Origin of the sequence: Cupriavidus mimosae (genome assembly GCF_023952485.1) — a bacterium.
Lineage (GTDB): Bacteria > Pseudomonadota > Gammaproteobacteria > Burkholderiales > Burkholderiaceae > Cupriavidus > Cupriavidus taiwanensis_C.
Map to the genome: position 1 here is coordinate 114,839 of NZ_JALHRY010000008.1, position 57,671 is coordinate 172,509.

The 57,671-nt window shown below is 67.7% G+C and carries 49 protein-coding genes (2 of these 49 running past the window's edge); 41 read left to right on the forward strand and 8 right to left on the reverse strand.

Annotation, left to right across the window (positions count from 1 at the left end):
* Nucleotides 1-430 carry the 3' portion of an SET domain-containing protein gene (locus MKD50_RS16550; RefSeq protein ID WP_012354323.1) on the forward strand. Its footprint begins 86 nt before the window's first position, so only the last 430 of its 516 coding nucleotides appear in the window; its start codon lies off the left edge, out of view; the stop codon is at nt 428-430.
* 25 nt (nt 431-455) lie between these two features.
* Here the strand turns inward: MKD50_RS16550 and MKD50_RS16555 are convergent, their stop codons facing one another.
* The 4 genes from MKD50_RS16555 to phhA all read right to left on the reverse strand — a co-directional run bounded on the left by MKD50_RS16555 (nt 456) and on the right by phhA (nt 4,487).
* On the reverse strand, nt 456-2,078 hold the full coding sequence (locus MKD50_RS16555; protein ID WP_371925359.1) for a sensor histidine kinase N-terminal domain-containing protein: 1,623 nt from the start codon (nt 2,076-2,078) through the stop codon (nt 456-458).
* Nucleotides 2,079-2,218: 140 nt separating this feature from the next.
* On the reverse strand, nt 2,219-2,923 hold the full coding sequence (locus MKD50_RS16560) for a response regulator transcription factor (protein ID WP_012354320.1): 705 nt from the start codon (nt 2,921-2,923) through the stop codon (nt 2,219-2,221).
* Between the two features lie 147 nt (nt 2,924-3,070).
* A complete protein-coding gene (locus MKD50_RS16565) occupies nt 3,071-3,370 on the reverse strand; it encodes a 4a-hydroxytetrahydrobiopterin dehydratase (protein WP_026164049.1) in 300 nt (99 codons plus the stop codon).
* Nucleotides 3,371-3,557: 187 nt separating this feature from the next.
* A complete protein-coding gene (phhA, locus tag MKD50_RS16570) occupies nt 3,558-4,487 on the reverse strand; it encodes a phenylalanine 4-monooxygenase (RefSeq protein WP_115678951.1) in 930 nt (309 codons plus the stop codon).
* 171 nt (nt 4,488-4,658) lie between these two features.
* Here phhA and MKD50_RS16575 point away from each other — a divergent pair, with 171 nt between their 5' ends.
* The 5 genes from MKD50_RS16575 to MKD50_RS16595 all read left to right on the forward strand — a co-directional run bounded on the left by MKD50_RS16575 (nt 4,659) and on the right by MKD50_RS16595 (nt 15,242).
* The gene (locus MKD50_RS16575) at nt 4,659-5,144 is read left to right on the forward strand and encodes an Lrp/AsnC family transcriptional regulator (RefSeq protein ID WP_252667769.1); all 486 of its coding nucleotides are present in this window, start codon (nt 4,659-4,661) and stop codon (nt 5,142-5,144) included.
* A 107-nt stretch (nt 5,145-5,251) separates the two neighbouring features.
* On the forward strand, nt 5,252-11,323 hold the full coding sequence (locus tag MKD50_RS16580; RefSeq protein WP_252667771.1) for an alpha-2-macroglobulin family protein: 6,072 nt from the start codon (nt 5,252-5,254) through the stop codon (nt 11,321-11,323).
* Nucleotides 11,320-12,024, forward strand: a complete 705-nt coding sequence (locus tag MKD50_RS16585; protein ID WP_115711379.1) for a lysoplasmalogenase — start codon at nt 11,320-11,322, stop codon at nt 12,022-12,024. The genes MKD50_RS16580 and MKD50_RS16585 overlap by 4 nt, the downstream gene beginning before the upstream one ends.
* The gene (gene pbpC, locus MKD50_RS16590; protein WP_252667773.1) at nt 12,021-14,255 is read left to right on the forward strand and encodes a penicillin-binding protein 1C; all 2,235 of its coding nucleotides are present in this window, start codon (nt 12,021-12,023) and stop codon (nt 14,253-14,255) included. Before MKD50_RS16585 ends, pbpC begins: the two co-directional genes overlap by 4 nt.
* Nucleotides 14,256-14,288: 33 nt before the next feature.
* Nucleotides 14,289-15,242 carry a delta(1)-pyrroline-2-carboxylate reductase family protein gene (locus MKD50_RS16595; RefSeq protein ID WP_252667775.1) on the forward strand — a complete coding sequence of 318 codons (954 nt, stop codon included), beginning with the start codon at nt 14,289-14,291 and terminating at the stop codon, nt 15,240-15,242.
* On the opposite strand, the gene MKD50_RS16600 is transcribed toward MKD50_RS16595, so the two are convergent.
* Nucleotides 15,243-15,887, reverse strand: coding sequence for a TetR/AcrR family transcriptional regulator (locus MKD50_RS16600; RefSeq protein ID WP_252667777.1), 645 nt, complete (start codon nt 15,885-15,887; stop codon nt 15,243-15,245).
* A 184-nt stretch (nt 15,888-16,071) separates the two neighbouring features.
* On the opposite strand from MKD50_RS16600, the gene MKD50_RS16605 reads away from it, so the two are divergent.
* Entirely contained in the window at nt 16,072-18,060 is a 1,989-nt protein-coding gene (locus tag MKD50_RS16605) for an alkyl/aryl-sulfatase (RefSeq protein WP_252667780.1), read from the forward strand.
* 271 nt (nt 18,061-18,331) lie between these two features.
* Nucleotides 18,332-19,054 carry an OmpW/AlkL family protein gene (locus MKD50_RS16610; protein WP_252667782.1) on the forward strand — a complete coding sequence of 241 codons (723 nt, stop codon included), beginning with the start codon at nt 18,332-18,334 and terminating at the stop codon, nt 19,052-19,054.
* Nucleotides 19,055-19,121: 67 nt separating this feature from the next.
* On the opposite strand, the gene MKD50_RS16615 is transcribed toward MKD50_RS16610, so the two are convergent.
* Nucleotides 19,122-19,322, reverse strand: coding sequence for a heavy-metal-associated domain-containing protein (locus MKD50_RS16615; protein WP_252667784.1), 201 nt, complete (start codon nt 19,320-19,322; stop codon nt 19,122-19,124).
* 193 nt (nt 19,323-19,515) lie between these two features.
* Between MKD50_RS16615 and MKD50_RS16620 the strand changes: the two genes are divergently transcribed.
* The 3 genes from MKD50_RS16620 (at nt 19,516) to MKD50_RS16630 (ending at nt 23,523) form a co-directional block, all read left to right on the forward strand.
* Nucleotides 19,516-22,044, forward strand: coding sequence for a heavy metal translocating P-type ATPase (locus MKD50_RS16620; protein WP_305882072.1), 2,529 nt, complete (start codon nt 19,516-19,518; stop codon nt 22,042-22,044).
* Complete coding sequence (cueR, locus tag MKD50_RS16625) at nt 22,044-22,454, forward strand: Cu(I)-responsive transcriptional regulator (RefSeq protein WP_240073112.1); 411 nt, start codon at nt 22,044-22,046, stop codon at nt 22,452-22,454. The genes MKD50_RS16620 and cueR overlap by 1 nt, the downstream gene beginning before the upstream one ends.
* Nucleotides 22,455-22,590: 136 nt before the next feature.
* Nucleotides 22,591-23,523 (forward strand): alpha/beta hydrolase, encoded by a 933-nt coding sequence (locus tag MKD50_RS16630; protein ID WP_252667786.1) that lies wholly within the window; start codon nt 22,591-22,593, stop codon nt 23,521-23,523.
* Here the strand turns inward: MKD50_RS16630 and MKD50_RS16635 are convergent.
* Entirely contained in the window at nt 23,520-24,407 is an 888-nt protein-coding gene (locus MKD50_RS16635) for a LysR family transcriptional regulator (RefSeq protein ID WP_115702677.1), read from the reverse strand. The two genes, MKD50_RS16630 and MKD50_RS16635, sit on opposite strands and share 4 nt — an antisense overlap.
* A gap of 287 nt (nt 24,408-24,694) precedes the next feature.
* On the opposite strand from MKD50_RS16635, the gene MKD50_RS16640 reads away from it, so the two are divergent.
* From MKD50_RS16640 to MKD50_RS16700, 13 genes are all read left to right on the forward strand, one after another.
* Entirely contained in the window at nt 24,695-26,191 is a 1,497-nt protein-coding gene (locus MKD50_RS16640; protein WP_371925363.1) for a CoA-acylating methylmalonate-semialdehyde dehydrogenase, read from the forward strand.
* Nucleotides 26,192-26,217: 26 nt separating this feature from the next.
* Complete coding sequence (locus tag MKD50_RS16645; RefSeq protein WP_252667788.1) at nt 26,218-27,909, forward strand: GMC family oxidoreductase; 1,692 nt, start codon at nt 26,218-26,220, stop codon at nt 27,907-27,909.
* Between the two features lie 351 nt (nt 27,910-28,260).
* Nucleotides 28,261-29,037, forward strand: a complete 777-nt coding sequence (locus tag MKD50_RS16650) for an ABC transporter ATP-binding protein (protein ID WP_252667790.1) — start codon at nt 28,261-28,263, stop codon at nt 29,035-29,037.
* A 16-nt stretch (nt 29,038-29,053) separates the two neighbouring features.
* On the forward strand, nt 29,054-29,773 hold the full coding sequence (locus MKD50_RS16655; protein WP_115678935.1) for an ABC transporter ATP-binding protein: 720 nt from the start codon (nt 29,054-29,056) through the stop codon (nt 29,771-29,773).
* A 79-nt stretch (nt 29,774-29,852) separates the two neighbouring features.
* Entirely contained in the window at nt 29,853-31,061 is a 1,209-nt protein-coding gene (locus MKD50_RS16660; RefSeq protein WP_111521301.1) for an ABC transporter substrate-binding protein, read from the forward strand.
* Nucleotides 31,062-31,380: 319 nt separating this feature from the next.
* Nucleotides 31,381-32,265 (forward strand): branched-chain amino acid ABC transporter permease, encoded by an 885-nt coding sequence (locus tag MKD50_RS16665; RefSeq protein ID WP_240073106.1) that lies wholly within the window; start codon nt 31,381-31,383, stop codon nt 32,263-32,265.
* Nucleotides 32,265-33,320, forward strand: coding sequence for a branched-chain amino acid ABC transporter permease (locus tag MKD50_RS16670; protein WP_252667792.1), 1,056 nt, complete (start codon nt 32,265-32,267; stop codon nt 33,318-33,320). The genes MKD50_RS16665 and MKD50_RS16670 overlap by 1 nt, the downstream gene beginning before the upstream one ends.
* 317 nt (nt 33,321-33,637) lie before the next feature.
* Entirely contained in the window at nt 33,638-34,174 is a 537-nt protein-coding gene (locus MKD50_RS16675; protein ID WP_252667794.1) for a hypothetical protein, read from the forward strand.
* Nucleotides 34,175-34,276: 102 nt separating this feature from the next.
* Nucleotides 34,277-35,038, forward strand: a complete 762-nt coding sequence (locus tag MKD50_RS16680) for a sulfite exporter TauE/SafE family protein (protein WP_252667796.1) — start codon at nt 34,277-34,279, stop codon at nt 35,036-35,038.
* A gap of 289 nt (nt 35,039-35,327) precedes the next feature.
* Nucleotides 35,328-36,476, forward strand: a complete 1,149-nt coding sequence (locus MKD50_RS16685; RefSeq protein ID WP_115705421.1) for an ABC transporter substrate-binding protein — start codon at nt 35,328-35,330, stop codon at nt 36,474-36,476.
* Between the two features lie 282 nt (nt 36,477-36,758).
* The gene (locus tag MKD50_RS16690) at nt 36,759-37,811 is read left to right on the forward strand and encodes a branched-chain amino acid ABC transporter permease (RefSeq protein WP_115705419.1); all 1,053 of its coding nucleotides are present in this window, start codon (nt 36,759-36,761) and stop codon (nt 37,809-37,811) included.
* 3 nt (nt 37,812-37,814) lie between these two features.
* Nucleotides 37,815-39,656 carry a branched-chain amino acid ABC transporter ATP-binding protein/permease gene (locus MKD50_RS16695; RefSeq protein ID WP_252667798.1) on the forward strand — a complete coding sequence of 614 codons (1,842 nt, stop codon included), beginning with the start codon at nt 37,815-37,817 and terminating at the stop codon, nt 39,654-39,656.
* Between the two features lie 21 nt (nt 39,657-39,677).
* Complete coding sequence (locus MKD50_RS16700; protein WP_115678930.1) at nt 39,678-40,421, forward strand: ABC transporter ATP-binding protein; 744 nt, start codon at nt 39,678-39,680, stop codon at nt 40,419-40,421.
* 259 nt (nt 40,422-40,680) lie between these two features.
* On the opposite strand, the gene MKD50_RS16705 is transcribed toward MKD50_RS16700, so the two are convergent.
* The gene (locus MKD50_RS16705; protein WP_252667925.1) at nt 40,681-41,616 is read right to left on the reverse strand and encodes a LysR substrate-binding domain-containing protein; all 936 of its coding nucleotides are present in this window, start codon (nt 41,614-41,616) and stop codon (nt 40,681-40,683) included.
* Nucleotides 41,617-41,790: 174 nt separating this feature from the next.
* Between MKD50_RS16705 and MKD50_RS16710 the strand changes: the two genes are divergently transcribed.
* From MKD50_RS16710 to MKD50_RS16790, 17 genes are all read left to right on the forward strand, one after another.
* Entirely contained in the window at nt 41,791-42,786 is a 996-nt protein-coding gene (locus MKD50_RS16710) for a Bug family tripartite tricarboxylate transporter substrate binding protein (protein ID WP_115705413.1), read from the forward strand.
* A 3-nt stretch (nt 42,787-42,789) separates the two neighbouring features.
* Complete coding sequence (locus MKD50_RS16715) at nt 42,790-43,662, forward strand: N-formylglutamate amidohydrolase (protein WP_252667801.1); 873 nt, start codon at nt 42,790-42,792, stop codon at nt 43,660-43,662.
* A 211-nt stretch (nt 43,663-43,873) separates the two neighbouring features.
* Complete coding sequence (gene mnmG / locus MKD50_RS16720; RefSeq protein WP_252667803.1) at nt 43,874-45,832, forward strand: tRNA uridine-5-carboxymethylaminomethyl(34) synthesis enzyme MnmG; 1,959 nt, start codon at nt 43,874-43,876, stop codon at nt 45,830-45,832.
* Between the two features lie 23 nt (nt 45,833-45,855).
* A complete protein-coding gene (gene rsmG, locus MKD50_RS16725; protein ID WP_252667805.1) occupies nt 45,856-46,557 on the forward strand; it encodes a 16S rRNA (guanine(527)-N(7))-methyltransferase RsmG in 702 nt (233 codons plus the stop codon).
* 85 nt (nt 46,558-46,642) lie between these two features.
* Nucleotides 46,643-47,416 (forward strand): ParA family protein, encoded by a 774-nt coding sequence (locus MKD50_RS16730; RefSeq protein WP_115705406.1) that lies wholly within the window; start codon nt 46,643-46,645, stop codon nt 47,414-47,416.
* Between the two features lie 16 nt (nt 47,417-47,432).
* Complete coding sequence (locus MKD50_RS16735) at nt 47,433-48,335, forward strand: ParB/RepB/Spo0J family partition protein (protein WP_240073088.1); 903 nt, start codon at nt 47,433-47,435, stop codon at nt 48,333-48,335.
* Between the two features lie 317 nt (nt 48,336-48,652).
* Nucleotides 48,653-49,159 (forward strand): ATP synthase subunit I, encoded by a 507-nt coding sequence (locus MKD50_RS16740; protein ID WP_012354284.1) that lies wholly within the window; start codon nt 48,653-48,655, stop codon nt 49,157-49,159.
* Nucleotides 49,160-49,401: 242 nt separating this feature from the next.
* The gene (atpB, locus tag MKD50_RS16745; RefSeq protein ID WP_115705402.1) at nt 49,402-50,268 is read left to right on the forward strand and encodes a F0F1 ATP synthase subunit A; all 867 of its coding nucleotides are present in this window, start codon (nt 49,402-49,404) and stop codon (nt 50,266-50,268) included.
* Nucleotides 50,269-50,338: 70 nt separating this feature from the next.
* The gene (atpE, locus tag MKD50_RS16750) at nt 50,339-50,605 is read left to right on the forward strand and encodes a F0F1 ATP synthase subunit C (RefSeq protein ID WP_011299478.1); all 267 of its coding nucleotides are present in this window, start codon (nt 50,339-50,341) and stop codon (nt 50,603-50,605) included.
* 99 nt (nt 50,606-50,704) lie between these two features.
* Nucleotides 50,705-51,175, forward strand: coding sequence for a F0F1 ATP synthase subunit B (locus MKD50_RS16755; RefSeq protein ID WP_062795846.1), 471 nt, complete (start codon nt 50,705-50,707; stop codon nt 51,173-51,175).
* A 2-nt stretch (nt 51,176-51,177) separates the two neighbouring features.
* Entirely contained in the window at nt 51,178-51,723 is a 546-nt protein-coding gene (locus MKD50_RS16760) for a F0F1 ATP synthase subunit delta (protein ID WP_115705400.1), read from the forward strand.
* 38 nt (nt 51,724-51,761) lie between these two features.
* Nucleotides 51,762-53,303 (forward strand): F0F1 ATP synthase subunit alpha, encoded by a 1,542-nt coding sequence (gene atpA / locus MKD50_RS16765; protein ID WP_018006200.1) that lies wholly within the window; start codon nt 51,762-51,764, stop codon nt 53,301-53,303.
* 74 nt (nt 53,304-53,377) lie between these two features.
* Entirely contained in the window at nt 53,378-54,253 is an 876-nt protein-coding gene (gene atpG, locus MKD50_RS16770) for a F0F1 ATP synthase subunit gamma (RefSeq protein ID WP_092316767.1), read from the forward strand.
* Nucleotides 54,254-54,286: 33 nt separating this feature from the next.
* Nucleotides 54,287-55,690 (forward strand): F0F1 ATP synthase subunit beta, encoded by a 1,404-nt coding sequence (gene atpD, locus MKD50_RS16775; protein WP_115678922.1) that lies wholly within the window; start codon nt 54,287-54,289, stop codon nt 55,688-55,690.
* 151 nt (nt 55,691-55,841) lie between these two features.
* Complete coding sequence (locus MKD50_RS16780; protein ID WP_010811262.1) at nt 55,842-56,258, forward strand: F0F1 ATP synthase subunit epsilon; 417 nt, start codon at nt 55,842-55,844, stop codon at nt 56,256-56,258.
* Nucleotides 56,259-56,971: 713 nt separating this feature from the next.
* A complete protein-coding gene (locus MKD50_RS16785; protein ID WP_252667807.1) occupies nt 56,972-57,412 on the forward strand; it encodes a CoA-binding protein in 441 nt (146 codons plus the stop codon).
* A gap of 48 nt (nt 57,413-57,460) precedes the next feature.
* On the forward strand, nt 57,461-57,671 hold the 5' end (the start) of the coding sequence (locus MKD50_RS16790; protein WP_252667809.1) for an alpha/beta hydrolase. The gene runs 740 nt beyond the window's last position; 211 of the gene's 951 nt are visible here — the first part of the coding sequence; its start codon is at nt 57,461-57,463; its stop codon lies off the right edge, out of view.

A 57,671-nucleotide genomic window follows, 5' to 3' on the forward strand; every position in this document is an offset into this window, starting at 1 on the left:
GCACGGCAAGGGCGTCTATGCCATCGCCCCGATTGCCGAGGGCGAGCGCGTGATCGAGTACAAGGGCGAGCACATCTCGTGGAAGAAGGCGCTGGAGCGCCATCCGCACGATCCCAGCGATCCCAACCACACCTTCTACTTCAGCCTGGACGACGGCAGCGTCATCGACGCCAAGTACGGCGGCAACCGCGCGCGCTGGATCAACCACGCCTGCGAGCCCAACTGCGAGGCGCGCGAAAAGAAGGGCCGCGTCTTTATCCACGCGCTGCGCGACATTGCCCAGGGCGAGGAGCTGTTCTATGACTACGGCCTGGTGATCGACGCGCGCTATACCGCCAAGCTGAAGAAGGAATTCGAATGCCGCTGCGGCAGCCCGCAATGCCGCGGCACCATGCTGGCGCCGAAGGAAAAGAAAAAGAAAGCCAAATAAGGCCGCTCCCCGCGCAGCCGCGGGTTCAGGCCACCGACCCTGCCGGCTCGCACGGGATCCGAATCACGAAGCGCATCACCGCGCGCCGCTCGGGGGTGCTGTCCGTGACGGAAGGTTGAGTCGCCGCGCCTGGCGCTGGCGGCACGTCCTCGATGCGGATGGTGCCGTGGTGCAGGGTGACGATCTCATGCACGATGGCCAGCCCCAGGCCGGCACCGCCCGCCTGGTCGGCGCGGCCGCCGCCGGGCTCCGGGGCGCGGTCGCCGCGGAAGAAGCGCTTGAACACTTCCTCGCGCCGCTGCGTAGGGATGCCGGGGCCGTTGTCTTCCACCATCACCACCGCCATGCCGCGGTGGCCCATGGCCTCGCCGCCGGCGCGCACCGTGATGCGCCCGCCCGACGGCACGTATTTCACCGCATTGTCGATCAGGTTGGACAGCGCCTCGCGCATCAGCAGCCGGTTGCCGCGCACCACCGCCGGCGCACTGCCGGTGAAGGTGGGGCCGGGCAGGATCTCGAAGCCCAGGTCGATGCGGCGCGCCAGCGCCTGCGGCACCCACTCGGCGCCGATTTCAAAGGCCAGCTCGGCCAGGTCGAAGTGTTCCACCGGCCCCAGCCGTTCCAGTGACAGCCCGGGCTCGGCCCGCGCCAGCGACAGCAGCTGGTTGGACAGCCGCACCGCGCGGTCGGCCGCGGTCTGCACCTCGCGCAGCGCATGGCGGGCTACTTCCAGCGAATCGGCGGTCTGCGCCCGGTCGGCATGCAGCTTGACCGCGGTGAGCGGCGTGCGCAGCTGGTGCGCGGCATCGGCAATGAACTTGCGCTGCGCGTCGAGCGCGTCGCGCAGCCGCGCCAGCAGCGCGTTCAGGCCGCGGATCAGCGGCGCCACCTCGGCCGGGACCTGGGTTTCGTCCAGTGCCGCCAGCGAGCGCGCGGTCTGGCGGTTGAGCTTGTCGGCCAGGATCTGCAGCGGCACCAGCTCTTCCTTGAGCACGTGCGAAAGGATCAGGCTGCCGACCAGCAGCAGCAGGATCAGCGGCACCGACACCGACAGCAGGATCTCGTTGGCGGCGGTCTCGCGCCGGTCCAGCAGCTCCGCCACTTCCACCACCATGGGTCCGCGCGCGGGCTTGCCGGCCTCGCTGGTGCCAAGCTCGTCGACCGCGGCGCTGGGCAGCATCACCGGCAGCCGTACCGCGCGCACCTGGCGTCCGCTGAACCAGGCGTAGAACAGCCGCGCGTCGTGCAGCGTGGTCTGGCCGGTGCCATACCCCAGCCAGGTATCCATGCCGCCGATCAACCCGTCGGGGCCGTGGATGCGCCAGTAGATGCGGTCGGTGCCCTCGGCCTCGACCAGCGTCTGCGCGATCATCGGGATGTCCTGCTCCAGCCGCGGGCCGGCGATGCGGATCTGCTGGGCGATGTTGTTGGCCACGCCGTACAGCGCGCGGTCGAACACCTGCGTGGTGTAGTGCGCCGCCAGCCAGTAAGACAGCGAGCCGCTGGTCAGCACCAGCGCGAACAGCGGCGTTGCCAGCGCGCGCAGCAGGTGCACGCGCAGGCTGATGTTGGAGCCGGGGCGGGCCGCCTGGCGCGTCGATGCGGGCTTGGCGCCGCCGGTGTCAGCCGCGGCGGAAGCGGGAGCCACGTTGCGCGTTGCAATGCGCGAGGCGGTGCGCCAGGAGATTCGGGAGGAGGTGCGGGAGCGGGGCCACATTGCCGGCTGGGACAGGGACAGGGCCGGGGATCAGGAGCGTGCGCCGGGCGGCGCAAGCGGCAGGAACGCTTTCATTGTCCGGCGCGGATCTGCAGCAGGTAGCCGAAGCCGCGCACGGTAACGATCTCGACGTCGCTGTCCTCGAGTTTCTTGCGCACGCGGTGTACGTAGACCTCGATCGCGGTGTCGCCGACGGTATCGCCGCCCTCGCCGGCGGGATGGGCAAAGGTGGCCAGGTGGTCCTGCAGCTGCGCCTTGCTGACCACGCGGCCCTGGCGCTGCAGCAGCAGCTCGAGCACCGCGAACTCGCGCGGCGACAGCTCCAGCGGGCGCGCGTCGATGAACATGCGGCGGTCGTTGCCGGACAGCCGCAGCCGGCCCAGGCGCACGTCGCGCTCGGGCGCGGCCTCGCCGTGCTGGCTGCGGCGCAGCAGTACGCGCACGCGCGCTTCCAGCTCGGGCAGGGCGAAAGGTTTGATCAGGTAGTCGTCGGCGCCGGCATTCAGGCCGGAGAGCTTGTCTTCCAGCTCGTCGCGCGCGGTCAGGATGATGACGGGGGTGGTGCGGTTGCGGGCGCGGTAGCGCGCCAGCAGGGTCATGCCGTCGATGCCGGGCAGGCCCAGGTCGAGGATGACCAGGTCGTGCTGCTCGCGCAGCAGGTGTTCGGTGGCATAGACGCCGTCGTGGACGACGCGTACCTGGTGGCCGGCGCGGGACAGGCCGGCTTCGACGCCGCTGGCAATCTGGCGGTCGTCCTCGATCAGCAGGATACGCATGGCGGCAGTTCGGGAAGGACGTTGGGCATGGCAGGCTGGAAAAGGCCCCATGGCACACACGGAGGTGCGGGCCTGCCGCAGATTGTACTAGGCGCCGCCGCGCGCTTCCTTACGGTTAGCCTACAGCCGGCGCCGCGGCCAGCCGGGTCAGTTGGTCACCGCGTCGGCGGCGCGCTCGATGAAGTGGGCCAGGTCGATGTCGCGCTGGGTCAGGCCATTGGCGTCGTGCGTGGACAGCGTGATGTCGACCCGGTTGTAGACGTTGAACCATTCCGGGTGGTGGTCGGCCTTCTCGGCCTGGATTGCCACGCGCGTCATGAAACCGAAGGCGGCGTTGAAGTCGTGGAAGGTAAAGCGCTTGAAGATCGCATCGCGGTCGGCGACGGTGGTCCAGCCGGGCAGTTCGGCGAGCAGCGTGGCACGGGCTTGCGGGGACAGAGGGGTCATGGTGGGCTCGATCTGGTTCTTGGAAAAAAACGAAGGCCGCGCAGTGCGGACGATGCGCACCATGCGGACAGCCGGCCCGCCCGCGCCGGGGCGGCGGGCATGCCGGCATTGTTTCACAAAGCGGGGAATGGAGCAGGGCGGGGCAGCGGTGTGGCAGGCCGCCCCGGGTTGGCGCGCTGGAGCCGGATCAGATGTCTTCGGTATCGGCCCAGCCTTCGCGGGTGCCGGCGTTGAGCACCAGGTCGCCTTCGGCGATGTCGCCCGCCCCCAGCGTCGGCTGCGCGCGCAGCGCTTCGTACAGCGGCGCGAAATCCGGGCGGGTGGCGTCGAACAGTTGCTCGAAGCTGTCGATCACGAAGTAGGTCTTCTGGAAGGTGTCGATGCGGTAGCGCGTGCGCATGATGCGGCGCACGTCGAAGCCGATCCGGTTGGGGCTGGCCGAGTCCAGGCTGTAGATCGACTCGCCCTGGCTCGAGACGATGCCGGCGCCGTAGATGCGCAGTCCCTGCTCCGTGCGGATCAGGCCAAACTCGACCGTGTACCAGTACAGGCGCGACAGCATGTCGAGCGCGCCCAGCCCCGCCGCTTTCAGGCCGCCCTTGCCGTAGGCTTCCATATAGTCGGCAAAGACCGGGTTGATCAGCAGCGGCACATGGCCGAACACATCGTGGAAGCAGTCGGGCTCCTGCAGGTAGTCGAGCTGCTCGGGCTTGCGCATCCACCAGCTGGCCGGGAAGCGGCGGTTGGCCAGGTGCTCGAAAAAGACCTCGTCGGGCACCAGCCCGGGCACGGCCACGACCTGCCAGCCGGTGGCGCGCATCAGGGTCTCGTTGAGCTGGTCGAAATCCGGCACGCGGTCCTTTTCCATGCCCAGCGTGGCCAGACCCTGCAGGAATTCATCGCTGACGCGGCCGCGCAGCATCTCGGCCTGCCGCTCGTACAGCTTGCGCCAGATGGCGTGGTCGATGCTGGTGTAGCGGTGCACCGGCTGGGCGATGGTGAAGTCCGGGCGCAGTTCCTGGCCCGACAGCAGGCCGGCGTCGAACTGTTCCTTGAGTTTGTCGGTCAGGGTGCCCTGGAAGGCGCCGGGGGCTTCGGTGGCCATGGCGATGGACATATTGCTGGTGTCTCCTTGGAATGCGCGCTGGCTGCGTCGGCGCCAGCATGGATGCGGATTTACTGCGTAGTTTAGGCGCGGGAAGCCGCAATCTGTCCGCATAGTCCGCTCGATTTCGACGGATCATGCATATAATGCGCATTCCAGGAATGAGATATGCGGGATTTGTGTATGGCTGCCCACGCTGTTTCCCTCGACGCGTATGACCTGGCCCTGCTGACCGCGCTGCAGGCCGACGGCCGCACCACGCACCAGCAGCTGGCCGAACGCGTGCACCTGTCGCCAAGCCAGGTCGGGCGCCGGCTGACGCGGCTGGAAGCCGACGGGGTCATCACCGGCTACCGCGTCAGCCTGTCGTCGCAGGCGCTGGGGTTGGGCGTGGTGGTCTTTGTCAGCGTCAAGCTGGCGCATCACGGCGACACCATCATCGAGCGCTTCCGCGAAGAGATCCTGCTGCTGGAAGAAGTGCAGGAGTGCTATTCCGTCGCCGGCGAGGCCGACTACCTGATCCGCGTGGTGGTGCCCGACCTGCCGACGCTGGCCGAATTCACCATGAAGCGGCTGATGCGCGTGCCGGGCGTGGAGAGCGTGCGTTCCAACATCGTGCTGACCGCGATCAAATGCGAGGGGCCGCTGCCGCTGTCGCACCTGCGCTGAAACGCTTGCCGCAGCGCGTGGACGGTGCGCGGCGGCCTTGCGCTCTTGTGGCGTGCGTGTCACCCTCGCCGGGTGCCGCAAACGTGGCGGGAACGGAGGATGGCAGGATGAAGGGAATCGTCGCCCGAGCCGATCGGGGTCTTGGCAGTTCGCTACAGCAATCGCCCCTGGCGCGGTCATCCGCGGCGCTGGCCCTGGCGGCCGCAATGGCCAGCCTGGCCGGCGGCGCACTGGCCGCGCAGGTGAGCCGTTTCTCGCCGGAAGGCACGGTGGGGCAGGTGCGGCAGGTGGCGATCCGCTTCGACGAAGCCATGGTGCCGATGGGCGATGTCCAGGCCACGGCACCCGCGGCGGTTTCCTGTACCGGCGCCAGCACCAGCGGCCAGGCCCGCTGGATCGACGCCAGGAACTGGGTCTACGACTTCGCCGGCGACCTGCCGCCCGGGGTGCGCTGCAGCGTGCGCATGCGCGCCGGGCTGCGCAGCGAGGCCGGCAATGCCTATGCCGGCAAGGCGGAATATCGCTTCGAGACCGGCGGCCCGACCGTGGTCTCGAGCCGGCCTTCCGGCGGCGAGATCGAGGAAGACCAGGTCTTCGCGCTGCGCTTCAACGGCGCCGCCACCTCGGCCTCGGTGCGCGAGCACGCCTGGTGCCAGGCGCAGGGGCTGGGCGAGCGCATCCCGGTGCGGCTGCTGGCTGGCAAGGAGCGCGAGGCCGTGCTCGAGGCGATCCGCTGGGATCGCCTGGCCAAGCCGGCGCCCGACGCGGTGCACCTGCTCGCCTGCCAGCAGCGGCTGCCCGCCGCGGCGCGGGTGCAGCTGGTGCTGGGCGCGGGCATTGCCACGCCGTCGGGCGTTGCCACGCGCGAGGAACGCCGCTTCGACTACACCGTGCGCGAGCCGTTTACCGCCAGCTTCAGCTGCGAGCGCGAACACGCGCAGTCGCCCTGCACGCCGCTGCGGCCGATGTCGGTGACCTTCTCCGCGCCGGTGCCGCGCAAGCTGGCCGAAAGCGTGGTGCTGAAGACCCCGTCGGGCCCTCGCGCGCCGCAGTTCGACCCCGACCTGGCGCCCGACGCCAGCGTTAGCGCGCTCACCTTTGCCGCGCCATTCGCCGAGAAGGCGCAGTTCACCATCGAGGTGCCGCGCAAGCTGCAGGACGACAGCGGCCGCGCGCTGGCCAATGCCGACCTGTTCCCGCTCAAGGTGGCCACGGCCGCGATGCCGCCGCTGGCCAAGTTTGCCGCGGCGCCGTTCGGCGTGGTCGAGCGCTTCGGCGAGCTGCCACGCGGCAAGTCGGCGCAAGACTACCCGCCGCTGCTGCCGGTGACGCTGCGCAATGTCGAAGCCGATCTTGCCGTGCGCGGCGTGCAGGCCCGCGCCGGCACCGTGATGAAGCTGCGCGTCGACGACGATGCCGCCGTGATGCAGTGGCTGGGCCTGGTGCGCCGCCTGCACGAGGCCAGCTATACGCGCGGCGAGCTCGACGCCGTGCTGGCGGGCCGCTCGCCATACCGCGTCAATAATCCGCGCAACGCGGTGTCGATCGAAACCCGCTCGGTATCGCTGCTCGAGCGGGCCTCCGGCGTGCAGAAGCTGGCGGTGCCCAAGCCTTCGGGCGATGCGCCGCGGCCGTTCGAGGTGGTCGGCATCCCGTTGCCGGAACCGGGCTTCCATGTGGTCGAGATCGCCTCGCCGATGCTGGGCGAGGCGCTGCTGGGCAAGCGCGCGCCGATGTACGTGCGCACCGCGGCGCTGGTCACCAATCTGGGCGTGCATTTCAAGCTGGGCCGCAGCACCGGCAACGAAGACGACGGCAGCCGCAGCGGGGTGGCTTGGGTCACCGCGCTGGACGACGGCAAGCCGGTGCGCGACGCCGCGGTGGCGGTGCGCGACTGCAGCGGGCGCCTGCTGGGCGAAGGCCGTACCGATGCCGGCGGCGTGGCGCGCTTTGCCAGGCTCGCCGCGGCGCCGGAGAGCGCCTGCGACCAGAACGGGCTGTCGGGTTATTTCGTTTCCGCCCGCATCGCCGCCACGCACCCGCAGGCGCGCGGCAAGGCCGACATGGCCTTCGTGATGTCGGACTGGAACCGCGGCATCGAGAGCTGGCGCTTCAACGTGCCGACCGACACCAGCGCCACGCCCACCGTGCGCGCCCACACCATCTTCGACCGCACCCTGCTGCGCGCCGGCGAAACCGTGTCGATGAAGCACCTGATCCGCGCCGAGACCGCGCAGGGCTTTGCCTTGCCGCCGGCGAGCCGTCCGCTGCCCACGCGCGTGACCATCCGCCATGAAGGCAGCGGCCAGAGCTACGAGCTGCCGCTGCAATGGCGCCAGACCGCAACCGGCGGGCGCAGCGCGGAAAGCACCTTCCAGGTGCCCGCGGCGGCCAAGCTGGGGGTCTATACGGTCGAACTGGAGACGCAGAAGGCCGAGGGCGCAAAGGACGACGGCGGCGCCCGCAGCTACACCAGCGGCAGCTTCCGGGTCGAGGCCTTCCGCCTGCCGGTGCTGGCCGGCACGCTGCAGGTAGCGGGCAAGGCCGGCCCCGTGGTGGCGCCGGCCGAACTGCCGCTCGGGGTCGAGATCCACTATCTGTCCGGCGGCGGCGCGGCCGGGCTGCCGGTGCGCGTGTCCGCGCTGCTGCGCCACAAACACGTCAGCTTCCCCGGCTACGACGAATTCTCGTTCAACCCGCCGCGCGCGCAGCGTGAGAGCGGCGGCGACGAGGAGACGGACGAAGACCAGCAAGGCGATGCCAGTGCCGACGGTCAGCAGCTGGTCGCCGACAAGCTGCCGCTGACGCTGGACAAGAACGGCAATGGCAGCGTGACGCTGCGCAAGCTGCCCAGGACCGACGCGCCGCGTGACCTGGTGCTCGAGGCCGGCTTTGCCGATCCCAACGGAGAGATCCAGACGCTGCGCCAGACCGTGCCGGTCTGGCCGGCGGCGGTGGTGGCCGGCATCCGCACCGACGACTGGGTCTCGGTGAAGCAGAAGCTGGCGGTGCGTGGCGTGGTGCTCGATATCAACGGCAAGCCGGTAGCGGACGCCCCGGTCAAGATCGACGCGCGCGCCCGCATCACCACCTCGGCGCGCAAGCGCGTGGTGGGCGGCTTCTACCGCTATGACAACCGCACCGAGACGCGCGACCTCGGCACCGTGTGCGAAACCCGCACCGATGCGCAGGGCCGCGCGCGCTGCGAGGTGGCGCTGGAGCAGGCCGGCCAGATCGAACTGGTGGCAAGCGCGCGCGACAAGGATGGCCGCACCGCGCAGGCCGCCACCACGGTGTGGGTCACGCGCCAGGGCGAGCTGTGGTTCGGCGGCGAGAACCATGACCGCATCGACCTGCTGCCGGAGAAGAAGTCCTACGCGCCGGGCGACACCGCGGTGTTCCAGGTACGCATGCCGTTCCGCCACGCCACCGCGCTGGTGGCGGTGGAGCGCGAAGGCATCTACCAGACCCAGGTGGTGGAGCTGCACGGCAGCGATCCGACCGTGCGCGTGCAGGTCAAGCCGGAGTGGGGCCCCAACGTCTACGTGTCGGTGCTGGCCCTGCGCGGGCGCCTGCACGAGGTGCCGTGGTATTCGTTCTTCACCTGGGGCTGGCGCCAGCCGGGCGAGTGGTGGCGCGCGTTCCGCAGCGAAGGGCGCGAGTATGCGGCGCCCACCGCGCTGGTCGACCTGTCCAAGCCGGCCTTCCGGCTGGGGCTGGCCGAGATTCGCGTCGGCAATGCGGGTCACCGGCTCGACGTCGCCGTGACCCCGGACAAGACCAGCTACCCGGTGCGCGGCAAGGCGCGCGTGGCGATCCAGGTCAGGCTGCCCGACGGCAAGCCCGCCGCCAACGGCGAAGTGGCACTGGCCGCGGTGGACCAGGCGCTGCTGGAACTGATGCCCAACACCAGCTGGGACCTGCTCGACGCGATGCTGCAGCGGCGCGGCTACGGCGTGGAAACCTCGACCGCTCAGATGGAAATCATCGGGCGCCGCCACTATGGGCGCAAGGCGGTGCCGGCGGGCGGCGGCGGCGGCAAGAGCCCGACGCGCGAGCTGTTCGACACGCTGCTGCTGTGGAACCCGCGTGTGCAACTCGACGCCGAGGGCCGGGCCAGCGTCGAGGTGCCGCTCAACGATTCGCTCACCAGCTTCCGCATCGTCGCGGTGGCGGACCTGGGCCTGGGCCGCTTCGGCACCGGCAGCGCCACCATTGCCGCGACGCAGGACCTGCAGGTGATTTCCGGCCTGCCGCCGCTGGTGCGCGAGGACGACCGCTACCGCGCCATGTTCACGCTGCGCAATACCACCAGGCGTGCGATGACGGTTCAGGCCAGCGCGCGCGGCACGCTGCTCGGCAATGAAGCCGGGCTGCCGGCGCAGACCGTGCAGATTCCCGCGGGCGAAGCGCGCGAGATCGGCTGGGACGTGACCGCGCCCGCGCTGCTGGCCTACGCGCGCAGCGGCACCGTGATGTGGGAAGTGCAGGCGAGCGAGCAGGGCGCCGGAGGCGCTTCCGACCGCATCAAGGTATCGCAGCAGATCGTGCCGGCGGTGCCGGTCACGGTGCAGCAGGCCACGCTGGCGCAGGTGGCGCCGTCGCTGTCGATTCCGGTCAAGGCGCCGCCGGGCGCGCTCGCCGACCCCGCCGGCAAGGTGCGCGGCGGGGTGCAGGTCAACTTCCAGTCGTCGCTGGCGGGCGGCATGCCGGGCGTGCGCGAGTGGTTCCGCAACTACCCGTTCACCTGCCTGGAGCAGCGCGCCTCGAAAGCCATCGGCCTGAACGACGGCGCCGCGTGGGACGCGCTGATGGCGCAGCTGCCGTCCTACCTCGATGCCAACGGGCTGGCCTCGTACTTCCCGCTGAACAGCGACAGCGACTACGGCAGCGAAGTGCTGACCGCCTATCTGCTGGCGGTGACTGACGAGGCCGCGCGCGCAGGGCAGGCGCTGCGCATTCCCGACACGCAGCGCGCGCAGATGGAGCGCGGCCTGACCGACTTTGTCGAAGGCCGCATCCGCCGCGATAGCTGGTCGCCGGTGGGCGGCACGCAGTACCTGGAGGTGCGCAAGCTGGCCGCGCTCGAGGCGCTGTCGCGCACCGGCCACGCGCAGGCGCGCATGCTCGGATCGATCCAGATCCTGCCGGCGCAATGGCCCACCTCCGCGCTGCTGGACTGGACCCTGCTGCTGACGCGGGTACAGGACATCCCGCAGCGCGAGCAGCGCCTGGCCGAGGCGCAGCAGCTGCTGCGCTCGCGCCTGACGGTGCAGGGCACGCGCCTGGCGTTCTCCACCGAGCGCAACGACAACTGGTGGTGGATGATGGCCGGCGGCGACGTCAACGCCGCGCGCCTGCTGGCGCTGGCGTCGGAGCTGCCGGGCTGGAAGGAAGATGCGCCGCAACTTGCCACGGGCTTGCTGGGGCGCCAGGTGCATGGCGCCTGGGGCACCACTACCGCCAATGCCTGGGGCATGCTGGCGGTGACGCGCTTTGCGCAGGCGTTCGAGAAGACGCCGGTGGCAGGCACCACGCGCGCCAGCATCAGCCATGCCGGCGACGCCGCGCGCAGTTTCGACTGGGCGCGCGCGCAGCGCAGCGACGGCGTGGCGCAGGGCAGCGTCGACCTGCCCTGGCCCGCCGCCGCCGAGGGCGGGACGCTGCAGGTGGAACAGGCCGGCCCCGGCCAGCCGTGGGCCACGGTGCGCGCCATGGCGGCGGTGCCGGTGACCGCGCCGCTGGCCGCGGGCTACCGCATCCAGCGCACCGTGACGCCGCAGGAGCAGGCGGTGCCGGGCAAGTGGTCGCGCGGCGACGTCTATCGCGTCAAGCTGGAGATCGATGCGCAGGCCGACATGACCTGGGTGGTGGTCAGCGATCCGATACCAGCCGGCGCCACCATCCTCGGCAGCGGCCTGGGCCGCGACTCGGCCATCGCCACCCGCGGCGAGCGGCGCCAGGGCGCGGCGTGGCCGGCCTATGTCGAACGCACGCCGCAGGCCTATCGTGAGTACTTCGGCTACTTGCCCAAGGGCAAGGTCTCGGTCGAATACACGGTGCGGCTGAATAACGCCGGCGATTTCGCGCTGCCGCCCACGCGGGTCGAAGCGATGTACGCGCCCGACGTGTTCGGCGTGGCGCCCAATCCGCGGCTGGCGGTCGGGGCGCGCCCATGAGCTGGCTGTCCGCGATGATGCCGGCGCGCGTGCGCGAGTGGTGGCTCGCGGGCGCCATGGCCGGCCTCATCTACGGCGCGCTGCTGGTGCAGGTGGCGCTGGATCTTCCTGACGGCGCGCCGCTGACCGGGCATATCGCCATGCAGCCGGCGTGGAAGACGGCGATGGCGGTGCTGCTGGCGCGCGCCGCGTGGTTCCATCGCGTGCCCGGCGAGCGCCGCTGGCTGGTCACGGCGCTGCTGTGCTCGGCGCTGGGCGATTTCCTGCTGGCGCTGCCGACGCTGTCGTTTTCATTCGTCGGCGGGCTCGGCGCCTTCCTGCTCGCGCACCTGGCCTACCTGCGCCTGCTGGTGCCGCTGGCGGGCGACACCCGCCCGCACCGGCTGATTGCCTGCGGCGCCATGCTCGGCGTGGCGGGCACCATGCTGGGCCGCTTCTGGCCCAACCTCGGCACGCTCGCCGTGCCGGTGACACTGTACGTGGGCGTGCTGGCCGCGATGGTGTGCAGCGCGCTGGTGGCGCGCCTGCCCACGCCGCTGGCGGCGCTGGGCGCGCTGTGCTTTGCCGCGTCGGACCTGATGATCGGCATCGCGCGCTTCCTGGTGCCGTTCGAATCGTTCCAGCTCGGCATCTGGTGGACCTACGCCGCGGCGCAGGTGCTGCTGGTGGCCGGGCTGGTATCGGGACGCACGCAGCCATGACGCGACGCCTGGCCCTGGTTGCGATGGCGGCGGCGCTGGCCTGGCCGGCGCCGGCCGCGGCCCTGCCTGCGTTCGCGCAGGTGCGCGCCGACTGGCGCAGCGCCGACGTGGTGGTGCTGGACCGGCACGGCGAGCCGGTGGGCCGCGTGCGCGACGACTTCCGCGCGCGCCGTGGCGACTGGGTGGCGCTGGCCGACACCTCGCCCGCGCTGCGCACGGCCATCGTGCTGTCGGAGGACCGGCGCTTCTATGCGCACAGCGGCGTCGACTGGCACGGCGTGGCTGCTGCGGCCTGGGCCAACCTGTGGAACACGCGCACGCGCGGGGCTTCCACGCTGACCATGCAGCTGGCCGGCCTGCTCGACCAGGACCTGCGCCGGCCCGGCGCGCCGGGGCAGGGGCGCAGCCTGACGCAGAAGCTGGGGCAGGCCGCCGGTGCCGCGGTGCTGGAACGCAGCTGGAGCAAGGACCAGATCCTCGAGGCCTACCTGAACCTGGTGCCGTTCCGCGGCGAACTGGTGGGGCTGTCGGCGATGTCGCAGGTGCTGTTCGGCAAATATCCCGAGGGGCTCGATGCACGCGAGTCGGCGCTGGCGGTGGCGCTGGTGCGCGCGCCCAATGCGCGTGCGGCGCAGGTGGCCAGCCGCGCGTGCGGCATCCTGCGCGAGATGCGCCTGCCGCGCGAGTGCGACGGCCTCGAAGGCTTTGCGCAGCTGGCGCTGCTGCGCACCGGCCCGGTGGCGCAGCGCGCCGCGGCGGGCGCGCCAGCGGCGGGGGTCCGGCAGCTGGCGCCGCACCTGTCGCAGCACCTGGTCAGCGAGGCGCGCGCGCAGCTGCCGGCCGGCGCCGCCATGCCGGCGCGCATCGCGTCGACGCTCGACGCCCGCCTGCAGCGCGCTGCCGTGGCAAGCCTGGACCGCCACCTGCGCGAACTGGCCGGACGCAATGTCGAGGACGGGGCGGTGGTGGTGATCGACAACGCCAGCGGCGACGTGCTGGCCTACGTGGGCTCGTCCGGCACGCTGTCCGGTGCCGCACAGGTGGACCACGCGGCGGCGCTGCGCCAGGCGGGATCGACGCTCAAGCCGTTCCTGTACGCGCAGGCGCTGGAAGAGAAGCGGCTGACCGCGGCCTCGCTGCTCGATGACCGGCCGGTGAACCTGCCGGTCGGCGGCGGGCTCTACGTGCCGCAGAACTACGACCACCGCTATGCCGGCTGGGTCAGCCTGCGCGCGTCGCTGGCCGCATCGCTGAACGTGCCGGCGGTGCGCACGCTGGTGATGGTGACCCCGCACCGCTTCCACAAGCGCCTGGTGGCGCTGGGGCTGCCGCTGACCGAGGCGGGCGACTACTACGGCTACAGCCTGGCGCTGGGCAGCGCCGATGTGTCGCTGCTGGCGCTGACCAATGCCTACCGCGCGTTCGCCAATGGCGGCAGCTACGCGCCGCCGCGCTTGCGGCAAGGCGCGCCGGCGGTGGCGGCGAAGGCCGTGATGCAGCCGGGCGCGAGCTACGTGATCGCCGACGTACTGTCCGACCGCCACGCCCGCGCCCGCACCTTCGGCCTCGACAGCCCGCTCACCACGCGCTTCTGGACCGCGGTCAAGACCGGCACCAGCAAGGATATGCGCGACAACTGGTGCATCGGCTGGTCGCAGCACTACACCGTGGGCGTGTGGGTCGGCAATGCCAGCGGCGCCAGCATGCGCGACGTGTCCGGGGTGTCGGGCGCGGCCCCGGTGTGGCACGACGTGATGGAAGTCCTGCACCAGGCGCGCGCCAGCCTCGCGCCCGCCATGCCCGCCGGGGTGGAGCGCGTGGCGCTGAGCTTCGACGACGGGCTGGAGCCGGCGCGCGACGAAGTGTTTCTCGCCGGCACCGTGGTCCGACGCGTCAGTGTTGGCGCGCCGGCTGCGCGCCCCAGTGCGCCCATGATCGCCACGCCGGCCGACGGCACCGTGTTTGCGCTCGATCCCGACATGCCGCCGGCCGCGCAGCGGGTGTGGTTCCATGCGCAGGGCGTGGCCGGCCAGTCGGCGCGCGCGGTCAGCTGGCGCATGGACGGCAAGCCGCTCGGGCGTGGCGGCGAGGTGGCGTGGCTGCCCTGGCCGGGCCGGCACCAGGTTGAGCTGCTCGATGCCGCCGGCAAGGTGGTGGACCGCATCGGCATCGAAGTGCGCGGCGCTTCGGTGCGCGCGCCCGCGGCCAACGCCACCGGCCGTGGGCAATAATGGCGCTTCGCCATATCCCGCCGGAGCCCGCGCATGTCCCTCGTTGCCCTCGATGCCGCCGCCACCGCGGCGCGCCTGCCGTATCCCGAACTGGCGCAAGCCATCGCCGACATGCTGGCGGAGCTGCGCGACGGCACCGCCATGGCGCCGCCGCGCATCGCGCTGCCGGTCGGCGACGCGCAGCAGGGCGCGGGCACGCTGCTGGTGATGCCGGCGCGCAACCGTGAGCTGGTGATGACCAAGAACATCACCGTGCATCCCGGCAACCCGCAGCGCGGCCTGCCCAGCATCCTCGGCGAAGTGGTGGTGGCCGACGCGCATACCGGCGCGCGCATCGCCATGCTCGACGGTCCCACCGTGACGGGGCGGCGCACCGCCGCGGTGTCGCTGCTGGCGGCGCAGCGCTTTGCCGCGCGCCCGGACGGCGAACTGCTGATCGTCGGCGCGGGCGTGCAGGCGCTGACGCACCTGGAGGCCTTCGTCGCCGGGCTGGGCGTGCGCCGGCTGTGGCTGCATTCGCGCACGCGCGACAAGGTCGAGGCGCTGGCCGCGCATGCGCGCACGCTGGGGGTGGAAGCGCAGGTGGCGGAGTCGGTCGCGGCGGTATTGCCGCGCGTGTCGATGGTGGTCACGGTGACGTCGAGCCGCAGCCCGGTGCTGCCGGACCTCGACAGCGGCCTCTGGCGCGGCCATCACTTCATTGCCGCGGTCGGCGCGTTCCGGCCCGACATGTGCGAACTGCCGCCGGCGCTGTGCCATGCCGCCGCGGACCATGGCCGTTTGCTGGCCGATACCCTCTTCGGCATCGAGGACGAGGCCGGCGACCTGCTGCAGGCCGGCATCGACTGGGCCGGGGTGCAGCCGTTCGAGAGCGCGATCCTGCACGCCGACGCGATCCGCGCGCGCACCGGCAGCCCGCTGGTGTTCAAGAGCGTGGGCTATGCGCTGTGGGATCTGGCCGCGTGCGTGCTCGCCAGCCGCGCCTGATCAACGCTCGCGGTCGCGCTCGCGCAGCCAGTCGCCGAACAGTTCGCGCGCCGGCGCCAGGAAGGCGGCGATCGGTTCGCTGCGGTCGCTGGCATACCAGTGGCAATAGCAGCCGTGGATGGTGGCGATCATCAGGCGCGCCATCGGCGCCGGCAGCGGACGGCCGGGCGCCGACAGCGCGGCGACAAGGTCTTGCACGTGGCTGTCCCAGCTGCGGCGGATTTCCTCGCGCACGCTCGCCGGCACACTGCCGGAGAACAGCAGCGCCAGCACCACGCCCTTGGCTTCGGGATTGGCGGTGAGGTAGCCGGCGACCCGGTCGAAGCTGTTTTCGAGCCGGCGTGCCGCCGTCCTGCCCTGGTGCGGTTCGGCGCCCAGGGCTTCGCCGATCTGTCGGAAAAGGCTGGTGGCGGCCTCCGCCAGCAGCATCTCCTTGCTGCCGAAATGCCAGAGCAGGCTGCTCTTGGCCACGCCGGCCTCGGCGGAAATCTGGTCGAGCGTCACCTCGGCGTAGCCGTGCGCGCTGATCAGACCGCGCGTGACCGCGAGTACGCGTTCGCGGGTTTCCAGGCCGCGGCGGTTCTTGGCGACCGGCGCGGAAGGGGTGGGAGCGGCGAGTTCGGCGGACTGGCGGATCGAAGGCATGGGTGGGGGCGGCAAGTGGAGCAGGACCCGGCCAACGACGGCAGGCGGGATCCGCGGCAGGGCTCTATTTGACAGTAGACGAGGTCTGCCAGCAAACTCTGGAATTGTACTGAACGTTCAGCACAATGTCGTGAGTGTTGCCGGCCGCACAACAGCGTCCCGGCGCATGAACCAGGAGACCAGGATGCCGTATCCGACCGCGTTTGCCGCTGCCGCCACCGCGCTGGCCGCCGCCACCTTCAGCCTTGCCGGTAGCGCCGCTGCCGCCACCGCCGCGCCCGGCGCCGGCAAGCCCGCCACCGATGCCACCACGCGCGCCAACGCCGCGGTGCTGCAGCAGCTGCAGTTCCGGGACCGGCGCGACTTCGAAGCGGCGCGCCGCGGCTTTATCGGCACGCTCGACAACAACGAGATTCGCGACGCCAAAGGCAACGTGGTGTGGGCGCTGGCCCCCTACGATTTCCTCAAGCCGGAAACCGCGCCGGCCACCGTGAATCCCAGCCTCTGGCGCCAGGCCCGGCTCAACCTGCACCACGGCCTGTTCCAGGTCACGGATCGGATCTACCAGGTGCGCGGCTTCGATATCGCCAACATGACCATCATCGAAGGCGAGTCCGGCCTGATCGTGATCGACCCGCTGACCGCGACGGAAACCGCCAGCGCCGGTCTCGAGCTTTACTTCCGGCACCGGCCGAAGAAGCCGGTGGTGGCGGTGATCTACACCCACAGCCATGGTGACCACTTCGGCGGCGTCAAGGGCGTTATCAGCGAGGACGACGTCAAGGCCGGCCGGGTCAAGGTGCTGGCGCCGGATGGCTTCATGGAGGAAGCGGTCAGCGAGAATGTCTTCGCCGGCACCGCCATGAGCCGGCGCGCGCAGTACATGTATGGCATCAACCTGCCGCGCTCGGCCACCGGCCAGGTCGATGCCGGCCTCGGCAAGGCCGTCGCGCATGGCACGCTGACACTGATCCCGCCGACCGACCTGATCCACAAGACCGGCGAGACCCGCACCATCGACGGCGTGCAGATCGAGTTCCTGATGGCGCCGGGCACCGAGGCCCCGGCCGAGATGCTGATGTACTTCCCCCAATGGAAGGCCTTGTGCGCGGCCGAGGACGCCACCCACAACCTGCACAACCTCTACACCATCCGCGGCGCCCAGGTGCGCGACGCCAACCAGTGGTGGCGCGCGCTGGACGAGACCATCGACCGCTTCGGCGCCCGCACCGAGGTGCTGTTCGCCCAGCACCACTGGCCGACCTGGGGCCGCCAGGAGATCGTCACCTACCTGGGCAAGCAGCGCGACGGCTACAAGTACATCCACGACCAGTCGCTGCGGCTGGCCAACCTGGGTTACGTGCCGGCCGAGATCGCCGAGCGCGTGAAGCTGCCGCCGTCGCTGGCCAGCGAGTGGCACCTGCGCGACTACTACGGCACCGTCAGCCACAACGCCAAGGCGGTGTACCAGCGCTACCTGGGCTGGTATGACGCCAACCCGGCCAACCTGAACCCGCTGCCGCCGGAAGAGGCGGGCAAGCGCTATGTCGAATTCATGGGCGGCGCGGCGCGCGTGCTGGAGCAGGCCCGCAGCGCCTATGCGCGCGGCGAGTATCGCTGGGTCGCCGAGGTGGTCAAGCACGTGGTCTTTGCCGACCCGTCCAACCAGGCGGCGCGCCAGCTCGAGGCCGATGCGTTGGAGCAGCTCGGCTACCAGGCGGAATCGTCGACCTGGCGCAACGCCTACCTGAGCGGCGCCGCCGAACTGCGCAGCGGCCCGCCCAGGACCGGCCGCCGCGCCGGCAGCCCGGACGTGCTGCGTGCCATGACCGACACCATGTTCCTGGACTACCTGGCGATCAGCCTGAACGGCGACCGCGCCGCCGGCAAGACGCTGGCGCTGAACTGGGTACAGCCGGACACCGGCAAGCGTTTCGCGCTGACCGTCGAAAACGGCGTGTTCCGCTACAAGGCCGACGCGCAGCATGCCGCGCCGCAGGCCACGCTGACCATGCCGCGCGCCGTGCTGATGGGCGTGCTGGCCGGCCAGACCACGCTGCAGGCCGAGACCCAGGCCGGTCGCGCGCGCGTCGAGGGCGACCCGCAGGCGCTGGCGGCGTGGGCGGGGATGATGGACAAGGCCGAGCCGAACTTCGCCATTGTCACGCCCTGACGACTTTCGCGCAGGCCAGGGGCGCGCGGCCGCTATTGCGCGCCGGGCGCCTAAAACCGCTTCCATGTGAGGGTTTTTTCCGCCGCCCGGCATAAACCGTTGCGTGAACGCTGCGGAAGGTGGTCCGGGGAGCCGCTGCCGCCCCTTTTTTTCATGGTTAACCCTCCCTTTAGGGGGCTGCCTCTACGAATCCGTGTCATTGATGAAACAACCCCGCGCGGGCTGGCCGGATAATGCACGCGGCAGTTACCGAAAGAGGAGTAAGAGGATTATGAAATCGACCTATAAGAAGATGCTGGCCGCGGGCGCCGTGATGGCGCTGACCGGAGCCGCACACGCGCAGTCCGCGGGCAGCAATATCGTCAGCATGGGCTGGTTCCGCGTGATGCCGAACAGCTCCGCCGATCCGCTCACCGTGGACAGCATTGGCGGTCGCCCGGTCGGCATGACCCGGCCTAATACCGGCGCGGAAATCGAGTCCGCCGACACGCTTGGCCTGGCCTTCACCCACTTCTTTACCGACAACATCTCCGGCGAGATCGTTGCGGGCATTCCGCCCAAGCATGACGTCAAGGGCACCGGCAACTACGCCCAGTACGGCAAGCTCGGCTCGGTCAAGCAGTGGAGCCCGGCGCTGGTGGTCAAGTACCACTTCTTCGATGCCAAGACCAGGTTCCGTCCCTATGTCGGCATCGGCGTGAACTACACCTGGTTCACCGGCGAGACCATCACCAACCAGAACTTCGTCAACCACGAGTTCGCGCCGGGCGCGCGCATGACCGCCAGCGCCAAGCCATCATGGAACCCGGTGTTCAATATCGGCGCCAACTACGCCATCAACGGCAACTGGTTCGTCGGGCTGTCGGTGTCCTACGTGCCGCTGTCGACGCGGGCGTCGTTCACCACCCAGGCCGGGCCGGTGACGATCCAGTCGCACACCAAGATTAAGATCGATCCGGTGGTGACGTTCCTGAACGTGGGCTACCGCTTCTGAGCGCGGCACCCGACAGGCTGAAGAAAAGGGCGCCCGGGGGCGCCCTTTTTGCTGGAGAGGCGATGGCTCAGGCCGCTGACCTGACCGGATAGCCGGCTTCCTCGATGGCCTCGCGCAACGCCTGCGTGTCGGCGGCGCTGTCGACGCGCACGGACTGGGCCGGCACATCCGCGCTGACGCGCGCGGCGGGGTCGACGGCGAGCACCGCGCGCGTGATGGCGCCCACGCAGTGGTTGCACGTCATGCCTTCTACCTGGAACTGGATCATGTTGGAACGCTCCTGAACGGATGGAAACGCGGCATCGGGCCGCGACAGACACAGTGTGAACCTTGCCACGGTGGGAAGCGCAAGAGAAATTTCCTGATGCACATGGCACTGGCGTCATCTGCGGCGGGCCTTGACCTTCCAATGATGGTAAGGTCCATGATGCTGACATCGACACTGTGGATGACTCAGAACCATGCCAGATTCCAGCGCTGTGCTCGCTTCCCAACCGGTCCGCACAGACCGCAACCCGCCTGCCGACGCCATGCCCGAGTGGCGGCTGCCGGTCGAGGGCATGACCTGCGCTTCGTGCGTGGGACGCGTTGAAAAGGCCCTGGCCAGGGTGCCGGGCGTGCGCGACGTCGCCGTAAACCTTGCCACCGAGGCCGCCACGCTGCGCGCGGCGTCCGCCGCGGTGCTGCCCGCCGCCGCGCGTGCCGTGGCCGACGCCGGTTACACCGTGCCCCACGACACCCTCGAACTGAATATCGCCGACATGACCTGCGCCTCGTGCGTGGCGCGGGTCGAAAAGGCGCTGCGCGCCGTGCCGGGCGTGGTCGAAGCCACCGTCAACCTGGCCACCGAGCGCGCCAGCGTGACGCTGCTGCGTGGCGCCACCGATCCCGCGGCGCTGGCGGGCGCGGTCGTGCGCGCCGGCTATGGCGCGACGCCGGTGGCGGATGCGGCGGCTGCGACAGGCGCCGCGGCCCAGCCCGGCCAGCCGGGGCAGGCCAGCCGCCCGGCCTTCTGGGAGGGCCCGTGGCCGGTGGCGATTTCGGCGGCGCTGTCGTTGCCGCTGGTGGCGCCGATGGTGCTGGAATGGTTCGGCGTGCACTGGATGCTGCCGGCGTGGGTGCAGTGGCTGCTGGCCACGCCGGTGCAGTTCGTGTTCGGCTGGCGCTTCTACAAGGCCGGCTGGAAGGCAGTGCGCGCCGGCGCAGGCAATATGGACCTGCTGGTGGCGCTCGGCACCACCGCCGCCTACGGGCTGTCGCTGTGGCTGATGTGGCGCACGCCGGCCGATGCCATGCCGCACCTGTACTTCGAGAGTGCGGCCGTGGTGATCACGCTGGTGCGCCTGGGCAAGTGGCTGGAGACGCGCGCCAAGCGCCAGACCGCCGATGCCATCCGCGCGCTGGCGGCGTTGCGTCCCGATACCGCCCGGGTGCGGCGCGGCGGCGTCGAGCAGAGCGTGCCGCTGTCCGCCGTGACCGTCGGCGATGAAATCGTGGTGCGCCCCGGCGAGCGCATCCCGGTGGACGCCGAGGTGGTCGAAGGCACCAGCCATGCCGATGAATCGATGCTGACTGGCGAAAGCCTGCCGGTGCCCAAGCAGCCCGGCGACCGCATCACCGGCGGCGCCATCAATTTCGAAGGCCTGCTGGTGGCGCGCACCGTGGCGGTGGGTGCCGAGACCGTGCTCGCCCGCATCATCCGCATGGTCGAGCACGCGCAGGCGGCCAAGGCGCCGATCCAGCGCCTGGTCGACCGCGTCAGCGCGGTGTTCGTGCCGGTGGTGCTGGTCATTGCGCTGGTGACGGTGCTGGGCTGGGGCCTGTTTGCCGGCGACTGGGAGGCGGCGCTGCTCAATGCCGTGGCGGTGCTGGTGATCGCCTGCCCGTGCGCGCTGGGGCTGGCCACGCCCACCGCGATCATGGCCGGCACCGGCGCCGGCGCGCGCGCCGGCATCCTGATCAAGGACGCCGAGGCGCTGGAAGTGGCGCACAGGGTCGGGGTGGTGGCCTTCGACAAGACCGGCACGCTGACGGTGGGCAAGCCCGAAGTGGTGGCGTTGCATGCGGCCGATCCTGCCGACGCCGACGGCAGCGCGTTGCTGGCGCAGCTGGCCGCGCTGCAGGCCGGCAGCGAGCATCCGCTGGCGCGGGCCGTGCTGGCCGCGGCGCAGGCGCGTGGCATCGCCGTGCCGCCTGCCAGCGGCGTGCAGGCCCTGCCGGGCCGCGGCATTGCCGGCGTGGTCGACGGCCAGGCCCTGCAACTGGGCAGCGAGCGCCTGCGCGAGTCGCTGGGCGCGCCGGCCGGCGCGCTGGCCGCGGTGGCGCAGCAGCTGCAGGCGGAAGGCCGCACCGTGTCATGGCTGGTGCAGGCCACGCCGCCGCGCGTGGCCGGGCTGGTCGCGTTCGGCGATGCCATCAAGCCGGGCGCACCGGCGGCGATCGCCAGGCTGCGTGCCGCCGGCGTGCGCACCGTGATGCTGACCGGCGACAACGCCGGCGCCGCGGCGCGCGTGGCGCAGGCGCTGGGGCTGGACGACGTGCAGGCCGAGGTCCTGCCCGAAGACAAGGCCGCCCGTGTGCAGGCGCTGGGCCGCGATGGCGCGGTGGTGGCGATGGTGGGCGACGGCATCAACGATGCGCCGGCGCTGGCCGCGGCCGACGTGGGCATTGCCATGTCGACCGGCACCGACGTCGCCATGCATGCCGCCGGCATCACGCTGATGCGCGGCGACCCGGCGCTGGTGGCCGATGCGCTGGCGGTCTCGCACCGCACCGTGCGCAAGATCCGCCAGAACCTGTTCTGGGCCTTTTTCTACAACGTGGTGGGGATTCCGCTGGCCGCGGCCGGCATGCTCAATCCGGTGGTGGCGGGCGCGGCGATGGCGTTCTCCAGCGTCAGCGTGGTCGGCAATGCGCTGCTGCTGCGCCGCTGGCGCGCCCGGGCCGGCACCGCGCCGGCCGCTTCCACCGCGGCGCAAGGAGGCGAGTGATGAATATCGGCGAAGCGGCACAGGCTTCGGGCGTATCGGCCAAGATGATCCGCCACTACGAATCGATCGGGCTGGTGGCAACGCCGCCGCGCACCGAAGGCGGCTATCGCCGCTATGACGAACGCGCGGTGCATACCTTGCGCTTCGTGCGGCGTGCCCGTAATCTGGGATTTTCGCTCGACGAGATCCGCAATCTGCTGTCGCTGTGGCATGACCGCGACCGCGCCAGCGCCGACGTCAAGGCTCTGACGCTGCGCCACGTGGCCGACCTGGAGCAGCGCATCGCCGAACTGGCGGCGATGCGCGACACGCTGCGCGAACTGGCGCAGCACTGCAGTGGCGACGACCGGCCGGACTGCCCGATCCTGGCCGACATGGCGCAGCCGGAGGCGTCGGCCTGCCACGGCTAAGCGATGGCTAATCGATGGATTGGGCCCCGGTTGTAGCCATGGCAGGGCCGGCACACGCCGGCGCCGCGGACTCCATAACAACAACGATAGCTGGCGTCGCGCCAGGCCCGCGCGCGCCGGCAGGAGACCTGTGCAAATGGAACAGCCGATGACGGACGATCCGGCCCTGGCCGGCGTTGCCAGCTCCCCCGCCGCGAGCCCGGCGGGGACCCATGCGCCGGTGCAGAGCCGCCAGCGCATGCGCGACGGCACCGAACTATTGCTCCGTACCTGGCAACCCGATCCGGCACGCTTTGCCGAACCGCTCGGCTCGGTGCTGCTGGTGCACGGGCTTGCCGAACACGCCGGGCGCTACCAGCATGTCGCCGATCTGCTGTGCGGCCTGGGGCTGCGCGTGCGCGCCTTCGACCTGCGCGGCCACGGCGCCAGCGGCGGCGCGCGCATGGTCGCGGCCCATCCGGACGCGTACCTGAACGACCTCGCCGAGATCTACGATGCCGCGGTGCCGGGCTGGCACGAATTGCCGATCCTGCTCGGCCACAGCATGGGCGGCCTGATCGCGGCGCGCTTTGCCACCGCGCGGGTGCGGCCGGTGCGCGCGCTGGTGCTGTCGTCGCCGGCGCTGGCGCTGCGGCTGTCCCGGCCGGCGCTGACGCTGCACCGCGTGCTGCTGACGCTGGCGCCGCGCCTGCGCGTGCCCAACCCGATCGATGCGCGGCACCTGTCGCATGATCCGGCGGTGGTTGCTGCCTATCGCGCCGATCCGCTGGTGCAGACCACCATCACCGCCGGCGTGCTCGAAGGATTCATCCGCGGCATGGCGCAGGCGCAGGCCGACGCAGCGCTGCTGGAGGCGCCCATGCTGATGCTGGTCGGCGGCGCCGACCGCATCGTCGACCCGGCCGGCAGCCGCACCTTCTTCGACAACGCGCCGCCCGACCTGCGCGAACAAGTCTGGTTCGACCATGGCTACCACGAGATCTTCAATGAAGCGCAGCCGCTGCGCGGCCAAGTGTACGCGGCGCTGACCGGCTGGCTGCAGCGCCGGCTGGGCCGCCCGCAGCGCTAGGTACGGAACACGGACTCGGCGACACCGAACGCCGCGGCGACTACGGGGTCGTCGCGGCGCGCGGCCAGGCAGACCAGGGTCAGCTCGGTCTGTACCGAGACCCCTTCGACGATCACCAGCCCATGCGCATGCGACTCGCGCAGCGCAATCGCATCGCGCACCAGCGACAGCCCCACGCCGGAGCGCACCAGGTCGCGCATCGACGCTTCCTGGTCGACGTGCGCCACCTTGGGCACCGTGGCCGGATCCACGCCCGCCTGTGCGAAATGTGCCGACAGCAGCCGGTTGTGCGCGGATTCGGGCGGGGTCCAGATCCATGGCAGCGTCGCCAGCTGCGCCCACGAGCGCAGCGCCGTGCGCTCCTTCCAGCCCTTGGGCGCGACCACGTAGTACGAGAACGGCGTCAGCGTCAGCGCATGGAAACCGGCTTCGGACGGCTGGCCCAGGTAGAAGCCCACATCGAGCGCGCCGCTGCGTACCTGCTGCAGCACCCAGCCCGACATGCCGTGGCGCAGCTCGGTGCCGATCTGCGGATGGCGCTCCACCAGCGTGCGCAGCATCGGGCCCAGCCGGGTGAATTCCGGATCGAGGATGGTGCCGATCGCCAGACGCCCGCGCACGGTGTGGTGCATGGCGTTGACGGTGTGCTGCAGGTCGCCCACGCCATCGAGGATGCGCTCGGCCAGGGGCAGCAGCGCGGCGCCGTCGGCGGTCAGCGTCAGGCCCGCCGCGGTGCGCTCGAACAGCCGGATGCGCCAGGCCGATTGCAGCGCCTTCAGTTGCAGGCTGACCGCGGGCTGGGTCAGATGCAGGCGCTGCGCGGCGCGGGTCAGGTTGCCTTCGCGCGCGACGGCAACGAAGGCGCGCAGGTGGTGGAGGTCCAAGGGGGCGGCGGAAGGGTGATGTGTGGTGCGTCGCAATATTTTGCGCAGCTTATATTGTGATTGACGATAAATCATTGGACGGGGCCGCGCAACTGCACCAAGCTTGCGCTCAACCATGGCCCGAAGTCTTGTGCCGCACGCCATACGTGCCGCGGCCGGTGCGCGGCGCAGCGTGGCAGCGTCTTCACCAGACGCAAAGATCGAGGGCACCGACCGGAGGCAGAATCGCCCCGGGGAACCAGTATTCAGGAGCGGAAGTGGAAGACATCCTTGCAGAGGCCAGCGCAGTGCAGGCCATCATTGGCCATAGCATCGCGGGCCGGCAGACACGCGGCGCCTCCCAACGCCTGGCCGACGTATTCAACCCCGCCACCGGCGAAGTTGCCGCGCGCGTCGCGCTCGGCACCGCGCAGGACGTGGCCGATGCCGTCGCCGCCGCCAAGGCCGCCTTCCCGGCGTGGGCCGACACTCCGCCGCTGCGCCGCGCGCGCATCCTGTTCAAGTTCAAGGAACTGCTGGACCAGCACCACGACGACCTCGCCGCGCTGATCACGCGCGAGCACGGCAAGGTGTTCTCGGACGCCAAGGGCGAGGTCACGCGCGGCATCGAGGTGGTGGAGTTCGCCTGCGGCATCCCCAACCTGCTCAAGACCGATTTCACCGACAACATCGGCGGCGGCATCGACAACTGGAACCTGCGCCAGCCGCTGGGCGTGGTGGCCGGCATCACGCCGTTCAACTTCCCGGTGATGGTGCCGATGTGGATGTTCCCGGTGGCGCTGGCGTGCGGCAATACCTTCGTGCTCAAGCCGTCCGAGCGCGATCCTTCGCCGAGCCTGCTGATTGCGGATTTGCTGCGCCAGGCCGGCCTGCCCGACGGCGTGTTCAACGTGGTGCAGGGCGACAAGGAGGCGGTCGACGCGCTGCTTGCGCATCCGGACGTGCAGGCGCTGTCGTTCGTCGGCTCGACCCCGATCGCCGAGTACATCTATACGGAAGGGACCCGGCACGGCAAGCGCGTGCAGGCCCTGGGCGGGGCCAAGAACCACCTGGTGGTGATGCCCGACGCGGACCTGGACCAGGCCGTCGACGCGCTGATCGGCGCGGCCTATGGCTCGGCCGGCGAGCGCTGCATGGCGATCTCGGTGGCGGTGGCGGTCGGCGACGTGGCCGACCAGCTGGTGCCGCGCCTGGCCGAACGCGCGCGTGCGCTGAAGATCCGCAACGGCATGGAGGCCGATGCCGAGATGGGACCGCTGGTGACCGGCGCGCACAAGGCCAAGGTCGAAGGCTATATCGCCAAGGGTGTGGCCGAGGGCGCGACGCTGGTGACCGATGGCCGCGGCCACCGGGTCGACGGGCACGAGAACGGCTTCTATGTCGGCGGCACGCTGTTCGACCATGTGACGCCGGAGATGACGATCTACAAGGAAGAGATCTTCGGCCCGGTGCTGTCGGTGGTGCGGGTGCATGACTTTGCCGAGGCGGTGGCGCTGATCAACGCGCACGAGTACGGCAACGGCGTGTCGTGCTACACCAGCGACGGCGGCATCGCGCGCGCGTTCGCGCGGCAGATCCAGGTGGGCATGGTCGGCATCAACGTGCCGATCCCGGTGCCGATGGCGTGGCATTCGTTCGGCGGCTGGAAGCGCTCGCTGTTCGGCGACCACCATGCCTATGGCGAAGAGGGCGTGCGCTTCTACACGCGCTACAAGAGCGTGATGCAGCGCTGGCCCGATTCGATCGCCAAGGGCGCGGAGTTCACCATGCCGGTGGCGAAATAAACCCGACCATCACCATAACAAGCGCCATGGAGACATTCGACTACATCATCGTGGGGGCCGGTTCGGCCGGCTGTGTCCTGGCGAACCGGCTGACGCAGGACCCGGACGTCAGCGTGCTGCTGCTGGAAGCCGGCGGCAAGGACGATTACCACTGGATCCACATTCCGGTGGGCTATCTCTACTGCATCGGCAATCCGCGCACCGACTGGCTCTATCGCACCGAAGCCGAAGCGGGGCTGAACGGGCGCTCGCTGGGTTATCCGCGCGGTCGCGTGCTGGGCGGCTGCTCGTCGATCAACGGCATGATCTACATGCGCGGCCAGCGCGAGGACTATGACGAGTGGGCGCGGCTGACCGGCGACGACGGCTGGCGCTGGGACAATGTGCTGCCGCTGTTCAAGCGCAGCGAAGACCATCACCGCGGCCCAAGCGAATTCCACGGCGCCGGCGGCGAATGGCGCGTGGAAGGGCAGCGGCTGCGCTGGGACATCCTCGAGCGCTTTGCCGACGCCGCCGAGCAAGCGGGCATTCCGCGCACCGACGACTTCAACCGCGGCGACAATTTTGGCGTCGGCTACTTCGAAGTGAACCAGCGCCGCGGCATCCGCTGGAATACCGCCAAGGCATTCCTGCGGCGTGCCTCGGAGCGGCCCAACCTGACCATCGTCACCGGCGCGCAGGTGAGCGGGCTGAGCTTCGACGGGCGCCGCTGCACCGGCGTCAACTATCTGGGCGGCGGCCGTGCGCACGCGGCGGCGGCCACGCTCGAGGTGATCCTCGCCGCCGGCGCGGTCAACACGCCGCAGTTGCTGGAGTTGTCCGGCATCGGCCAGCCTGAACGGCTGCAGGCGCTGGGCATTCCGGTGCGCCACGCACTGCCCGGCGTTGGCGAGAACCTGCAGGACCACCTGCAGCTGCGCAGCGTGGTCAAGGTCAACGGCGTGCGCACGCTGAATACGCGCGCGGCCAGCCTGTGGGGCAAGTTCTGCATCGGCGTGCAGTACGCCGTCAACCAGAGCGGGCCGATGAGCATGGCGCCATCGCAGCTGGGCGCGTTCGCGCGCTCGGATCCGTCGCAGGCGCGGCCGAACATCGAGTACCACGTGCAGCCGCTGTCGCTGGACAAGTTCGGCGATCCGCTCCATGCCTTCAACGCGTTTACCGCCAGCGCCTGCAACCTGCGCCCGAGCTCGCGCGGCAGCGTGCATGCCGGCAGCGCGGATTTCCGCCAGGCGCCGGTGATCGCGCCCAACTACCTGTCGACCGACGAGGACCGCAAGGTCGCCGCCGATTCGATCCGGCTCACGCGCCGCATCGTCGCGTCGCCGGCGCTGGCGCCGTACCGGCCCGAGGAATGGCTGCCGGGGCCGGCTTTCCAGAGCGACGAAGAACTGGCCGAGGCCGCCGGCAATATCGGCACCACCATCTTTCATCCCGTGGGCACCTGCAAGATGGGCCGCGCCGACGATGTCATGGCGGTGGTCGACCGTCGGCTGCGCGTGCTGGGGGTGCAGGGGCTGCGCGTGGTCGATGCCTCGGTGATGCCACTGATCACCTCGGGCAACACCAACTCGCCGACCATCATGATCGCCGAGCGCGCCAGCGACATGATCCGCGAAGACCGCAGGCAGCGCGCCATGCCGACCGAAGTGGCAAGCCCGGCGCAGGCGCTCGCGCAAGCCAGTCCGGTGCCGGTGACAGCGGCCACAAGCGCTTGAAGCGCCACGCCACGTGGTCACCGGCGGGGCGGTGGCCGTGTGGTTTTCGCGGCGCTTGTGCGGCCGCAAAAAAACTGACACTTGGTTCATGTTTCATAGTGCAAACCCCGATGTTTTGCGATGCAACAGGCGCACACAATAGACGCCTCACAGGGTGCTTCGGCCGCACATACCATGCCGCCGCCGCAACCCGAGCGGGAGCCGCCCCGCACAGATAAAACCCGGGGGCATGGCCGGCAATCACGGCGTGCCTGACGGAACAAGCGGCAGTAAGGGCCTACAAGGCCGGTTCGGACCATTGTCAGTGCCGGGCATCACCCCGGCAGTACAGCAAGAGGGCGGGCAGGAGACATGAACCATCAGGAAACCATCCTGGAAACGCGGAACCTCACCAAGGAGTTCAAGGGGTTCACGGCGGTGAGCGACGTCAACCTGCGGGTGCGCCGCGGCTCGATCCATGCGTTGATCGGCCCCAACGGCGCGGGCAAGACCACTTGCTTCAACCTGCTCACCAAGTTCCTGGAGCCGACCACCGGCACCATCCTATTCAACGGCATCGACATCACGCGGGAAAAGCCGGCGCAGATCGCGCGGCGCGGCGTGATCCGCTCGTTCCAGATCTCGGCGGTGTTCCCGCACCTGACGGTGATGGAGAACGTGCGCATCGGCCTGCAGCGGCAACTGGGCACGGCGTACCAGTTCTGGCGCACCGAGCGTTCGCTCGACGTGCTCAACGACCGCGCCATGGAGTTGCTCGAGCAGGTCGGCCTGACCGAGTTCGCGCACACGCTCACGGTGAACCTGCCGTACGGGCGCAAGCGCGCGCTGGAGATCGCCACCACGCTGGCGATGGAGCCCGAGCTGATGCTGCTCGACGAACCCACGCAGGGCATGGGCCACGAGGACGTCGACCGCGTCACGCAGCTGATCAAGCAGGTCTCGGCGGGCCGCACCATCCTGATGGTGGAGCACAACATGAGCGTGGTCTCGTCGATTGCCGACAAGATCACGGTGCTGCAGCGCGGCGCGGTGCTGGCCGAAGGCCCGTATGCGGAAGTGTCGAAGGACCCGCGCGTGATGGAGGCCTACATGGGCACCGCCGACGCGGAACTGCAGGGCGCGCACTGAGGCCGGGGACGACACCATGAGCACAGCCAATACTCCCGCCCTGGAAATCAAGGGCCTGCACGCCTGGTACGGCGAATCGCACATCCTGCACGGGGTCGACCTGACCGTGAACCCGGGCGAGGTGGTCACGCTGCTGGGCCGCAACGGCGCCGGGCGCACCACCACGCTGCGCGCGATCATGGGACTGACCGGCGCGCGCAAGGGCTCGATCCGGGTCAATGGCCACGAGACCATCGGCCTGCCCACGCACAAGATTGCGCACTACGGCATCGGCTATTGCCCGGAAGAGCGCGCCATCTTCTCCAGCCTCTCATGCGAAGAGAACCTGATGCTGCCGCCGCAGCTGAAAGGCAAGGACTCCGGCATGAGCGAGGCCGAGATCTACGAGATGTTCCCTAACCTGAAGGAGCGCCGCCAGAGCCAGGGCACGCGCCTGTCGGGCGGCGAGCAGCAGATGCTGGCGGTCGGGCGCATCCTGCGCACCGGCGCCAACCTGCTGCTGCTCGACGAGATCTCGGAAGGGCTGGCACCGGTGATCGTGCAGGCGCTGGCGCGCATGATCCGGATGCTCAAGCAGAAGGGGTACACGGTGGTGATGGTGGAGCAGAACTTCCGCTTTGCCGCGCCGCTGGCGGACCGCTTTTACGTGATGGAGCACGGCACCATCGTCGAACGCTTCGCGGCCAGCGAGCTGCAGGCCAAGATGCCGGTGCTGCATGAATTGCTCGGGGTCTGATCCGCGCAATGCGGGTCGATGGTTGCTTGTTGGCAGGAACGGGTGGCGCGCACGCCGCCGCAAATCAGGAGACACGGAAATGAAAAAGACTCGGCTCGCGGCCGCGATGGCGGCCATTGCCATGGGTGCGGTGTCCTTCGGCGCTGCCGCACAGGTGTCGGGCGACACCGTCAAGATCGGCTACATCACCGACATGTCGGGCCTGTATGCCGATATCGACGGCCCGGGCGGCCTCGAAGCCATCAAGATGGCGATCGAGGACCGCGGCGGCAAGGTGCTGGGCAAGCCCATCGAGATCGTCTCGGCCGACCACCAGAACAAGGCTGACATCGCCGCCTCGAAGGCGCGCGAATGGATGGACCAGCAGGGCCTGGACATGCTGCTGGGCGGCACCAACTCCGGCACCGCGCTGGCGATGAACAAGGTGGCCTCCGAGAAGAAGCGCGTCTACATCAACATCGGTGCCGGCACCGCGCGCCTGACCAACGAAGAGTGCTCCCCGTACACGGTGCACTACGCCTATGACACGGTGGCGCTGGCCAAGGGCACCGGCAGCGCGGTGGTCAAGCAGGGCGGCAAGTCGTGGTTCTTCCTGACCGCCGACTACGCCTTCGGCCACTCGCTGGAACAGGACACCGCCGCGGTGGTCAAGGCCAACGGCGGCACGGTGGTGGGCCAGGTGCGCCATCCGCTGTCGGCGTCGGACTTCTCGTCGTTCCTGCTGCAGGCGCAATCGTCCAAGGCGCAGATCCTGGGCCTGGCCAACGCCGGCGGCGACACCATCAATTCGATCAAGGCGGCCAAGGAATTCGGCATCACCAAGTCGATGAAGATCGCTGGCCTGCTGATGTTCATCAACGACGTGCACAGCCTCGGGCTGAAGAACACCGAAGGCCTGCTGATGACCGACAGCTGGTATTGGGACATGAACGACGACACCCGCAAGTTCGCCAACCGCTTCTTCGGCAAGATGAAGAAGATGCCGAGCAGCCTGCAAGCCGCGGACTACTCGGCCGCCAGCACTTACCTGAAGGCCGTCGAAGCCGCCAAGACCGACGATCCGGACAAGGTCATGGCGGAACTGAAGAAGATGAAGATCAACGACTTCTACACCAAGGGCTATATCCGCCAGGACGGCCGTGGCATCCACGACATGTACCTGATGCAGGTGAAGACCGCGGCCGAATCGAAGAAGCCGTGGGATTACCTGAAGGTGGTCGCGACCATCCCGGGCGACCAGGCCTTCACCACGGTGGCCGAGTCGAAGTGCGCCATGTTGAAGAAGTAAGAAGGAAGGCCGGCTTGGGCGGTTAGCGAGCCGGCAGTTTGCTCCGCTCTTTCGCGAGCGGGAGGGGGGCAGGGGTGAGGGCTTGAGCGTCAAAGGCTGAGGCCGGGTGGGCTAACACCGTTGGCCTTGCCAGGGCCGCCATGCCGGAACACACCGAAGGCTTCGCTTGATGTGGTTCCTCGCTAAACCCCCCCTCACCCCAACCCTCTCCCCGTGAGGGGAGAGGGAGAACACCTTGCTCAGGCTAGCTCGGGCGGCTTTGGCGCACCCAAAACCGTTGGCTCCGCTTGGTGTCTGCCAACAACCAGAATCGATGCCCATGGACATCTTCGGAATCCCTTTGCCGGCCATGCTTTCCCAGCTCTTGCTGGGGCTGGTCAACGGCGCCTTCTATGCGATGCTGAGCCTGGGCCTGGCGGTGATCTTCGGCCTGCTCAACGTCATCAACTTCGCGCACGGCGCGCTCTTCATGCTGGGCGCGGTGCTGGCCTGGATGGGCATGGAGTACGCCGGGCTGAACTACTGGCTCATGCTGCTGCTGTCGCCGCTGGTCGTTGCCGCGCTGGGCGTGGTGATCGAGAAGACCATGCTGCGCTGGATCTACAAGCTCGACCATATCTACGGCTTGCTGCTGACGCTGGGCATCACGCTGGTGATCGAGGGCATCTTCCGCTCGGTCTACGGCGTGTCGGGGCTGCCGTACTCGACGCCGGACGCGCTGCAGGGCGCGACTGACCTGGGCTTCATGATCCTGCCGAACTATCGCGCCTGGGTCGTGGTGGCGTCGCTGGTAGTGTGCTTCGCCACCTGGTACGTGATCGAGAAGACCAAGCTGGGCGCCTACCTGCGCGCCGGCACCGAAAACCCAAAGATGGTCGAGGCCTTCGGCGTCAACGTGCCGCTGATGGTGACGCTGACCTACGGCTTCGGCGTGGCGCTGGCCGCGTTTGCCGGCGTGCTGGCCGCGCCGGTGATCCAGATCTCGCCGCTGATGGGGCAGAACCTGATCATCATCGTGTTCGCGGTGGTGGTGATCGGCGGCATGGGTTCGATCATGGGCTCGATCCTGACCGGCCTCGGGCTGGGCGTGATCGAAGGCCTGACCAAAGTGTTCTATCCGGAAGCATCGTCGACCGTGGTGTTCTTCATCATGGTGATCGTGCTGCTGCTGCGCCCGGCCGGGCTGTTCGGCAAGGAGAAGTGATGAGCGCACCCTCCACATCATCGACGCCAGCCACCGTGGCGGCCAATGCAGGCAAGGCAGGAAAGGGACAAGGCGTGCAGAAGAAACTGTTGTACGGATTGCTGTTGCTGGCACTGCTGGCGGCACCGCTGGCCGGGGCGTATCCGGTGTTCGTGCTCAAGGTGCTGTGCTTCGCGCTGTTTGCGTGCGCCTTCAACCTGCTGATCGGCTACACCGGACTGCTGTCGTTCGGCCATGCTGCCTTCTTCGGCGGCGCCGGCTATGCCGCCGGGCACGCCATGAAGGTATGGGGCGTGACGCCCGAGATCGGCCTGATCCTGGGCACCGGCACGGGCGCGCTGATCGGCTACGTGGTGGGCTCGCTGGCGATCCGGCGCCAGGGCATCTATTTCTCGATGATCACGCTGGCGCTGGCGCAGATGCTGTTCTTCATCTGCCTGCAGGCGCCGTTCACCGGCGGCGAGGACGGGCTGCAGGGCATTCCGCGCGGCAAGCTGTTCGGCGTGCTGCCGTTGTCGGATGACCTGACGCTGTACTACGTGGCGCTGGTGATCATCGTCGCCGCCTTCGCGCTGATCGTGCGCACGGTGCATTCGCCGTTCGGCCAGATCCTGAAGGCCATCAAGGAGAACGAGCCGCGCGCGGTGTCGCTGGGCTATGACGTCGACCGCTTCAAGCTGACCGCGTTCGTGCTGTCGGCGGCGCTGTCGGGTCTGGCCGGCTCGATCAAGGCGCTGGTGCTGGGCTTCGAGACCCTGACCGACGTGCACTGGTCGATGTCGGGCTCGGTGATCCTGATGACGCTGGTCGGGGGCCTCGGGACGTTGTCGGGCCCGATTGTCGGCGCCTTCGTGATCGTGGCGCTGGAGAACAAGCTGGGCGATATCGGCAACTTCCTGGCGTCGGTGACCGGCATCTCGTGGTTCGGCACGCTGGGCGAGTCGGTGACGATGGTGACCGGCGTGATCTTCGTGATCTGCGTGCTGACCTTCCGCCGTGGCATCATGGGCGAATTGCTGGCGCGCTTCGGCGGACACGCCGGGCGCAAGGAGTGACCGTAGGTCGACATGCCCGATTCTGGGGCTAGGGTTTTTTCTAGCTTGTCCTCGATGCACCGCTTCGTTACATTCCATATACGGTTTTCGCAGGTTAAATGGAGGCGGAAGCGAGGAGACGACAGGCGCGCACCCGGTGTCGGGTAGCAGCGTTATAAATAAAGGGCGTTGCCGGGTGATCCTCGGCAACGCTTTTTTCATTGGGGCGTCCCCCCGCATAGTGATGCTTTCGCCCTGTTCCGGGGCGCTCATGCCGCATCGGCATCACCTCGCCGCCCCACGCATGCGACAATGCGGGCGCTCCTTGCTGCCCGCCCATGTCCGCCTCTGTTCCCCCTGATCCATCCCCAACTGTCCCGCGCGTGGGCGGCCATGTCGCGCCGCAGGTCCAGGTACGCCTGGGGCAGGGCGCCGACGCTGCCCTGGTGTCGGACTGGCTGGACCGGATCCAGCCCTTGCCCGTGCCCGACGCGCGCGCGCGGCAGCTGATGCTGGGCGAACTGCTGGCCCAGTCCGGGCGCGGCATCTGCCTGCTGGCCAGCGACGCGCAGGACGGCGGCGGCCTGCTCGCCTGCCTCCCGGTGGTCTTGCTGCCCAGCCTCGAGCTGGCGGGCCTTGCGGCCTGCGCCAGCGAGTGGTGGGTACGGCCGGAGCTGGACGCGGCCACTCGCCGCGCCTGCCTCGAAGCCTGCTGCGCCACGCTGGCCGAGTGGGGCCGCGCGCACGGCATCCGCCATGCGCTGATGGCGCCCGGGCTGGTGGCCGGCCACGGCGGCGCGCCGCCCGGCTTCGGTCTGCACGGCAACGGCATGTGGCACGGCAGCCTGGTGCCGGCGGCCAAGGTACTGGGCTGATCCGCTTTCGCCGGTCGTGTGTGTGCCGGTTTGCGCCGGCGCCTCGGGTACCGGCCGATCCTGGCCTTCCTCCTTTCCTTTTCCCCTTTTCGCTTTCCTGCAATGACGGAATTCGCATTCCTGACGGTTGCCGCCTTTCTTGCCGGCCTGATCGACGCGGTCGCCGGCGGCGGCGGGCTGGTCCAGATCCCGGCGCTGTTCTCGGCCTATCCCAACCTGGCACCGGCGACGCTGCTTGGCACCAACAAGGTCGGTTCGATCGCCGGCACCGCCAGCGCGGCACTGCGCTACGGCCGCAGCGTGCGCATCTACTGGGGCGCCACCGCGCCGGCGGTGGTGGCAGCCTTTGCGTGCTCGATGGCCGGTGCCTGGGCGCTGACCATGATTCCGGCCGAGCCGCTGCGCAAGGCGCTGCCGTTCGTGCTGGTGGCGCTGCTGGTCTACACCGTTGCCAAGAAGGACCTGGGTGCCGAGCACGCGCCCACGCTGAGCGGCTGGGGCGAACGCGGCGCGGCGCTGCTGGCCGGTGCCGTGCTGGGCTTCTATGACGGCGTGTTCGGGCCGGGCACCGGCAGCTTCCTGATGATCGTGTTCGTGCGGGTGTTCGGCTATGACTTCCTGCACGCCGCGGCGTCGACCAAGCTGGTCAACCTGGCCACCAACCTGGCGGCGCTGCTGCTGCTCGCCAGCAAGGGCCATATCTGGTGGCAGCTGGGCCTGGTGATGGCGGTGGCCAACGTCGCCGGCAGCCAGGTGGGCAGCAAGCTGGCGCTGCGCCATGGCAGTGCCTTCGTGCGCAAGGTATTCATCGTGGTGGTCAGCGCGCTGATCCTGAAGACCGCCTGGGACGCCTTCATCCGCTGACGGCAAAGCCAGGCTGGGCGCGCGATGCGGGTTAATCCTCGCTGTTCGCGCCAGGGCGCTGTGATAGACTCGATCCGCATTCCCGACCGCACGGTCGGTGAATCGCCGAAGCGCCTTTCCGGGGGAGTGGCGTGGACGGGAAATGGGGAGCGGCCCGGTGTCGTTCCTGGTTGTAGCGCAGGTGCCGGCGCTGTGCCTGCGTTGACCCGAGGGGTCGTCCAAAAAAAGGGGCATCCGCCGGCGGACGCCGGACGGATGCCTTTCCGTTTCAGGAACCGAAGGAGACAAGATGGATTTCAAGCGCGCCAGCCTGCTGGCAATCGCTGCGGCCAGCCTGGTTGCCGGGGCCGCCCAGGCGCAGGTCAAGGTCGGGGTGACGGTGTCGGCCACCGGTCCGGCGGCATCGCTGGGCATTCCGGAAAAGAACACCTTCACGCTGATGCCCAAGGAGATCGCGGGCAAGAAGATCGAGTACATCGTGCTGGACGATGCCTCGGACACGACCACGGCGGTCAAGAACACGCGCAAGCTGATCAGCGAAGACAAGGTCGACGTGATGGTCGGCTCGACCGTCACGCCCAATTCGCTGGCGATGGTCGACGTGGTGGCCGAGAACGAGACCCCGATGATCACCATGGCGGCCTCGGCCCGCATCATCGAGCCGATGGATGCCAAGCGCGCCTGGATCTTCAAGACCCCGCAGAACGACTCGCACATGGCCACCGCCATTGCCGAGCACATGAGCAACAACAACGTGAAGACGGTGGCATTCATCGGCTTCGCGGATGCCTATGGCGATAGCTGGGCGCAGGAATTCGCCAAGGTCGCCGAGCTGCGCAAGATCAAGGTGGTCGCCAACGAGCGCTTCGCCCGCACTGATACCTCGGTCACAGGGCAGGTGCTGAAGATGATGGGCGCCAATGCCGACGCGGTGCTGATCGCCGGCTCGGGCACGCCCGCGGCGCTGCCGGCAAAGACGCTCAAGGAGCGCGGCTACAAGGGCAAGATCTACCAGACCCACGGCGTCGCCAATGCCGACTTCCTGCGCGTGTGCGGCAAGGACTGCGAAGGCACCTTCCTGCCCGCCGGCCCGCTGTTGGTGGCCGAGCAGCTGCCCGACAGCAATCCGGTGAAGAAGCCGGCGCTGACCTACAAGACCGCCTATGAGAAGGCCTTCGGCGGACAGGTCTCGACCTTCGGTGGCCACGCCTGGGATGCGGGCCTGATCCTGCAGCACGCCATCCCGGAAGCGCTGAAGAAGGGCCAGCCGGGCACCAAGGAGTTCCGCAAGGCACTGCGCGATGCCATGGAGCAGACCAAAAACCTGCCGGTGTCGCACGGCATCATGAACATGAGCGCCACCGACCACCTCGGCTTCGACCAGCGCGCGCGGGTGATGGTGCAGATCGTCGATGGCAAGTGGAAATTGCTGAAATGAACCGCTGAAATAAGCGGTTGAAATAAGCGGCCGACCCCGGCGTCCGGAGCCGGCCGGCACGGCCTGCCGGATTCGCAGCAAAGCAGGGCGCATGGCTGACCATGCGCCCTTTTTTCTGGTGCCGGCAGGGCGGCTGCGCGCCAACCTAGGGTTGCTCTGTATTTCCGCATTGCGCAACCCGTTTACTATTTCGTAACCCAAAGCGCGCACCACCTGTCGGCCCGTCGGCGCCCCGCTGATCCCGTTCGATGCCGGCAGGTTTTCCAACAAGACGGGGAGACAATGGACCTATCTATCGCCGCCATCCTGGCGCAGGACGGCATCACCTCGGGCGCGATCTACGCGTTGCTGGCGCTGGCGCTGGTGCTGGTGTTCTCGGTGACCCGCGTCATCTTCATTCCGCAGGGCGAATTCGTTGCCTATGGCGCGTTGACGCTGGCGGCGATGCAGGCCGGGCACGCGCCGCAAACCAGCTGGCTGCTGCTGGCGATGGGTGCGCTGACCTTTCTCTACGAGACCGTCACCGTGCTGCGCAGCGCCGAGCTGCGGCGCACACTGGGCCAACGGCTGGCGGTGCTGGCCGGCAAGTACCTGGTGTTCCCGCTGGCGGTGCACTGGGTGGTGCAGCAGTATGGCGCGCAGCCGCTGCCGATGCTGGCGCAGGTCGCGCTGACGCTGCTGATCATCATCCCGCTGGGGCCGATGCTGTACCGGCTGGCCTACCAGCCGCTGGCCGAGGCCAGCACGCTGGTGCTGCTGATCGTCTCGGTGGGGGTGCACTTCGCGCTGGTGGGGCTGGGGCTGGTGATGTTCGGCGCCGAGGGCTCGCGCACCAATCCGTTCTCGGATGCGCGCTTCGAGGTCGGCGCGCTAAGCATCTCCGGCCAGAGCCTGTGGGTGGTGGCGGTGTCGGCATTGCTGATCGGTGCGCTGTACTTTTATTTTGAGCGCACGCTGCAGGGCAAGGCGCTGCGCGCGACCGCGGTAAACCGGCTGGGCGCGCGCCTGGTCGGCATCGGCACCACGCAGGCGGGGCGCCTGTCGTTCACGCTGGCGGCGGCGATGGGAGCGCTGTGCGGCATCCTGATCGCGCCGCTGACCACGGTGTACTACGAGTCGGGCTTCCTGGTGGGCCTGAAGGGCTTTGTCGGCGCCATCGTCGGCGGGCTGGTGAGCTATCCGGTGGCGGCGCTGGGCGCGCTGCTGGTGGGCCTGCTGGAATCGTATTCGTCCTTCTGGGCCAGCGCGTTCAAGGAGGTCATCGTCTTCACACTGATCATTCCGGTGCTGCTGTGGCGCTCGCTGACGAGCAAGCATGTCGAGGAGGAGGAATAAGCCATGACCATGCTGACCGACAAGCAGGCCGGCATCGCTGGTGCCGAAGCCGGCAGCCGTGCGCGGCTGAACCGCAACCGGGTGCTGGTGCTGGCGCTGATCGTGGTGCTGGCGCTGCTGCCGGTGCTGCCGACGCCGGAGTTCTGGATCACGCTGGGCAACTACATCGGGCTCTACAGCATCGTCGCGATCGGGCTGGTGCTGCTCACCGGCGTGGGCGGCATGACCTCGTTCGGGCAGGCGGCGTTCGTGGGCCTGGGCGCGTACAGCACCGCTTACCTGACCACGCAGTTCGGGCTGTCGCCATGGTTCGGGCTGCTGGTGGGGCTGGTGATCACGATGGCGTCGGCCTATGTGATCGGGCTGATCACGATGCGCATGTCCGGGCATTACTTGCCGCTGGCGACCATCGCCTGGGGCCTGTCGCTGTTCTTCCTGTTCGGCAACCTGGAGTTCCTGGGCAAGTATGACGGGCTCAACGGCATCCCGGTGCTGTCGTTCTTCGGCATCGAGCTGCAGTCCGGGCGCTCGATGTTCTACCTGATCTGGGCGGTGGTGCTGCTGGCGGTGCTGGCGATGCAGAACCTGCTGAACTCGCGCCCGGGTCGCGCCATCCGCGCGCTCAAGGGCGGCGGCGTGATGGCCGAGGCCATGGGCGTGAACACCGCGTGGATGAAGGTGGTGATCTTCGTGGTGGCGGCGATCCTCGCATGCGTGTCGGGCTTCCTGTACGCACACCTGCAGCGCGCGGTGAACCCGACGCCGTTCGGCCTGAACTATGGCATCGAATACCTGTTCATGGCCGTGGTCGGCGGCGTCGGCCACGTGTGGGGCGCAGTATTGGGTGCGGGCATCCTGACCATCCTGAAAGACGTGCTGCAGGGCGTGCTGCCCAAGCTGCTCGGCGCCAATGGCAACTTCGAGATCATCGTCTTCGGCGTGCTGCTGGTGCTGCTGCTGCAGTACGCGCGCGATGGCATCTGGCCGTTCCTGCGGCGCCTGGTGCCGGCCGGACCGCCGGTGCTGGCGCCGGGTCAGGCCGCGGGGCTGGCGGTGCGCCACAAGCCCGAGACGGGCGAGCTGATCCTGGACGTGCGTGCCGCGCGCAAGCAGTTCGGCGGGCTGGTCGCGGTCAACGATGTCAGCTTCCAGGTGCGCGCCGGCGAAATCATCGGCCTGATCGGACCCAACGGCGCGGGCAAGTCCACTACTTTCAACCTGGTGACCGGCGTGCTGCCGGTGTCCGGCGGCGAGGTGCGCTACCGCGGCGAAGTGATCTCGGGCCTGCCGTCGCGAGAGATCGTCAAGCGCGGCATCGGCCGCACCTTCCAGCACGTGCACCTGCTGCCGACCATGACTGTGCTCGAGAACGTCGCCATCGGCGCGCACCTGCGCGGCGACTTCCGCTCGCAGGGCGGCGTCTGCGCCGCGATCCTGCGCATGAACAAGGTCGAGGAAGAAAAGCTGCTGTTCGAGGCGAAGCGCCAGCTGGAGCGCGTCGGCCTGGCCGACTGCATGTACATGGAAGCCGGCAGCCTGGCGCTGGGGCAGCAGCGCATCCTGGAAATCGCGCGCGCGTTGTGCTGCGACCCGGCCCTGCTGCTGCTCGACGAGCCTGCCGCGGGCCTGCGCTACAAGGAAAAGCAGGCGCTGGCCGAACTGCTGCGCAAGCTGCGCGGCGAAGGCATGAGCGTGCTGCTGGTCGAGCACGACATGGACTTCGTGATGAACCTGACCGACCGGCTGGTGGTGATGGAATTCGGCTCGCGCATCGCCGAGGGCGTGCCCGAGGAGGTGCAGAAGAACCCGGCGGTGCTGGAAGCCTACTTGGGCGGCGTGGAGTAACGGAGCGACAGAGAAAGCGACATGAGCCTCATTCTGGAAGTGAAGGACCTCCACGTCCGCTACGGCAAGGTGGAAGCAGTGCACGGCGCCAACCTGAAGGTCGAGGCCGGCCGCATCGTCACCGTGATCGGCCCCAATGGCGCCGGCAAGTCGACCATGCTCAATGCCATCATGGGCGCGCTGCCGGTGACGGGGTCGTCCAGCGGCACGGTCAGCTACCTGGGCCATGACATGGCCGGCATCCCGGTGGAAGGGCGGGTCGCGCGCGGCATGTGCCTGGTGCCGGAAAAGCGCGAGCTGTTCGCCTCGATGACGGTGGAGGACAACCTGCAGCTGGGCGCCTTCCGCCGCAAGCGCGCCGGCGACAAGCATTACCTGGACCAGATGGACGTAGTCTACGACCTGTTCCCGCGCCTGCGCGAGCGCGCGCGCCAGGACGCCGGCACGCTCTCCGGTGGCGAGCGCCAGATGCTGGCGGTGGGCCGCGCGCTGATGGCCAAGCCGCAATTGCTGATGCTGGACGAGCCCAGCCTCGGCCTGGCCCCGCTGATCGTCAAGGAGATCTTCCACATCATCAGCAACCTGCGCCAGACCGGCGTGGCCACGCTGCTGATCGAGCAGAACGCGCGCGCGGCGCTGCAGGTGGCGGACTACGGTTACGTCATCGAGACTGGCGACATGGCGATGGAAGGGCCGGCCGATGAACTGGCGGCGAACCCCAAGGTGATTGAAACCTACCTTGGACTGGCAAAGAAAGCGGCTTAAGAGCCGTTGTGTTCGCCGCAGGAATGGGGGCCCGCATTAGCGGGCCCTTTGTTATTGCTATTGTGAATAACTTTGGGGATAACCAGATTTCACGGGGGCATTCACCTTGCAGCTAGGGACAATAGGCATCCATGCCTATTTCCATTCGCGGGATGGATGAAGCTGCAAATCAATCCGAATAAAACATCCATAGTGCTGATATCGCGGCGATCAACATTCGTGTGATGGATGGTGACGTTACTGCCCGCCGTCACTCTAGTCATACGCTGAATAATTTGGCGTTTTCCCTGGCCGTATCCGCGCTTGCAGTTTCCAGCAGCCATGCGCGAAAGCAATTCAACGCTGCATGATCGCGCCGCTCCCTGGGCGCGCACAGAAAATAGCCGCGTTGCAGCGTAATCGGCAGGTCAAACGGCGCCACCACGCGTCCCGCCGCAATTTCCTCGCGCACCAGGCAGCGCTGCAGCACGGCCACGCCCATGTCGGCACGCACCGCCTGGATCAGGATCGAGACCTGGTCGAACGCTGTGGATAACCGGGGCGCAGCGTTGGGTACGCCGGCGGCCTGCAGCCAGTTTTGCCAGTTCGCCGGCGCGGTGGTGTGGTAGAGCAGGGGCTCGTCCAGCAACTCGGCCGGAGACTGCCAGCGGCCGGCCTCACGCCGGGCGCGCGCGCGATCCGGGTGGCAGACCGGCACCATTTCTCGACCGACCACGTAGTCGGCCTGCAGGCCAGGCCATTTGCCGGCTTCACCGGCCAGGATGGCGGCGTCGGGGGTGGGCCCGGACAAGTCTTCGTCACGCTGGTAGGGGACGAAATCCAGGCGGATTTCCGGATGGCGGCGGTGGAAATCCGGCAGGCGCGGCACCAGCCAGACGCTGGCGAGGGTCGGCACCACCGACAGGGTCAGATGGTGCCGGCGGTCGCCGGCACGCAGGGCCGCACTGGCGTGTTCGATGGCGGCGAGCGGCTCGGCCACGGCATCGAGCAGTTGCCGGCCAGCGTCGGTCAGTCCCAGCCGGTGCGCATTGCGTTGCAGCAGCGGCTGGCCGAAATGCTCTTCCAGCCGCGCGATGGCGCGGCTGATCGCACCCTGTGTCACGCACAGTTCCTCCGCCGCGCGCGTGAAGCTGCCCAGCCGCGCCGCAGTGGCGAAGGCGTGCAACTCGGACATCGAAGGGGAATGCAACCGCATGGCGGAGGAAAGGGGGAGGGCGGGGAGGGCGGGAGGGCGGGGGGGGCGGTTTGCCGCCCCCGGCGCAAGGATGATCTTTGGTAATGCAAAGGTGCAATATAGTCGTTTGCGCCCGGCCGGTAAACGGCTGACACTCGCCCGGTTCATGCACAAAACACCAACAGGAGAAACCCCATGATCCGAGCCCGGATGTCCCGCCGCCAGCTGCTGCTTACTGGCACCGCCGCCACCGCCACGCTGGTCTTTGCCGGCAGCGCACTGGCGCAGGCCAACTACCCGACCCGCCCGATCCGTCTGATCGTGCCATTTGCCGCCGGCGGCTCCACCGACCTGTCGGCGCGCCTGGTGGCCGAGTTTGCCGGCCGTGAGCTGGGGCAGTCGATCGTCGTGGAAAACAAGGGCGGCGCCGGTGGTTCGCTGGGCATGGAGCAGGTCGCCAGTGCCACGCCGGACGGCTACACCATCGGCATGGCCACGGTCAGCACGCATGGCTCCAATCCTGCCGTCTATCCCAAGCTCAAGTACGACCCGATCAGGGACTTTGCCCCGGTTACCAACGTAGTGGCGATCCCCAGCGTGTTCGCGGTGCACCCGAGCGTGCCGGCCAAGACCATGCAGGAGTTCATCGCCCTCGCAAAGGCCAACCCCGGCAAGTACAGCTTCGCCTCGCCTGGAGCCGGCTCGCTGGGCCACGTCAACATCGAGAACTTCATGATGCTGGCCAAGATCGACCTGCTGCACGTGCCCTACAAGGGCGCCGGGCTGGCGCTGAACGACGCCGTGGCAGGGCAGGTGAACGCCATCACCGACAACCTGTCGTCGACGCTGCCGCACGTGAAGGCCGGCCGGCTGCGCGCGCTGGCGGTGCTGGGCGCTGCCCGCTCCGCGCAGCTGCCCAACGTGCCGACCTACGCCGAATTGGGCTTCAAGGACATGGGTGAGGGCGGCTGGTTCGGCATTGTCGCGCCCGCCAATACGCCGCCCGCCATCGTCGCCAGGCTGAACCAGGCGATCCATAAGGCCATGCAGAACCCCGAGTTCAAGCGCAAGGTGGAAGAGTCCGGCGGCACCCTGGTGCCGACCACGCCGGAACAGTTCAAGGCACAGATCCAGCAGGCCATGGCGCGCTACGCCCGCGTCGCCAAGGCTGCCGAGATCAAGCTGGACTAAGGCATGGCGGAAGCAAGCAAGCAGGCGGCCGCGCTGCCGCCGGTGATCGTGCGCCTGCCGCAAGGGGAGGCCCTGCCGCTGGTGTGCGACTCGCCGCATAGCGGTACCACTTACCCGGCGGATTTTGGCGCCGCGGTGCCCGCCGCGTGGCTGCGCGGCGGTGAGGATACGCATGTGGAAGCGCTGTGGCAGGCCGTGCCCGCTGCTGGCGGCACGCTGCTGGCGGCGACGTTCCCACGCGTCTATATCGATCCGAACCGGATGGCGGATGACATCGACCCGGCCCAGCTCGACGGTGCCTGGCCGACGCCGCTGGCCCCGGGGCCGAAGACGCAACTGGGCTACGGCCTGATCTGGAGTCGGATCGACGCGGCCACGCCGATCTATGACCGGCGGCTGTCGGTCGCGGAAGTGCAGGCCCGCATCGAACGCTACTATCGTCCCTACCATGAGGCGCTGGAGGAGGCCGTGGAGGGCGCTTACGCGCGCTTTGGCGCGCTCTGGCACCTGAACCTGCACTCCATGCCGAACAACGCCTACGAGCGCCTGAAGATCGACAGTCCGCATCCGCTGGCGGACTTTGTGCTGGGCGATCGCGATGGCACGACCTGCGAGCCGGGCTTGGTGGACCTGGTCGAGCGGGAACTGCGCGGCATGGGCTACACCGTCGCGCGCAACGATCCCTACAAGGGCGTGCAGTTGATCGCGCAGATCGGGCGTCCGGCGGAGCAGCGCAACAGCCTGCAGATCGAGATCCGGCGGCCGCTGTACATGGATGAGACGACTCGCGAGCGCAATGCCGGTTTCGCTCCGCTGCAACGCGACCTTGGTAAGCTGACCGAGGAAGTGGCGGCCTATATCCGCTCACAGCTCTGAGGCGTTTGTCCCACGTGAAACATCTGGCCGGGCCTTGTGCCCGGCCTTTTTGTTTCACGTGAAACACAACGTCGTTTCCAGGCGACTGACCGCGTACCGTAAGCGCCATGTTTCACGTGAAACATGGTGTCCGCCGGAAAGCGATAACTCGAATGCCGCTATAATTTCGCATTCCCGAATTTTCCCGCCAGCCTCCCGGAGGAGGTGTCCCATGCTTTACCCGAAAGAATTCGATGTCATCGTCGTCGGCGGTGGCCATGCCGGCACTGAAGCCGCCCTTGCCGCGGCCCGCATGGGCTGCCAGACGCTGCTGCTGACCCATAACATCGAGACGCTTGGGCAGATGAGCTGCAACCCGTCGATCGGGGGCATCGGCAAGGGGCACCTGGTCAAGGAGGTGGACGCCATGGGCGGTGCCATGGCGGCGGCCACGGACGAGGCCGGCATCCAATTTCGCATCCTGAATTCCAGCAAGGGGCCGGCCGTGCGTGCCACGCGCGCCCAGGCGGATCGGGTGTTGTACCGCAAGGCGATCCGCACGCGGCTGGAGAATCAGCCGAACCTGATGCTGTTCCAGCAGGCCGTGGACGACCTGATGGTGGAGGGTGACCGCGTCGTCGGTGCCATGACGCAGGTCGGCATCGCCTTCCGTGCGCGCGCGGTCGTGCTGACCGCCGGTACCTTCCTCGACGGCAAGATCCACGTGGGCCTGGATAACTACACCGGGGGCCGCGCCGGCGATCCGGCTGCGGTGTCGCTGTCAGCACGCCTGAAGGACCTGAAGCTGCCGCAAGGCCGCCTGAAGACCGGCACGCCGCCGCGCATCGACGGGCGCACCATCGATTTTTCGGTGATGGAAGAGCAGCCAGGCGACCTCGATCCCGTGCCCGTCTTCTCCTTCCTGGGCCGGCCCGAACAGCACCCGCGGCAACTGCCGTGCTGGATCACCCATACCAACAGCCGCACCCATGACATCATCCGCGGCGGGCTGGACCGCTCGCCGATGTACACCGGCGTGATCGAGGGGGTAGGGCCGCGTTACTGCCCCAGCATCGAGGACAAGATCCATCGCTTTGCCAGCAAGGAAAGCCATCAGATCTTCCTGGAGCCAGAAGGCCTGACCACCAACGAGTTCTATCCCAACGGGATCTCGACCAGCCTGCCATTCGACGTGCAGCTGGAACTGGTGCACTCGATCCGCGGCCTGGAGAACGCCCATATCCTGCGTCCTGGCTACGCGATCGAATACGACTACTTCGATCCGCGCGGCCTGAAGGCATCGCTGGAGAGCAAGGCGATCCGGGGCCTGTTCTTCGCCGGCCAGATCAATGGCACGACCGGCTATGAAGAAGCCGCGGCGCAGGGCCTGCTGGCCGGTATCAACGCCGGTTGCTACGTGCGCGAGCGCGATGCGTGGACGCCGCGCCGCGACCAAGCCTACCTGGGCGTGCTGGTCGATGACTTGATCACGCGCGGCGTGACCGAGCCGTATCGCATGTTCACCAGCCGGGCAGAATTCCGCCTGAGTCTGCGGGAAGACAACGCCGACATGCGGCTGACCGAGGTTGGCCGCGAACTGGGCGTGGTCGACGATGCCCGCTGGGATGCGTTCAACCGCAAGCGCGACGCTGTTTCACGTGAAACAGAACGCCTGAAGAGCACGTGGGTGAACCCGGCGATGCTGCCGGCCGACGAGGCGGTGCCGCTGCTGGGCAAGCCGATCGAACGCGAGTACAGCCTGGCCGACCTGCTACGACGTCCGGAAGTCAGCTACGAAGCGCTGATGGCCCTGCAGGGCGGTCGCCACGCGCCCGAGGCCCCGCTGGATGCCGAGCCGATGCTGGCGGCGCAGATCCGCGAGCAGATTGAAATCGGCATCAAGTACCACGGCTATATCGCCCGCCAGGCGGCTGAAGTCGACAAGCTGGAAGCCAACGAATCGACGCGGCTGCCGGAAGGGTTGGATTACACCGAAGTGCGCGGGCTGGGTTTTGAGGTCAGTCAGAAACTAAACCAGCATCGCCCGGAAACGCTGGGCCAGGCATCGCGCATCTCGGGTGTGACGCCGGCGGCGGTCTCGCTGCTGTTGGTACACCTGAAGAAGAAGGGGCTGGGGCGCGGCCGTGCGGACGCCGGCGCATCGTCCGGCAACGGTGAAGAGGCTGCCTGAGAGTGCCCGCACCGCGACCCACCATGACCGACGACGCCACGCAGCGTCGTCGCCTTGAAGCGGGCCTGGCCGAGATCGGGCTGGCCTTGGCGCCGGCCCGGATCGACACGCTGTTCGCGTACCTGGCGCTGCTGCGCAAATGGAATGGCGTCTACAACCTGACCGCCATCCGCCATCCCGACGAGATGCTTACGCATCACCTGCTGGATTCGCTCGCCGCGGTCCCGGCGCTGGCCGAAGCCGCCCGTGCCGCCGAAGTCGATACGCCGGCGCGGGGCAGGGTGCTCGATGTGGGCTCGGGTGGCGGCATGCCGGGCCTGCCGCTGGCCATTGCCTGTCCGGATGTATCGGTGCTGATGGTCGACATCGTGCAGAAGAAGACCGCTTTCCTGACGCAGTGCCGCGCCCAGCTGGGCTTGTCCAATGCCGCCGCGCATTGGGGCCCGGTGGAGAAGCTGGACGATGCCGACGGCTTTGCCGTGATCACCTCGCGCGCGTTTGCCGAGCTGACGGATTTCGTCAGCCTGTCGGGCCAGCTGCTTGCGCCGCGCGGCAAGCTGATCGCGATGAAGGGCGTGTATCCGCAGGCCGAGCTGGACCGCATGGAAGCCGCCGGACTGATGACGCAATGGCAGGTCGACGCCGTGCCGCGGCTGACCGTGCCCGGGCTGGAGGCGGAGCGCCACCTGGTGGTACTGTCGCGCCGCGCGGGCACCGCCGCATGACCTACGCCGCGGTGCCGCGCAAGCGCGCCGCGAACTGCCAGCCGCGTGCTGGCCGGATGATTTGAAGCAGGAGCCGCAGGAGCTTATGGCCAAGGTATTCGTGATCGCAAACCAGAAGGGCGGGGTAGGCAAGACCACCACCACGGTGAACCTTGCCGCTGGCCTGGCGGCGCAGGGCCAGCGCGTGCTGCTGGTCGACCTGGACCCGCAGGGCAATGCCTCGATGGGCTCCGGCATCGACAAGCAGGCGCTGGAAACCAGCGTGTACCAGGTGCTGGTCGGCCTGGCCGGCATCCCGCAGGCGCGCCAGCGCTCCGAAACCGGCAAGTACGACGTGCTGCCGGCCAACCGCGAACTGGCCGGTGCGGAAGTGGAGCTGGTCGAACTGGACCAGCGCGAGCGCCGGCTGCGCCAGGCCATCGCAGAGGTCGACGGCGACTATGACTTCGTGCTGATCGATTGCCCGCCGTCGCTGTCGCTGCTGACGCTGAATGGCCTGTGCGCGGCGCACGGCGTGATCGTGCCGATGCAGTGCGAGTACTTTGCGCTGGAAGGGCTGTCGGACCTGGTCAACACCATCAAGCAGGTGCACGCCAACCTGAACCGCGACCTGCAGGTGATCGGCCTGCTGCGCGTGATGTTCGACCCGCGCGTGACGTTGCAGCAGCAGGTGTCGGCGCAACTGGAATCGCACTTCGGTGACAAGGTTTTCAAGACGCTGATTCCGCGCAATGTGCGGCTGGCCGAGGCACCGTCCTACGGCATGCCGGGCGTGGCGTTCGATCCGTCGTCGAAGGGCGCCAAGGCGTACCTGGACTTCGGCGCCGAGATGATCGCGCGGGTCCGGCAGCTGGGCTGAAGGAGAGGGCAAGAGCATGAGCACTGCAAAGAAGAAGGGCCTGGGCCGCGGCCTGGAAGCGCTGTTGGGTGGGCCCGCTGAAATCGTCGAGTCGGTCAAGCAGGAGGGCGCGCCCACCGTGCTGAACCTGAACCAGCTGCAGCCGGGCAAGTACCAGCCGCGCACGCGCATGGACGAGGGTGCGCTGCAGGAGCTGGCCGCGAGCATCCGCGCGCAGGGGCTGATGCAACCGATCCTGGTGCGGCGCGTGGCCGAGCCCGACCGCTACGAGATCATTGCCGGCGAGCGGCGCTTCCGCGCATCGAGGCTGGCCGGGCTGGACAAGGTGCCGGTGCTGGTCAAGGACGTGGCCGACGAAGCCGCGGCGGCGATGGCGCTGATCGAGAACATCCAGCGCGAAGACCTGAATCCGCTGGAAGAAGCGCAGGGCATCATGCGGCTGATCCGCGAGTTCAGCTTCACGCACGAGCAGGCGGCCGAGTCGGTGGGCCGCTCGCGCAGTGCGGTGTCGAACCTGCTGCGCCTGCTGAACCTGGCCGCGCCGGTGCAGACCATGCTGATGGCGGGCGACCTGGACATGGGCCACGCGCGCGCGCTGCTGGCGGTGGACGGCGCCAACCAGATCACGCTGGCCAACCAGATCGTCAACAAGCGGCTCTCGGTGCGCGAGACCGAAAAGCTGGTGGCCTCGACGCTCAAGCCGTTCGACCTGAAGTCGCTAAAGCAGAAGGGCGCCAATAACGTGCGCGACGTGGCGCGGCTGGAAGAGGAGTTGTCGGACGCGCTCGGGCTGGCGGTGCAGATCAAGCTGTCGGCACGCGGCAAGGGCCAGCTGACGATCCACTTCAGCAACAACGATGCGCTCGAAGGAGTGCTGACGCGCCTGCGTGAATCGCGCGAAGGGCAGCAGGCTGCCTGATTTACTGCGCGATTAACGGCCATTGCTGCGGCGACTGTTGCGCGCACGCAGCACTGGCCGGGACGATCCGCGGTATACCTTGTGCCTGACCGGTAATCCCCCATCATGCGCAGGGTTCACCGCGCAATCCAATTACGTCAAACATCATTGCCGCGCAATTTTAGCGCAGCCATCATGCAATCGTGATGGCAACCGTTGTGCGCAACGCACTGCAAGGTAAATGTAAGCAGATTGACGCGAATCAGTAGTTCCCCTTAAAATCGTGCGGTTTGAATTCTGGTCGGGCCGAAAAGTTCCGGCCCGGATAAGGCAGGCAGGTGGTGGTTCGAGATCGTCAGCAACGAGGCGCCGGGTCCCGTCAGGAAGATGACTGGGACGACTGGAAAGAAGGCGCGGACCGTGAGGAAGAGGCTGTCGATCCGCTGTCACATGCCGAGGCGGTGACGCTGTTTGGCGAGCGCGCGCTGCGTCCTTCGCGCATGACCCCGGGCAAGGTTGTCCTGGCGCAGGTGGCGGTTTCCCTGCTGTCGGCACTGTGCTGGGCGCTGTTTGCGAAAGAGCCGGGGCCATATGGATGGTCGGCGCTGTTCGGCGGCATGGTGTGTTTCGTGCCGAGCGGGTTCTTCGCCTTCCGCCTGTGGCTGGCGCGCGATCGCGCTTCGGTGGGCGGACTGGTGTTGGGCGAGGCGATCAAGGTCTTTGCCACGGTGGCGCTGCTGGTGCTGGTCGTGGTGCTGTACCGCGATCTGCGCTGGGTGCCGATGCTGGTCACGTTCCTGCTGGCGCTGAAGACATACTGGGTGGTGGCCCTGGCCTTGCGCTAGGACCGCTGCCTGAAATCGGTGCTTCCTTTGCAAGTGGTGGCACCAAGACGGAATATCAAGAGTTTCCGTGACGGTTGCGGCGGATTTCATGGCGCTGACACCGGACACGGCCAAGGTTGGAAACCCGCTTGCATCGCGGTGACCGGCGAATCCGCCGAAGGCAATGCAAGACGCGTACCGGGCGCTGCACAGAACAGCGGCGCGCGGCCCTAAGATTTCGCAATATACCGTTCGATTCGACAATGGCAGAAGCTACCCAAAGCGCGGAACACGTGCTGACACCCTCCGGCTATATCGCCGAACACTTGCAGAACTTGAACTCGGTCGGCGGCAAGCAGGCGTCGGTGGTCGATTTCTCCGTGATCAACTATGACACGGTGTTCTGGTCGGTGCTGTGCGGCGCCATCGCCTTGCTGTTCCTGTATGCCGCCGCGCGCCGCGTCACCGCGGGCGTGCCGGGCCGCTTCCAGGCCTTCGTCGAGATGATCGTCGAGATGGTCGACGACCAGGCCAAGGGCATCATCCACGGCGACCGTTCGTGGATCGCCCCGCTGGCGCTGATGGTGTTCTGCTGGATCACCATGATGAACGCGATCGACCTGATCCCGGTCGACTGGGTCACCGGCCTGAACAAGGTCCTCGAGATCTTCCACATCCATATCCCGCACCACCGCGCGGTTGCCACGGCCGACCTGAACGGCACGCTGGGCATGTCGTGCGCCGTGCTGGTGCTGATGATCTACTACAGCTTCAAGATCAAGGGCGCGGGCGGCTTCATGCACGAGCTGTTCTCGGCCCCGTTCGGCGCCAAGTGGTACCTGGCCCCGTTCAACCTGGTCCTGAACATCATCGAATTCCTGGCCAAGGCCGTGTCGCTGGGCATGCGGTTGTTCGGCAACATGTACGCCGGCGAACTGGTGTTCCTGCTGATCGCGCTGCTGGGTTCCATCTGGACGTTCAGCGCGGACCTGTCGGCGCTGGGCTTTGTCGGCCATGTCGTGGCCGGTGCGGTCTGGGCGATCTTCCACATCCTGATCGTCCTGCTCCAGGCCTTCATTTTCATGATGCTGACGCTGGTGTACATCGGCCAGGCTCACGATCACCACTGATCGCTGAAGTTTCCGGTTTTTGGTTTTTTGGTTTTTTGGTTCTAAGTCTCTCTAAATTAAAGGAGTCATCATGCAAGCATTTCTCGCCAACATCCAGGGTCTGACCGCCATCGGTATCGGCATCATCATCGGCCTGGGCGCTATCGGCGCCTGCCTGGGCATCGCCCTGATGGGTGGCAAGTACATCGAAGCCTGCGCACGTCAGCCCGAGCTGATGAACCCGCTGCAAACCAAGATGTTCCTGCTGGCCGGCCTGATCGACGCGGCATTCCTGATCGGCGTGGGTGTTGCAATGCTGTTCGCGTTTGCCAACCCGCTGCTGGCTGTCATCCAGTAATTCTTTTCGGTCTGCATGATGCTGACGGGCGGCGCGGGCCACCAGCCTGGCCGCCTTTTGTGCATTTATCTGTAGTTTGATTACCGAAAGGAACACACCATGAATCTGAACGCAACGTTTTTTGCGCAGATGGTCGTGTTCTTCATCCTGTGGTGGGTTGTTGCCAAATTCATTTGGCCGCCGCTGGTGAAGGCGCTCGACGAACGCGCAAAGAAGATCGCCGATGGCCTCGCCGCTGCCGAGAAGGGCAAGGCCGAGCTCGAACTCGCCAACAAGCGTGTGGACCAGGCCATGGCCGAAGCCCGCACTGAAGGCGCTCAACGTGTCGCTGACGCCGAGAAGCGCGCCCAGCTGACGGCCGACGAGATCAAGCAGAACGCCCAGGCAGAAGCCGCACGCATCATTGCCCAGGCCAAGGCCGAAGCCGAGCAGCAGGTTACCCGCGCGCGCGAAGAACTGCGCGACCAGGTCGCCGTGCTGGCCGTCAAGGGTGCCGAGCAGATCCTCAAGCGTGAAGTGAACGCGCAGGTCCACAACGACCTGCTCAATCAACTCAAGGCTGAGCTCTAATCATGGCTGAAACCGCAACCATTGCCCGTCCCTACGCTGAGGCGCTGTTCCGCGTCGCCAGTGAATCGAGCGCAGGCAACCTGGGTGCATGGTCCGAGCTGGTGTCGGAAATGGGGCAGGTTGCCGCCAATCCCGACATGAAGGCGGTCGCCGACGATCCGAACGTTCCCGGCGCCAAGCTGGCCGAACTGTTCCTGTCGGTGCTGAAGTCCCCGGTCAGCGACGAAGCGCGCCGCTTCGTGCAACTGCTGGTGGACAACAACCGCCTGTCGGTGATGCCTGACATCGCCGAACAGTTCCATGCGCTCAAGAACGCCCGCGAAGGCTCGTCCGACGTTGAGATCACCAGCGCTTTCCCGCTGGAAGATGGTCAGCTGAACGACCTCGTCGCCGCACTCGAACGCAAGTTCGGCCGCAAGCTGTACGCGCAGGTGGCGGTGGACCCGTCCCTGATCGGCGGCGTCAGCGTCAAGGTTGGCGACGAAGTGCTCGACACCTCCGTGCGTGCGCGCCTGGCAGCCATGCAAACCGCGCTGACCGCCGCCTGAGCGGCCGTCCGGCGGATTGAAGAATTAGGAGCATTGTGATGCAACTGAACCCCTCAGAAATCAGCGAGCTGATCAAGACCCGCATCTCGGGCCTTGGCGCCGAAGCTGAAGTGCGCAACACCGGCACGGTGATTTCCGTGACCGATGGTATCTGCCGCGTGCATGGCCTGTCTGGCGTGATGCAGGGCGAGATGCTGGAATTCCCCGGCAACACCTTCGGCCTCGCGCTGAACCTCGAGCGCGACTCGGTCGGCGCCGTGGTGCTGGGTGAGTACGAACACATTTCCGAAGGCGACACGGTCAAGTGCACCGGCCGCATTCTGGAAGTGCCGGTGGGCAAGGAACTGCTGGGCCGCGTGGTCAACACGCTGGGCCAGCCGATCGATGGCAAGGGCCCGATCAACGCCAAGGAAACGGACGTGATCGAGAAGGTCGCCCCGGGCGTGATCGCGCGTCAGTCGGTGAGCCAGCCGGTGCAGACCGGCCTGAAGTCGATCGACGCGATGGTGCCGATCGGCCGTGGCCAGCGTGAGCTGATCATTGGCGACCGCCAGACCGGCAAGACCGCCGTCGCCGTCGACGCCATCATCAACCAGAAGGGCAAGGGCGTCTTCTGCGTGTACGTGGCAATCGGCCAGAAGGCTTCGACCATTGCCAACGTGGTGCGCAAGCTCGAAGAGCACGGCGCGATGGAATACACCGTCGTCGTCGCCGCCGCTGCGTCGGACTCGGCCGCCATGCAGTACCTGGCTGCCTACGCCGGCTGCACCATGGGCGAGTACTTCCGCGACCGCGGCGAAGACGCGCTGATCGTCTATGACGACCTGACCAAGCAAGCCTGGGCCTATCGCCAGGTGTCGCTGCTGCTGCGCCGCCCGCCGGGCCGCGAAGCCTACCCGGGCGACGTGTTCTACCTGCACTCGCGCCTGCTGGAGCGTGCCGCCCGCGTGAACGCCGACTACGTCGAGAAGTTCACCAACGGCGCCGTCAAGGGCAAGACCGGTTCGCTGACCGCGCTGCCGGTGATCGAAACGCAGGCCGGCGACGTGTCCGCGTTCGTGCCGACCAACGTGATCTCGATCACGGACGGTCAGATCTTCCTGGAAACCGACCTGTTCAACGCCGGTATCCGCCCCGCCATCAACGCCGGTATCTCGGTGTCGCGCGTCGGTGGTGCTGCGCAGACCAAGGTGGTGAAGAACCTGTCCGGCGGTATCCGTACCGACCTGGCCCAGTACCGTGAACTGGCTGCGTTCGCGCAGTTCGCCTCGGACCTGGACGATGCCACCCGCAAGCAGCTCGAGCGCGGCCGCCGCGTGACCGAACTGCTCAAGCAGCCGCAATACCAGCCGCTGCAAGTGTGGCAGCTGTCGGCTTCGCTGTTCGCCGCCAACAACGGCTTCCTCGACAACGTGGAAGTGAAGGACATCCTGCCGTTCGAGAAGGGCCTGCACGACCACCTGAAGACCAAGTACGCCGACCTCATCAACCGCATCGAAGAGACCAAGCAGCTCTCGAAGGAAGATGAAGCCGCCCTGCGTGCCGCTGTCGAGGATTTCAAGAAGTCCGCCGCGTTCTAACCGCGTAATTCCACGACATCGTCGCCGCGCCTGGCTCACGCCGGCGCGGCGATGGTTCGGATGGAGAGGAAGATATGGCCGGAACGAAAGAGATTCGAACCAAGATCAAGAGCGTGCAGAACACGCGCAAGATCACCAAGGCGATGGAGATGGTCGCCGCGTCCAAGATGCGCAAGGCGCAGGAGCGGATGCGCAACGCCCGTCCTTACGCCGAGAAGGTGCGCAACATTGCGGCGCATCTGGCTACGGCCAACCCCGAGTTCAAGCACCCGTTCATGCAGGAGCGCGAAGTCAAGCGCGTCGGCATGATCGTGGTCACGACCGACAAGGGGCTGTGCGGCGGCCTGAACACGAACGTGTTGCGCTCGGTGACCAATGAGCTGAAGGCCCTGCAAGGCCGTGGCGTTGATGTGCAAGCCACCGCCATCGGCACCAAGGGCATGCAGTTCCTGGGCCGTATCGGCGCCAAGGTGGTTTCGCACGTGGTGCACCTCGGTGACACCCCGCATCTGGAAAAGCTGATCGGCGCGATCAAGGTCCAGCTCGACGCCTTCACCAATGGTGAAGTCGACGCGGTGTACGTGGCGTACACCAAGTTCATCAACACGATGAAGCAGGAACCGATGGTTGAGCAGCTGCTGCCGCTCGCCGCCGACAAGCTGTCGCAGACCGAAGAAGAGAAGCGCGCCTACTCGTGGGACTACATCTACGAGCCTGACGCCCAGACCGTCGTGGAAGAGCTGCTGGTCCGCTACGTCGAGGCGCTGGTGTACCAGGCCGTGGCCGAGAACATGGCGTCCGAGCAATCGGCGCGCATGGTGGCCATGAAGGCTGCGTCCGACAACGCCAAGAACGTGATCGGCGAACTGCAACTGGTCTACAACAAGACCCGTCAGGCCGCGATCACCAAGGAACTGTCGGAAATCGTCAGCGGCGCAGCTGCGGTCTAAGGCGTCACGAATTCAAGCTATCGGAGATACGAAATGAGTATCGGAAATATTGTGCAGTGTATTGGCGCCGTGGTGGACATCGAGTTCCCCCGCGACGCAATGCCGAAGGTGTACGACGCGCTCGTGCTGGAAGAATCCGGCGATGCCTCGTTCGCCGAGAAGGGCCTGACCTTCGAAGTCCAGCAACAGCTGGGCGACGGCGTGGTGCGTACCATTGCCCTGGGCTCGTCGGACGGCCTGCGCCGCGGCATGTCGGTGAAGAGCACCGGCGCCCCGATTTCGGTGCCGGTTGGCCACGGCACCCTGGGCCGCATCATGGACGTGCTGGGTCGCCCGATCGACGAAGCCGGCCCGATCGCCTCGGACGAACTGCGTGCGATTCACCAGAAGGCACCGAAGTTCGACGAACTGTCGCCTTCCGTTGACCTGCTCGAAACCGGCATCAAGGTGATCGACTTGGTCTGCCCGTTCGCCAAGGGCGGCAAGGTGGGCCTGTTCGGTGGCGCCGGCGTGGGCAAGACCGTCAACATGATGGAGCTCATCAACAACATCGCCAAGCAGCACAGCGGTCTGTCGGTGTTCGCCGGCGTGGGCGAGCGTACCCGTGAAGGGAACGACTTCTACCACGAAATGAAGGACTCGAACGTGCTCGACAAGGTGGCCATGGTGTTCGGCCAGATGAACGAGCCGCCGGGCAACCGTCTGCGCGTGGCGCTGACCGGCCTGACCATGGCCGAGCGCTTCCGCGACGAAGGCCGTGACATCCTGTTCTTCGTCGACAACATCTACCGCTACACGCTGGCCGGTACCGAAGTGTCGGCACTGCTGGGCCGCATGCCTTCCGCAGTGGGTTACCAGCCGACGCTGGCCGAGGAAATGGGCAAGCTGCAAGAGCGCATCACCTCGACCAAGACCGGCTCGATCACGTCGATCCAGGCCGTGTACGTGCCTGCGGATGACTTGACCGACCCGTCGCCTGCCACCACCTTCCTGCACCTGGACTCGACCGTGGTGCTGTCGCGTGACATCGCCGCGCTGGGTATCTACCCCGCCGTGGATCCGCTGGACTCGACCTCGCGCCAGCTGGACCCGCAGGTTGTCGGCACGGAGCACTACGAAGTGGCCCGCCGCGTGCAGCAGACCCTGCAGCGCTACAAGGAACTGCGCGACATCATCGCGATTCTGGGCATGGACGAACTGTCGCCGGAAGACAAGCTGGCCGTGAACCGCGCCCGTAAGATCCAGCGTTTCCTGTCGCAGCCGTTCCACGTGGCCGAAGTGTTCACGGGTTCGCCGGGCAAGTACGTGCCGCTGAAGGAAACCATCCGCGGCTTCAAGATGCTGGTCGACGGCGAGTGCGATCACCTGCCCGAGCAGGCGTTCTACATGGTCGGCTCGATCGACGAAGCCTTCGAGAAGGCCAAGAAGCTCCAGTAAGCCTCGTTTCGTCGTTCCCGCGAAAGCGGGAACCCAGCGTCTTTGAACGTCGTTCCAAAGTCCCTGGGCCCCCGCGTTCGCGGGGGGCGACGGTAAATCGCGCAAGGCGTTTTTGCCGTCGGAAGCGAAGTGATTGGAGAAAGGATCAGATATGGCAACCATTCTTGTAGACGTCGTCAGCGCGGAAGCGTCGATCTTCTCCGGCCAGGCGAAGTTCGTGGCGCTGCCGGGCGAGTCGGGTGAGCTCGGCATCCTGCCTGGCCACACGCCGCTGATCACGCGCATCCAGCCGGGTGCGGTGCGCATCGAGAAGGAAGACGGCAGCGAAGAGTTCGTGTTCGTTGCCGGCGGCATTCTCGAAGTGCAGCCCAAGCACGTCACCGTGCTGGCCGACACCGCGATCCGCGGTGGCGACCTGGACGAAGCCAAGGCCCAGGAAGCCAAGCGCGCGGCCGAAGAGCTGATGCAGAACCAGAGCAGCGATCTCGACCTGGCACGTGCCCAGAGCGAACTCGCGGTGGCGGCTGCGCAGCTGGCTGCCATCGCCCGCCTGCGTCGTAAGAAGTGAGAATCAGCAGTCCCGTCGCGTTGTTGTTTTTTCGATGCGACATTTAAAAAAGGCAGCCGCGAGGCTGCCTTTTTTGTATGCGCAGCGATATGCTTTGGCCGCGCCTGGACAAAAAAAAGCGCGCGGGCCGGGGAGGCTCCGCGCGGACGGGAAAATCCCTTCGAGGGGTCAATTCGAAGGAACGGGTTCGGTCCAGGTCGACAAGCAAGGCGCATCGGATATCCAAATATCCGCACCCAGGCCGCAAAGGCCACGCGCTGCAACGGTCTTCCTGGTGCTCCGGTCCAGCAAGCTTTACGCTGGATCGGAAAATCGGGTTACTGCCGGAAACGCTACAAAAGGCTTTCTTCAGCACGCCCCTTTAGTCTGCACGGCCATTTTCACCGGGGCGCCACGCCCGCCCGGCGGGTGTGTCAATGCATTGTGGGGGAAACTCCCCGGCATGGCAGTAACAAAATGTATCGGTTTGAAAGAAGTTGAAAGCCGGAGCGCCTAAAATCCGGCGTGATCGGCATATTTTCGCACTTTGCCGTCACGTTTTGCGCCGCCATGTGTTGCGGGATTATCTTTATAAGCGTGATTTCAGTGTTCGCTACCGCACCAAATCCTGCGTGACAATTGCGGTTACGATTCACTGGCCGCCGGAGTTGCCGCCGCGTAGCGATGCAGCCCGGCGGTCATCTGGTCAACCACCTCCACAGCCCGGAGACGCAATGCCGCCCGAGATGCAGCAAGCCATACAAGCCATGCTGGCGATGAAGACCGTGGCCGTGGTCGGCCTGTCCGACCGTCCGGAGCGGCCCAGCCATGAGGTCGCCGAATTCCTGCAAGGCCACGGCTTCCGCATCGTGCCGGTCAATCCGCGCCATGCCGGCGAACGCATCCTGGGCGAGACCTGCCACGCCACGCTGCGCGAAGCCGCCGATGCTGCCGCGGCGGCCGGCGCCCCGATCGAATGGGTCGATATTTTCCGCCGTGCCGAGGAAACTCCCGGGGTGGTCGACGAAGCCATCGCCATCGGGGCGCGCGGGGTCTGGCTGCAGCTTGGCATCGTCAACGACCAGGCGGTGCGTCGCGCCGCCGATGCCGGGCTGCTGGCGGTGCAGGACTGTTGCAGCAAGATCGAGCTGACGCGCCAGCTCGGCGGGGCCTGATTCCCGCCGTTTCCTTTATCCCTTCCGATTACCCCTTTGCCGCCGACCATGGCCATCGATCCGCAATTGCTCGCCTATTACCGCCGCCTGGCCGAACGCTATGCCACGGAGCCGGTGCCGGCCGACGTCCCGGCGCAACGCGCCCGTTTCGCCGAGATTGCCGCCGCCTCGTTGCGGCCGGATCCGGAGGGCGTTGTGGTGCAGCAGCTCGAAGTGGCGCTGTGCGGCCGCACACTGGGCGCACGGGTGTTCCGCCCGG

Excerpts from the sequence above, each read along its gene's own strand:
- MKD50_RS16560 (WP_012354320.1), bottom strand. The coding sequence starts at position 2,923 with ATGCGTATCCTGCTGATCGAGGACGACCGCCAGATTGCCAGCGGCGTC.
- MKD50_RS16565 (WP_026164049.1), bottom strand. The coding sequence starts at position 3,370 with ATGACCCCTCTGTCCCCGCAAGCCCGTGCCACGCTGCTCGCCGAACTG.
- phhA (WP_115678951.1), bottom strand. The coding sequence starts at position 4,487 with ATGTCCATCGCCATGGCCACCGAAGCCCCCGGCGCCTTCCAGGGCACC.
- MKD50_RS16575 (WP_252667769.1), top strand. The coding sequence starts at position 4,659 with ATGGCTGCCCACGCTGTTTCCCTCGACGCGTATGACCTGGCCCTGCTG.
- MKD50_RS16580 (WP_252667771.1), top strand. The coding sequence starts at position 5,252 with ATGAAGGGAATCGTCGCCCGAGCCGATCGGGGTCTTGGCAGTTCGCTA.
- MKD50_RS16585 (WP_115711379.1), top strand. The coding sequence starts at position 11,320 with ATGAGCTGGCTGTCCGCGATGATGCCGGCGCGCGTGCGCGAGTGGTGG.
- pbpC (WP_252667773.1), top strand. The coding sequence starts at position 12,021 with ATGACGCGACGCCTGGCCCTGGTTGCGATGGCGGCGGCGCTGGCCTGG.
- MKD50_RS16595 (WP_252667775.1), top strand. The coding sequence starts at position 14,289 with ATGTCCCTCGTTGCCCTCGATGCCGCCGCCACCGCGGCGCGCCTGCCG.
- MKD50_RS16600 (WP_252667777.1), bottom strand. The coding sequence starts at position 15,887 with ATGCCTTCGATCCGCCAGTCCGCCGAACTCGCCGCTCCCACCCCTTCC.
- MKD50_RS16605 (WP_252667780.1), top strand. The coding sequence starts at position 16,072 with ATGCCGTATCCGACCGCGTTTGCCGCTGCCGCCACCGCGCTGGCCGCC.
- MKD50_RS16610 (WP_252667782.1), top strand. The coding sequence starts at position 18,332 with ATGAAATCGACCTATAAGAAGATGCTGGCCGCGGGCGCCGTGATGGCG.
- MKD50_RS16615 (WP_252667784.1), bottom strand. The coding sequence starts at position 19,322 with ATGATCCAGTTCCAGGTAGAAGGCATGACGTGCAACCACTGCGTGGGC.
- MKD50_RS16620 (WP_305882072.1), top strand. The coding sequence starts at position 19,516 with ATGCCAGATTCCAGCGCTGTGCTCGCTTCCCAACCGGTCCGCACAGAC.
- cueR (WP_240073112.1), top strand. The coding sequence starts at position 22,044 with ATGAATATCGGCGAAGCGGCACAGGCTTCGGGCGTATCGGCCAAGATG.
- MKD50_RS16630 (WP_252667786.1), top strand. The coding sequence starts at position 22,591 with ATGGAACAGCCGATGACGGACGATCCGGCCCTGGCCGGCGTTGCCAGC.
- MKD50_RS16645 (WP_252667788.1), top strand. The coding sequence starts at position 26,218 with ATGGAGACATTCGACTACATCATCGTGGGGGCCGGTTCGGCCGGCTGT.
- MKD50_RS16650 (WP_252667790.1), top strand. The coding sequence starts at position 28,261 with ATGAACCATCAGGAAACCATCCTGGAAACGCGGAACCTCACCAAGGAG.
- MKD50_RS16655 (WP_115678935.1), top strand. The coding sequence starts at position 29,054 with ATGAGCACAGCCAATACTCCCGCCCTGGAAATCAAGGGCCTGCACGCC.
- MKD50_RS16660 (WP_111521301.1), top strand. The coding sequence starts at position 29,853 with ATGAAAAAGACTCGGCTCGCGGCCGCGATGGCGGCCATTGCCATGGGT.
- MKD50_RS16665 (WP_240073106.1), top strand. The coding sequence starts at position 31,381 with ATGGACATCTTCGGAATCCCTTTGCCGGCCATGCTTTCCCAGCTCTTG.
- MKD50_RS16670 (WP_252667792.1), top strand. The coding sequence starts at position 32,265 with ATGAGCGCACCCTCCACATCATCGACGCCAGCCACCGTGGCGGCCAAT.
- MKD50_RS16675 (WP_252667794.1), top strand. The coding sequence starts at position 33,638 with ATGTCCGCCTCTGTTCCCCCTGATCCATCCCCAACTGTCCCGCGCGTG.
- MKD50_RS16680 (WP_252667796.1), top strand. The coding sequence starts at position 34,277 with ATGACGGAATTCGCATTCCTGACGGTTGCCGCCTTTCTTGCCGGCCTG.
- MKD50_RS16685 (WP_115705421.1), top strand. The coding sequence starts at position 35,328 with ATGGATTTCAAGCGCGCCAGCCTGCTGGCAATCGCTGCGGCCAGCCTG.
- MKD50_RS16690 (WP_115705419.1), top strand. The coding sequence starts at position 36,759 with ATGGACCTATCTATCGCCGCCATCCTGGCGCAGGACGGCATCACCTCG.
- MKD50_RS16695 (WP_252667798.1), top strand. The coding sequence starts at position 37,815 with ATGACCATGCTGACCGACAAGCAGGCCGGCATCGCTGGTGCCGAAGCC.
- MKD50_RS16700 (WP_115678930.1), top strand. The coding sequence starts at position 39,678 with ATGAGCCTCATTCTGGAAGTGAAGGACCTCCACGTCCGCTACGGCAAG.
- MKD50_RS16705 (WP_252667925.1), bottom strand. The coding sequence starts at position 41,616 with ATGCGGTTGCATTCCCCTTCGATGTCCGAGTTGCACGCCTTCGCCACT.
- MKD50_RS16710 (WP_115705413.1), top strand. The coding sequence starts at position 41,791 with ATGATCCGAGCCCGGATGTCCCGCCGCCAGCTGCTGCTTACTGGCACC.
- MKD50_RS16715 (WP_252667801.1), top strand. The coding sequence starts at position 42,790 with ATGGCGGAAGCAAGCAAGCAGGCGGCCGCGCTGCCGCCGGTGATCGTG.
- mnmG (WP_252667803.1), top strand. The coding sequence starts at position 43,874 with ATGCTTTACCCGAAAGAATTCGATGTCATCGTCGTCGGCGGTGGCCAT.
- rsmG (WP_252667805.1), top strand. The coding sequence starts at position 45,856 with ATGACCGACGACGCCACGCAGCGTCGTCGCCTTGAAGCGGGCCTGGCC.
- MKD50_RS16730 (WP_115705406.1), top strand. The coding sequence starts at position 46,643 with ATGGCCAAGGTATTCGTGATCGCAAACCAGAAGGGCGGGGTAGGCAAG.
- MKD50_RS16735 (WP_240073088.1), top strand. The coding sequence starts at position 47,433 with ATGAGCACTGCAAAGAAGAAGGGCCTGGGCCGCGGCCTGGAAGCGCTG.
- atpB (WP_115705402.1), top strand. The coding sequence starts at position 49,402 with ATGGCAGAAGCTACCCAAAGCGCGGAACACGTGCTGACACCCTCCGGC.
- atpE (WP_011299478.1), top strand. The coding sequence starts at position 50,339 with ATGCAAGCATTTCTCGCCAACATCCAGGGTCTGACCGCCATCGGTATC.
- MKD50_RS16755 (WP_062795846.1), top strand. The coding sequence starts at position 50,705 with ATGAATCTGAACGCAACGTTTTTTGCGCAGATGGTCGTGTTCTTCATC.
- MKD50_RS16760 (WP_115705400.1), top strand. The coding sequence starts at position 51,178 with ATGGCTGAAACCGCAACCATTGCCCGTCCCTACGCTGAGGCGCTGTTC.
- atpA (WP_018006200.1), top strand. The coding sequence starts at position 51,762 with ATGCAACTGAACCCCTCAGAAATCAGCGAGCTGATCAAGACCCGCATC.
- atpG (WP_092316767.1), top strand. The coding sequence starts at position 53,378 with ATGGCCGGAACGAAAGAGATTCGAACCAAGATCAAGAGCGTGCAGAAC.
- atpD (WP_115678922.1), top strand. The coding sequence starts at position 54,287 with ATGAGTATCGGAAATATTGTGCAGTGTATTGGCGCCGTGGTGGACATC.
- MKD50_RS16780 (WP_010811262.1), top strand. The coding sequence starts at position 55,842 with ATGGCAACCATTCTTGTAGACGTCGTCAGCGCGGAAGCGTCGATCTTC.
- MKD50_RS16785 (WP_252667807.1), top strand. The coding sequence starts at position 56,972 with ATGCCGCCCGAGATGCAGCAAGCCATACAAGCCATGCTGGCGATGAAG.